Consider the following 57671-nt stretch of genomic DNA (forward strand, 5'->3'; position numbering starts at 1 on the left):
TTTTGACTATGTAAATTGGTATAACAAGCATCGAATTCATGGAACACTGGGGTACATGACTCCAATTCACTATCGAAAATTAGCCCTTAAAAAAGTTGTTTGATTTAATGTTGACAATCCAAACTGCCGGTTGGGTGATCAGCCTGGCTAAAGAACTCCATTTAGCTCATTCATATTTAAACCGAATCAGAATAAGAGTTGATGATAGTGGTGTAGGTGGAGGCGTGACAGATCGACTTAATGAAATCGTAGCTGAAGAAGGGCTCCCATATGAAATAATACCAATTAACAATGGCTCCTCTTCTTTAGATGAGCACTATGAAACCTAGTTACTGAAATGTGGGCCTCTATTAAGGAACAATTAGAACAGAATATGAGCAATTTCATAAATGGAGATCCAAGTGTTCTGCAGTTACCAGATGAATAAAATAACTCGTGTTAATATTTCTTTAGTATGGTCTAATGGACAAAAGGATACCTTTAATTATCCAACAAATGGAGTTCCTACACATGTATCAAATCAAGGGGAAACAGTATACAGCAACCCAGGGCTTCATTCAGCAAAACTTTATGGCGGTGTTTCTGTAACAGGAGCTACTGGCTTTAACTTACCAGCCAATGGAGCTAAAGTGACTTTTACAACTAAATAACCTAAAAAGAGAACACAATTACTCTTCAATCCTTGTGTTCTCTTTTTTGTCTTAGTACTAAGTATTTGTTATGGTGATATATATAGGAGGAATGAAGATGAAACTATTTGAAGAGATTTTAAATAATCAGGAAGAAGTAACTATCGAAATTAGAAACAAAACTACTGTTCCTGATAGACCTAGCATAAAAAAAATAAAAACAAATGAGAGTATAGAAGAGAAACTATCAGTATTGGCTCAATTTTTTCTTTTACCATTCGAAACAGGCGATTCAAATGCTGTTTTACATATTCCAGTTTTTGATAACGACACTAAAGAGCAAATATTACAAGAGATTGGGTCGCATTTTGAAGAGTGTAAAATTGTTGAGTATAAGGATCATGCTCAAATTATGTTTAGTAAATTAAGGGCAATTTCGAAAAGTCTTATTGAAAAGTTGATCGACTCTGGTGAAATAAATCAAATTGCATATAGTTTGTACAGAAATAAATCTGTGTGTATTGATTATTCAGAAGAGAAAGAATACAAAGTCAATATTGAGTTGATACAGAGGTCATCTGAAAGATCAATCATTGAGTTGTGGACATTCTTAAACAATACCTTTATAAGAGAGGCTGGAGAATTAATTTTACTGCCGCACCAATGGTATTTAGGTGAAGCATTTAAGGATTATTTAGCAATAAGGTGTTTTGCTAGCGTATGTAAATCAATGAGAGTAACTGTAAATCCTATTGATAAAGCAATTATGTATATATCTATTAGTTAGAGTCCCCATAAACAATGACCGTTTTTTGATTGGAATTTGACGATTTATGACCCGCCACTGGACATTTGATGTGGTGGCGGAATAGAGACGCTACAACGTAGGATGACACCTGCATACTATAGGCTGATAGCTCAGTGACTCCAGCAAGGGGATAGAGGACATACTGCTCATTGGCATTGACCAGTGCGCGCAAGGGAATGCCCGATTATATTGCCGTGAACAAGGGTGAGCCCTTGCAATCACTTGCGGGCACCTGTAACGTACAGCGGTAGATTGGCAACATTATGCAGGTTGGGGTTAAACGGTAAGTCATTCATGCGGGGGAGAGTGGCCTCCGTTCACATTTTACATGGCACGCGCAGGCAGCAAGGCACCAGTTAACCAGCGGAAACATTAACTTGTCAGAACCCTTGGGTGGTTCAATTCCGCGGCGTGCTAATTCAATGCTGTAGCAAGAAATAATGTAGAAGGGTAAAAAATTCCCTGTGTCGAAGTAGGTTGTCATGGGGAGGTGTTGATTCGATGAGTTTCTGGCAACTAATAATCGTTTGGATATGTACTGTTTGTTTGGTGATCGTTTTTAAAGATAGGCTTAATAAGTGGTTACTCTATCCTTTATCGCTTGTGTATATATTTGGTGCATTGATTTTTTGGATTTATAATCAATAAAGTGAGAAAATAGAGGAAATCGGGAACATTTGAAAAGCTAGGGAGGTCTAATAAGTATTGGGGTTTTTGACTCCATTCATGCAATCTCATTAAAATGGTCTTGTCATTCCTCTTTAGTTACAAAGTCCGTTAAGATTTTAAGTAACAGCGCAGCGTTTTGCATCCCGTTTAACGGGAATAGATCCTATCGCTGTTTATTTTTCGGGTTTTAAATAAGTGCCTGTGTTCATTTGGTGCTGTAAATACATAGGCAGATACAAGTCACTCATAGGGCCGTCCTCTGTAAAACAGTATCTAACAAAGTGTGGCGTAGCGTAAAAGCTACGCCATTCTTTCATCTATTGGGGTGTTCAGTTCTGGCAGGATACCCACCAAATCATAGCTGATATGAATATTCTGACTGCGCTTTCCATCCGATTTATTCGGCGCTTCTACAAACACCTTTCTAACCAAATCATTCAGGATGGTGGGCGTGAGTTCCGTCAAATCCGTGTACTGCTTGCACTTGCAGATAAACCGCTCTACATCTTCGGTATGCTGTTCCTGTTCGTCCAGTTCTGTTTGCCACTGCTCCAGCTTGTTTTCCAAGTCGGCCTGTTCCGCTTCGTAATCATTGGACAATTCTTCAAAACGAATATCACTCAATTTCCCGTTTACATTATCCTCATACATCCGCTTGAACAGCTTGGATAATTCAGCGATACGCCGCTCCGCCTGTGCAATCTGCTTGCGCCGAAGGGCGGTTTGCTTTTTGCGGTCAGAGGTATGTTTGGCATTCATACAGTTTTTTCTTCATGTTCCTATCCTTTTTAATCCGTCTTACATATCAAATCCTCATTTACTTCTTTTGCAGTACGAAAGCGATAAAGTTCAGGTATTTCCCACCGCCAGCTTCCATTGTTTTGCGGTCATTGACCGCAATCTCATTTTCTTGGTTCAGCCACTCCTCCCAAAGTTCCTCATTGCCCTCCATCTCGTATATGGAAATGATTTCGGCGTCTTGACATTTATTTACAATTTCTGTCCAATAGTGAATATCACGCAGATAGATAAGCTGTTCCGGTGTCCACGAGAGAAGCAATTCTTCCGGCAGATTATCATGGCAATCCTTTTTCATGCCGGGGACACAGGCATAAATATAACCGCCGCTTTTGACGAAAGGCAGTAGCTTTGCATCCAAGTATTCCGGGTCGCGTCCCCAATAATTATAAGAATCTGTGCTGACTACCGCATCGAAGAATTCTTTTTCAAATGGCAAATTGGTGGCGTCAGCCTTGACTGGTATAATCTGTTCGTGGGTTAGCCCCATCTCGTCAAAGAATTTGCGGTTTTCCTCCGGGTCACTCCACAAATCGGCGGCGTAAACAGTGAAACCATAATCTTTGACAAGCATAACGCTTGTAAGCCCCTGCCCGCTGCCCAAGTCGCAAACGAGGCTTCCGGCGGGAATTTTATGCTTGATAAGCATTTCCTCCTGCAATTTTAAGGGGTTAGGTCCCATCATTTTTGCTTGTAATTTGGGTAAGTCGTATTTTTGGCTTTTAATATATTCCATTGTGATTACTCCTTATCTTTACTCATTTTCGCTATGTTTTTTTGCATAAAGCGCTCGATGTGCGCCGCAAAAAGATTCGCGGCTTCCTCTTTATCCGGGGATACATCATAAATACTTAACAACAGGTAATATGGTGCATAAAACTCAAGTGCTAATTGCTTCGGATTACTTTTGCTCAAAATACCTTGCTCTATCATTTCATGGAACAAATCCTCCATATAATCTACCGGCCCACCTGCAAGGCACTTTTGATACAGATCTGCCATATCAGGATTTCTGTATTGCTCCAATGTAATCATTTTGCGAAAATTGCAGCCAAATTCATCCTCTGTCCAAAAGCGGAATTGCGCCTTGATGAAAGCGTTTATTTTATCCACAGAAGTATTGTGGTATGGTAATGGTGCTTTCTCGAATACTTCTTCTGGAACCTCAAATTCCCGCGCTCGCTCATAATCCATTTGATAGATACGCTCCACAATGCTGTCAAATATATCCCGCTTATTCTTGTAGTGCTTATACAAAGCTCCTTTTGTCATTCCAAGCTCCCCGGCAATAGCGCTAACCGAAACAGCTTCATAGCCATCTCGCGCAAACAAGCGGAGCGCAGTATGCAAAATATTTTCTTTTGTATCCGACATCTAAAAACCCCTTCTCAGCAGCAGTGAACCATCGTTCACCACTTATTATAGTAAACGACAGTTTACTTATCAATAGGTAGCGTCTTTTTATTTGCGAAAAGCCATATTGGTAGGCGATAAATTGGCCTTGCCGCTAAACGGCAAGCAGGGCAAGTGTACACACACTTGCACATTTTGAGATTTTCTCTTGCGGGAAAATCCTCAAAATTGCTTGTTGGGGTAGCCACCCCAAACCCGGCTGATGTTGCGTCATATCGCTGTCGCTCATTCCTTATTTAACTTCGGGCCAAGTTGGCCCGAAGTCCTAAAGTGCAACCAGTCTTGCAAGGTGTTCCAAGAGAGTTGAATACTGTTCCCATAGCTTGTCATAACCTTTTTGAAGTTCCATGATTTCAGCTTGATAGGTGTTATTAGCCTGTGCGTATTTAGCTATTTGAGCAAGATTATTAACGCATCGGCGTTGCAGGGATACGAGTTCTTTTACGGGTGCAAGGTCAACATTTACGGCATATCCATCAATCGCCATCTTGCGAATAAATGCACTCTGATTTTGACTGTCCAGTTCTTTCATGCGCTTTTGTCAAATAGCTAATTCCTCTTACCATGATATGTAGCCGCAAATTACGCTTCCGTTTTGGCATACTGCTTTATCCCTTCCATCGACAAACCTGTTTATTTCGTTCTACTTATTAGGACGGAGAATAAAAAACAGGCGTATCGCTCATTTGAACGATACGCCGTTTTCAGACATTCTACTTGGCAGTGCCCATAAACAGTTAAGTTTTTATACTGTCTTATGCAGGAACTACCATACGGGTGGCTTTTTTTATTGCCTTTTGAAAGGATTTTAGTCTTGGAGAAGAAGCAGAAGAAAGGAATTTTGCTCCCGTTTAAAGGACCGCCCAAACAGCCGAAAAGATGTAAAGGTTGTGTTTGGGGTAGATGGGATGGGCGAGTGGAACAGGACTATCTATTTTTTTGGATAATTTTAAGGAAAAAATTAACTGTATCTAATATTGGTGATACAAGTGAAATAATAAAAATTTATGATAATACGATTTACGAAGTAAAACGAGAATATCCTTTTTTGTCTGGATTAATTGATCAAAGTGTAGTTATGGCTTGGGGCCACGTTAGACTACAAAGGTTTATTTTTTAGAATAGGAGTGCTATCGAATCATCATTATGGTAAGGATATGCTATTGATTAAGAATGAGCGTATATTTATTACTTATCCTGATGATTATTTAAAAAATTTGGAGGAAATCAAAAAACTAGAAAGTCTACACGAACTGAATGTTAAATTCGAAGGCGATTTAATTAAAGTACTTAGACGCGTGTTTGAAATATTTAAGATCATTTCTGATAAGTCAATCTACGTTAGTTCATCTTGTGATCTAGGTCTTCAAGTACTAACCTCAGAAGGGATTTTTAAAATTAAATTATCTGGAGAGATTGACGATCTTCTATGTGAATTAGGAAAGGGAAGTATAGAAAACAAGTTTGAGATAATTAATGTTATTACTTAAAGAGTGCCTTCGGGTGCTTTTTTCTTTTGCCCTCATATGACAGAGTGTAAGCTATTTTGAGCATTGGATAGTCTACACTTAGTTGGACAATAAAAATGAGGGCTTGTAGAAGTTGTATATTTTTTGACACCGACATATCTAATTATAAACAGAGCATACCATAATGCTCAAGAAAAGGTCACACCTTCAATCGGTGATGTAAGACGTGATATTCTAAAAGAGAACCTTTTGTCTTTCTCTATTGACGTAAGTTTCAATAAAGAGGAAGCATCTCGTAATTTTCATGCTGTTTTGAGGCAAGGTAAGACTACACTACAACCAGTAGGTGGCATATTATATGGATTGAACAGTCCCGCTACAAAGCTATCTCCAGATGAGGAACAAGCGAAATATATGAAAGAAGTTATTGGTACTTTTGAAGTTGACGATAGAATCGATCTTAAAGATCCATTATATCTAACATTCATTTATTCAGATAAGAATGATACTGCAACTTACGAAATAATCCCTTCACAACAAAGATGAAGAGGATTGAAGACTTAACTAGAAGAAATAAATAAGGCTATAGCTTCCCTTAAATAAAATCCGTAGTATCACAGTAAACATGATGTGTAGAAAGTCCTTTTTTTTCGTAGCAACAAAGTATTGAAAATGAAATACGCTTTAGACATCGGGAAGCCTCTCTGAATACTAAGGGAGGCTTCCCGATGTGTTATTTTAACACCTCAATTCATGTTTTCTTTACCCATTGAACCAAAAAGTCTGTAGATCTGCTCCTAACGGAGCTTTGTCTACACCTGATTCATGGTATATTCAATGCAAATAAAGAAACCGTCTCTTTTGTAAATGGTTGGTTGCACTTCCATTTTACCGAGAAACGTTTTCTTTTTGTTTTACATTTTGAGAAGAGGGGCGTCCCCTAGTCATTTTTGACTTGGGACAGCTCCTTTTTTATCGGAATTCAATTTATCTCTTTCCCATTTTTATGGCATCAATGGATATCATCATATTAGGTTATATTAAAAGCCGTTCACCGTTAGTTCTTTGATATAAATTGATGATAAAAGCCCGTTACATATGATAGAAAAAAACTGAAGAATATATATGATAAATTCCTTTTTTTTGAAATAAAAGTAATAATACGTAATGTTCTAAATATAATGAATTAAAATAGGAGGGATAGTATGAGAAAACTGAAGATGACCTATTACAAAAAGCCCGTTTTGCTGTTTTTGATTTTTAGCTTAGCATTAACAGTATTTTTAGGAATGCCTATGAAACTAAATGCTGAAGTATCACCAACTTATTATGTAACGGGTATTGACGGTAAGAAGTATGTTGTTGGAAGGAGTAGTGATGTTTCACAATTAATTGTTTATAGGAATGATGTTCAAATAACAACTATCAGTACTGGAGGGAAAGCTGGTAGTGATTACGTTGAAATCCAAACTTATAGTTTTAGTGGAGATACATTAAACATTTCCGTAAAATGGAAGTATTCCGGGAATTATCAAACGTATACCGTTAATAACGTATCAAAAATTAAGGATCAAATCGTTGTTGAATCGGTGGGTTATGTTAGTTTTGATTTTCCAAGGGATTCGACTCAAAGACAAGTTAAAGTTGGGAGAAAGGGAATATGGAAAAATGTACCAGCATATAACCAACCTTTATCAACAAATGTTATAAATCAAATGGCATATGCACGAGCAACTAGTAGTTCAGGAGAATTGATGGAGGCAACTTATACAACCCCGTTCTCTTACTCTGGAGAAACTAGGATGTTTACAGAAGGTCCGGATGGAGTTCAATATACAGTATCCTCTTTACAACTGTCTGCTGGAACCGCAACCATCTACGCTACGAGGCCAGATGGCACAAATGCGACAACATCGATTTACAAAAACCAGGATCTCCTCTTTCCAGAAATTAGGAATATGTATTGGAGCGGGAATAACTTAAATGTAGGGTACCAATGGAAGTACAGTGGAACGAGGGAAACAGCTACTTTTTACAATTTGGCATCACCTATACAAAACCCGTAATTTATCTTTCTAATTTATATATACGTGTTATAAGGAGCTGGGCCGAAGCCGCGATGAAGCGGTGGCCCGGCTTCTTGATATTCGTAATGATGTTGAGACCACAGGAACGTATGATCATACATATGATGAGCTGACGTATGGGGCACAGATGGCGTGGCGCAATAGCAATTGCTGTATCGGCCGATTGTTTTGGGACAAGCTCTTGTTTTTATAAGTTGAGATAAGTATTAGACTGCACTCAAATAGAATAAACGGCAGCTATGGACGAGAAAATAAAATCCTAGACTGCCGATATTCTATTGAACTATCGTGTCTCTTTAGTTCAATCTCTTCCCTTTTCATAAAAGTTGTTGTGCAAAGCTTTCTGCCGTTGAAATCATGTCTTACTCCAAGTCACTTTGTAAAATTCTAATCCCCACCGAGTTCAATCGTTTTCGTTGCGACACGGTCATGAAATTCCCGATCATGCTCCACGAATACAATGGTCGGCGTGTACTCAAGCAGCAGCTCCTCAATTTGCATCCGGGAAATCACGTCGACAAAGTTGAGCGGTTCGTCCCAAATATGCAGATGAGCCTCCTCACATAGGCTTCTCGCGATCAGAACCTTCTTCTTCTGCCCGCCGCTAAACGCCGATATATCCTTCTCAAACTGGATGCGGGCGAAATCTAGCTTACGCAATACAGCCTTAAATAAGCTTTCGTCAATTCTGTGCTCTGCTGCATAATCGGAAAGCGTTCCTCGCAGATGAGAAGTATTCTGGGATACATAGGAAACGCGAAGCTGCGGCTCCCGCTGAAACGTACCTGTATAGTGTAGCGCCTCATCGTTGAGCAGGCGGAGCAAGCTAGACTTACCTGAACCATTTGGACCTGAAATTGCAATCCGATCTCCTGGTTCGATCGTCAGACAAACGTTCTTGCAAACCGCTCTTTCCCCATAGTAAACCGTGACGTGATCCAGCATCGCCAGTTCCGATTTGGAATACACGAGCTGAGAGATCGCAAGGCTTTCTGACTGTTCGATATTTCGGAGCAGTTTCGATTTTTCTTCTAAAGCGGCGTGTTGCCGCTGTTCGATGGATTTCGAGCGTTTCATCATTTTTGCTGCCTTATGCCCGACGTAACCCTTGTCAAGCTTGGAGCCGGAATTTCGTGTGCCGTTTTTCGATTTTTCGGTCTCGAAAGACCAGCCGCTAGTACGTTTAGCAGAAGCTGATAAACGCTGTATGTCTTTGTACAGCTTTTCGTTTTGTGCCATTTCGAACGTATCCTGGCGAGTTTTGTTCGTCCACCAGCTGGAGAAGTTGCCTTTTTGGATTTCGATATTCGTTTTGTTGATCGATAGAATATGATCCACGCAGCGGTCGAGAAAAGCCCGGTCGTGTGAAACGAGAATATAACCGCGCTTCGTATTCAGATAATCGGCGACAAGCTTGCGTGCGTGCAAGTCGAGATGATTGGTCGGCTCGTCGATGAGCAGAAATCGATTGTCTTGGATGAATAGCACGGCCAGCAATACCTTCGTCTGTTCTCCTTGGGACAGCGATTCGAATGGCCGGTACAACACGTCTTCTGAAACCTTAAGCAGGTTCAGTTCGCGCATCAACTTCCAGCTCTCATAGCTTGGCACGATCTCTTCGACGACGTCTAAGGTCAAATACTCCGGGTGTTCGACGGGAAACGGAAAATAATCAAAGGCGACTGGTGTGGAGATCGTACCGCTGTATTCGTACTTCCCCTGCAGTAGGTTTAAGAATGTCGTTTTACCCCGACCGTTTCGCCCTGTAAAGCCCAGCTTCCAGTCTGTATCAATTTGAAAATGAACATTTTCGAATATGGGGTCATAGCTGCCTGGATAGGCAAAAGTAAGATTGGTTACCTGAATGGTGGGCATGACAATCATCCTTTCGTTTGGAAATAAAAAAGAGCCGCAAGAAAGGTGCTATCTTGCGGCTCTAATCCATACGAGGAAATACGGCCCCATTCCAAGGGGCCGTATGACTGTCCGGAGAGGGAGCGCAAACGAAACGCAGACCTTTCTTGCAGAGATGAAATAAAACGACCACAGCCGATCGCTGAGTCCGTTCTTTTCGTGATCTCGAAGCAAGAAAAGTTCTACATGTATCCGTTCAACTCCCATCATCAAATTACATTCAGTTTATCATAATAGTAAATTAACTACAACCTGCGTAGTCCCGTTTAGGCTGAAGCCTCGCGTAGGTCGACATGCTCCTTAGATTGATTACTGTTATTCAACTATCCTGCTCGTTCATATTAGGTTAATAACAGAGCCATGTTCAAACAGACTTTAGCGGTAGTGCGGCAACAAAACGAAGCAATCAAATCTTAACGTGAAGAAATTGAATATAAAGAGACTGTCATTGTCGGTTTGGTTGATGATATCGACTTTGCCGCTAAACGACAAATCTTGAATAGAGTTGTTCGTAGAGGCGGCAAAAAGTATCAAGAACGTTGGCGTGAGTTGTACAAACAATTCGAGATGAAATATCACATCAATTTATCTGTTCGGTTGGATCGCTATAACGAAAATAACAAGCCGAAGTTGAAGAACAAAATTGACTATATCGACGAAGTGATGGGAAAGATTCCAGAATTTTATGAAATTGCGGCAAAGCTCTATGAGAATGATGTGAAGGAACTTGCTGAGGAATTATATGAACTGAACGCAAAAAAAGACACTTTTTGGCAAAGATAAAATCTACATTGGATATTCAATTGGATCTGACCAGACCGGTTGAAGAATTGACTGAGGTTATTTCTGCTGTAATTGCTTCGCAGCCACATAAGCGTAAGGAGATTCTTTACGCGCTGGATACGGCGGTGGGAAATGTATTAGCAGAGATACAGTCCCAAGAAGAAAATCAGAAAACAAACGATGATAGCTCAGGAAAAGTTTCCTGAACAGAGAGATGGGGGAAAGAATGTTGGATAAGTGGGAGATTTTTAAGTTCAGCGCAGCTTTAGGTAGTAGCGCAGTGACGTATCTTTACGGTGGGTGGTCAGGAGTATTGGGGGTGTTGCTGGCACTGGTCATATTTGATTAAATGACTGGACTATTGGCAGCGGGAGCAGAAGGGAAGAAAGGAACGGGACCAGGCCGCGAAAGAACTCATTCAGAAGGTGTATGAGCGGTATAACGGAGTCTTTGGTTATCGCCAAATTCAACTGTTCCTGCTACACGACCACGGGGTTTGGATGAATCATAAGAAGGTACTCAGAATCATGCAGGATCTAGGAATTCGTTTGAGAATCCGCCGAAAGCATCGTTGTAATTATGTTTCTTCTGAAGGAGGTCGGGTGGCAAAAAATATATTGAAACGGGATTTCAAGGCAGATGCTCCCAACCAAAAATGGGTGACAGATATTACGCAATATCGTGTAGGCGAGAAGTGGCTCTATCTCTCAGCTGTGAAGGATTTGTTCAATAACGAAATTATCGCTTATCAAATGAGCACTAGGAACGACAATGAACTGGTTCTCCGAACCTTTCAGCAGGCATGGACTCAGCAAAAAGACGTGACCGGACTGATCGTTCACAGCGATCAGGGATTCCAGTACACGTCCCATGCATACCACGACATGCTGCCAAAGGTTGGCGCCCGAATCAGCATGTCTCGCCGAGGCAATTGTTATGACAATGCCTCCATGGAGAGCTTCTTCTCGCATCTCAAAACGGAAGGACTCTATCCTTATGATATCCGAAATATGGATGAGGCACAAAGGAAAATTGAAGATTACATTCGATTTTATAACCAACATCGGCCACAACGAAGGCTAAACAGACTGCCCCCGGTAGAGTACCGGAAGCAGCTTATAGCCTAGGGTCTTTTTTCAGTGTCTATAGAATGGGGTCTTGACCACAAGCCGGTGGGGTGCTTTTTTGTTTACCTAGAAGTCCATTCCCTAAACAATACCTCGCATAGCCTGTGGAGTAAACAAAGGAGGGCGTTGCGTGTGAGGGGAATAGAAAGAAGTTGCGGAGAAACTACTGGAAAAATTTGCATACCAATAACTGCTGTTTTGGCACTATTCATTTTGTTGGTGATCATCTTGAAATTAATTCTTTTATAAAGTTCTTAGGCTCTACCGGGTTATCCGGTGTGAGCCTTTGTTTAGTCTACCAATATGCCCTGTCATAGAACGTATTTATACATATATTAAGGTGTACAACAAATAAAGGAGGTTAAAGACATGGGTGCATATGAAGGTGCAGGCACAGGTGCATATGGCGGAGGTATGTGGACTTCTACAGGGGCAATATTGGTGCTCTTTATTCTGTTGGTTATAATCACTAAATCACTTTGGGTTTAATTTTGTGAAAAGAACTGCTGGATAATACTACTTCACTCAATTGCACAATCCGAAATCATCGGTACACCCTATTGGCTTATGTCCATGGGGTGTTTTTTTGATTACCTGCATGCCCTGTCACAGAACGTATTCATACATATATTAAAATGTACCACAAATAAAGGAGGTTAAAGACATGGGTGCATATGAAGGTGCAGGCACAGGCGGATATGGTGGCGGTATGTGGACATCTACAGCGGCAATTTTGGTGCTCTTTATCCTGTTGGTTATAATCACTAAAGCATTTTGGGTTTAATTTGTGAAAAGAATTGTTGAATAATACCGCTTCACTTGACTCAATTTTAAGGATGGTAAAAAATTGACCTAATGAGCGCTAGGCTATTTCGCAACGGTCACAGTATTTGCTGCTCTTTTGTTAACAAAGTTCTTACCGATTACATGCTAGATTCTGCCATAATAGTAGTTGCAGTTATTGGGATATTTTATTCAACAAACGAAACACTCGAATAACAAAAAGCCCAGCCAACCTTAATGGTCGGCTGGGGAATATTTTAGGCTCTTTTCGTAAAGATTGTTGCTAAAAGATGTGAAAGGGAGCAATGCCTTTGCCCCGCTGAAAACATTATTAATGTTTTTTCTTTTTGACATTTACGTTGAACAGATTGGCAGCCAGCGCATTGCCTTGTGCACGTGCGAACGCTTTTTGTTTTGACCAGATAGATATGCTTTTTCTTTTCACATGGTGTTTGGAATGTCTTCTACTCATGGAAATCACCTCCCTTCACAGGAAATGAAGGTACGGATGGTCTTAGTGGTGCTTTTTGCGTTTGGATATTTTGATGTTCAGTGCATTGGTTGCCAAGGCATTACCGCTCTTTGCTTTAGCAGCTGCAGATTGAAAAATTTTAACGACCAGGAATTTGTTTTTACCGACACGGTGTTTGAACGTTTTTACTCTTGTTCTGATCACCTACATCCCCCCTCTGCTAAGGTATACTTTATTTATATGTCAGTGGCGATAGCGATGTATCGGCATGAATCTATTAACAGGAAAAAGAAACTATTACCTAATAGATAGTTTTCCATGCCCCATATTAACTATATGAAACTCAACACATCGTCATATTAGAAGACTGGAATCGGGATCAGCATGAACCATACATATAAAGTGTTGAAATCGGATATAGAATTATTTGCAGCTGCATTAAGCCAGGTGAGAGTATATGTAGTAAAGCCGTTGAGTGATGGTATGGTGGAAGTTGTAGACTACGGGGTTCTGTGGAAAAATTTTCGCCTGATTCGGTCAAGATTAACGAATCGTATTTCTTCCGTAAGCAGTTTGAATTTAGAGTAGATGTAAATAAGGACTCCACTGGCATATAGCCGGATAGAGTCCTTATTGTGGTTTATTTAGTTGAATACTCGCTTACTTCAAACGTAAGGATCTTGTTGAAGATTACGTAGTCTTTACGGTTGCTGAATGGTCCTTTGTTGTTATTGTGCTTATCAATTGCAAAGAATGAAGCGCCTCTACCAGCATCTTTAGCGTCATACCAAGCAATGAATGCATTTAGTTCCTTTTTACTCAGATCGAATTCTTTATCAAAACCATTGTCCATCGTTACAGTCAGAATAGCGCGGTCACCAGTTGGTTGTGCTGGTTCAGTTGGCTCCGTAGGCTCAGAAGGATCAGGCGTAGATTTTTTTAAAGTTGTAGCACTTGCTTCATTTGATACAACTTGATCAGTAGATGAGATATTTGTAGAAACTACGTAGTAATAGGTAGTGTTTTCTTCAACCTTATTATCAGTGTAAGATGTACCAGAAATATCAGATGCTATTTCTTCATACGGACCTCCAGGGGTTAGGGCTCTTTCAATTTTATAAGTTGTAACTCCTTGTATCCCATCCCACTGCAATTGAATATTTTCTTCATTACCTGTTGCAGAAAGAGTTAATGAATTTTCAGGTTGTTGGTAGGGAAGAAACCCTTCTGGAATATTATACGTGAATGGAGTCGCGCCGAAATTTGCATCAAATGAAAAACTACCAGTTGTACCACCTGTAATTGACGGGGTCACAATCTCTCCTGGAAGATTACTTGGCTTAAAAGTGCTTGTATACGCTAATACACCATTCTTATACCAGCTAATCTTATCATCATTCATATTTAAAGCAACGCCAATAACGTCCTTTACTGTGTAGGGTTTTCCAGAATTAATTATCCCCGGATAAGTGTTTCCGTTTGCAGCATAATACATCCAATTCTCTAGAGCAGAGGCACCCACTCCATTATATATTTTACCTTCGCCAACGATACCAATACCGGTCGAGGCATTTGATTGAGCATTTACTGTTACTTCCCAATACCATTTCCCTTTGGTTTTTCCCACATTAGCTTTGGTCCCCTTCTCATCTACGGTGGCCGAAACAGAGTTGCTCTTTTCCCATACTACGTTTTTTGTAGCAGCGTACGTTGAAGAACTCAAGCCTATAAGAGTAAATATCCCCAATAATAATAATGATGTAATAACTCGCTTCAAAATAATCTCTCCTTTATGCATTTACTATTATGCGAGTTTACCAACTTTTACATGGGTTGTCTAAACATTAATGTCTATATATTCAAATATAAGTTTAATTGTGGATTTAAATTTTTAGAGCAGTAATTACTCTTCTTTGTCACTCCATAACTGATAGGACCTTTTTTGTTTTGTGACAAGCTATGTGATACTTTGACACACCTCACGATATAGTATAAAGAAGATTTAATATACTATGGAGGTGTCAATGATAAAAGGAATTACAAGAGGATTAATTGTATCTTTACTGGCGGTTATTTTTTCTGTGCAAGGTGTCTATGCCGAACCGGCAGCATTCAGTCAACAATCAGCAACTGGGTATACGCTGGAGTTCCCAAGTTCATGCTACCCTGAAACCGGAGCGCACATTAGGGATGCCATTGCAGCCGGACATTCTGCGGTATGTACGATTGATCGGGATGGAGCAGAGGAAAACAGGAAGGAATCTCTAAAAGGCTATCCGACTAAAAAAGGATATGACCGTGACGAATGGCTGATGGCAATGTGTGCTGAAGGTGGCGCAGGTGCTGATAATAGATACATAAGCCCAAGTGATAACCGGGGAGCTGGATCATGGGTAGGTCATAAGCTGGACGAATATCCTGATGATGGGACACGAGTGAAATTTATCGTTAAATAAAGGATTAAGATTCTATCTGCCAAAGTCTGATAGAATCTTTTTTAGCAGGACAAGTTTCCCCTTACTTCGACACGCTTAGAATAGTAGATTGATAATGTAATTATTACAATATTCTAGGAGGTAACACTGTATGAAGAAGTTTAAACCGATGTTGCTAGTAATGATAGCTGCTCTTCTGATGTTTTCGTTTACAACAGAAGCTTCCGCCGCAAGCAGAATCCGTGTATCTAAACCTGAAAATGAAAGACTTGTAAATAGTGAGAGGCTGTATATAGATAATGAAGAAGTTGAATTAGATATAGGAATAATAGCACGAGGAGAAGCTAGTGTATATTTATTGTTTGAAGATGCAGAGACTGAGGATACAATATTAATGAGCCAACTAATGTTAACGCCAGCAATGACGACGGACATGAGCTTTACGAGCCATCATAAAAATCCTCGCCCGGGATATTACTACATTACAATTATAGGAGATTATAACTCTTATGTCACAGCAAGACTCAAGAAAGCATATTAAAATAAGCCCGCTGACCTTAAATAGTTGGCAGAAATTGTTTTTTTATGAAATTTGTCTATTAATGGTTTATGGTATTTTTCCTCTAATTGATTTCTTTTCTCTACTGCATCCTCTAAGGTTGTCGCTATAGCATACATCCTTTTGCCCTTTACGTTATATTCACCTCATAAACCCCTTTATGTCCTGTCCTATCGGACCTTACATGCTTGGTTAACAGTGGAAGTGGTACTCCGTCGATAGTCTTCTCCGATTGTAAGATCTCCCGGGCCTTCCGAGCTTGTTCGGCCCGCTGACACTCACAGGAAAGCGCCTGGCCCCGGCGTAGGGTAGTACCGTTTACAGGTATCTCTTTGCCGCACACGCAGCGTCTTTAGGTAAAGAAAAGTCAAGCACTAACTTTAGTGAAGAGCCGAAATTAATTTATAAAATTGGAGGAAATGGGATATGAAACAACTTTCAAGGATCTACTTACTGTTACTGCTCTTGTTTTTAAGTGTTACGTCGTCAGTTCATGCTGCTGAGGCTACCGAAATGCAAGGAAGTTCTGTGCCAACAGGAACCATTACTATTACGTCTGACGGCTCCTACAATAACAAAACACCTGAGAAGACTATAGATCAAGATTTGACTACGGATTGGAATGCTGGCAAGTATAACGCAAGCCTGGAATTGAGGTTTCCCCAGTCCACCTATTTAAATTTTGTACAATTGGCCGTTTTCGCCCACCCCCAGGCTACGAATACATACACGATATTTGGCTTAAAAAACGGGAATTGGACAGCAATCAGTTCGCCAACCTCTCTTTCATTATCTAACAAAGTAACGGTAATGGATCCGATTTTAGTAACAGAAGGAGTATATGATGGTATCCGAATTGATGCAAAGTCATCGGCATCATGGATATCCATCTTTGAAATTACTATAGGTACACAGGAAAAGCCTGGCCAACCTGATATAGAAGAGCCTACTCCTGAAGAACCGGGCCATGGAAATCCAGAACCTTCCGGCAACCGAGCAATCTTAGTAGTCACTATGACAACTGGGCTGGAAAAGGAATTCGACCTGAGCATGAAAGAAGTCAATGGCTTCATCGACTGGTACGAAGCTAAACAGGCAGGATCAGGAAAAGCTTCATATGCAATCAATAAACACGATAACAATAAAGGTCCATTTAGTAGTCGAAAGGATTATATGCTGTTTGATCGTATCCTAACATTTGAAGTAAGTGAATACTCTAAATAAGATCCAATCTCTGCTAACCTTAACTGGTCGATAGCGAAAGAAGGACTCTTTTTGGATTTAACTCCAGAAAGAGTCCTTTTGCTATATTGATAATTTGTCACTAATGTGAAACGCTGCGTTAGTTTCCTCATGCTCTTCATGACTACATTCTTTAAGTGCATGACCTGTTTCATCATCAGTACACCAAGATTGGGATTGGAATGCTGAGTTCCCCTGATTCATATGAATATCGTGAATTCCATTGCCGGGTTTGAAGTGAAAATATTTATCTTCTTTTCTTTCAGGTCTCCATCGTTCTCCATAGGCGAATATATAATAATCTTCATTCTCAATCGCTTTTTGGACATGGAACGTTAACTTTTCATATAAATCATTGTCAGGACCAGGTTCGACATTGGGGAGTGGTTTCATGTCTTTAGGATCGAATAGACCACCTCTTACATAGTCTAGAGCAATTTCTCGATTGTCCCTGTTGATTTCTGTATATCCTCCTTCCATATCTTGTAGATGAGTTATTTGAGATGAATTGAAATTATCTCCGATATAATACAATACTTCAGACGGCGGATTACTCTGAAAGTTGCCTTTAAGTTCATTGGATAAGATTATCTCTTATTCAGAACGTGTGTTCGCTATGTAATCTGTACCTAACAACAGGAGGCTACATACATGTCAAAAAATTAGAAGGTAACGGAATATTCGAGAGTTCAAGGATCATTATCCCTGAACACAAAGAGGCATACTTGAAGTTGATGAAGGATCGCCAGCATCGTGGGGAAACCGGAACTCGACGACCAAGAGATACAACTAATTAAGCAAGCTCTTATAGATTCTTACAACTCACGTCAGCCTGTCACATTGGTTGTTTTCAGTCCGTTCGATGATGAGGAGCTACGTGGTGTGGTAACAGTAATCAACACTGCTAGATGTGAAGTAAAGCTGTCTCGTGGGGAAGATGATTTTAGCTGGATTAAACTAGAGGATATTATATCTGTGGGCTAAAAATAATTACCTCACATAATACATAAAATATTCCATTTAGATTGGTAATTGGATTGCCTTGTATTGGTAGCAAATGTAGTATTAAGGTGTGTTTGTTACCAATTACGTGAAGGGGATATGTGTTATGTGGGAGCCTATTAGGTTCTTGCTTTTTTCAACTGTAGAAACAATGGCTGCGTTAACGCTTATGCTTTCTATTTTTAGGTTAAAAGCTGTAGAGTATGTGTGGCCGGCTTTGTTCATAAGTCTTGTTATGAATCTTCAAAGTTACATTTTAAGAGAGGAAATGTCTTTATCCTATTTGGCTCCTGCTATAAGCACATTGTTGTACATATTACTTATAACGACAGTTGTCAGGGTGCCTATACTGTGGGCTGCGATTATCTCTATCACAGGGACGTTTTTGTACACGCTTGTTCAAGCAATAATGATAGGGTTGTTTTTTGGGGGCGTAGCCACTGCTGATCTACAAAATAGCGCTCAAGGGTCTTTGCTGCAAGCCATTACGAGCGCTTGGGTTTTTGCAATATCATTTGTATTGTTAAAATTTAAAATTGGTTTCACCGCGGATTTTGAGCGTTTGCGTTTAAAGTGGGAACATGTATTAGTTATTGTTTTTATAGTAGGATCGCTCATGGCATCAACATTCATGTTTTATTATAATGATCTGTTTCTGATGATACTATATGTCTCTATGGCCGCTGGTTTATTTTTATATTATGCGCTCAAAAAAGAAAGGGAAGAACTTGAGGATGATTGAGACTTTGGCTTTGAGAATGGCAACTCATATAAAATCTACAATCCCTGATCATCCGGCGTCGGTAGCTGTGTTAAAGCATTCATTATCCATAGTTCTGAATGTTGTTTTTATTGTCTGTTTGACCATGGGTGCGGCGTTGCTTACAGGCAAGGTTAAAGAAGCCTCTTTAATGTTAGTCATGTTCGCAATACTCAGACAAATTACAGGCGGGATACATCTAAAAACAGGTATTGGATGTGTACTTGTTACATCTATCGTATGTACCGCACTATCATTTTTTACTCTTAGCTACAAATTGAGCATTGGTGCGACGATATTAAGTATAATCCTGATTTTAATCTATGCTCCGTCAGGGATTGAAAAGCAGTCGCGTATTCCCAAACGTTATTACCCGCTCTTAAAAACCATCGCTGTATTACTGGTCGGAACAAACTTGGTATTCGCCTCGTCTATACTAGCGATAAGTTTCTTGGTTCAAAGTATTACTCTTATTAGGAGGTGAGAATGTGAAGAAATACATTTATTCAACGTTTGCAACAAGTTTGGCCGCTCTTGCCATGTTTTCTGTAAGTGTAGCCAGCTTAGCATTCGTTTATAATCCGGAACCGCCGGAAGAACTGATGAAATAAGGTGTGATTTTATGCTTACCGTTTCAACAACGCCAAATGCGGAACATGGTTTAGAAAAGTTACCTATTAGTGAGATTTTGTATATGGCTAGCGTTCGTAAATTGAATCGAATTGTAGTTCATACATTTGATAATGTTTACTATCTTAACGGGACGATTAAGTATTGGTATGCTGGTCTAAAAACACTGGGTATAAGTTTCTCGAGGCAGACAGAAGCACCATTTTAAACGTAGACAATGTCTCTGTGTTGAATCTCCTATTTAAAGAGGTTTACTTTGATAAAGGGGACGTTAGGATAAAATGTGAGATTGCTCATAATCGCTTTGAAAAAGTGTTGAAAGAGCTTCGCATTATGAGTCCAAGCCTACTCAATGAATAAGAGCCGCATAAGCGGTTCTTTTTTTGTCGAAATATAATGAATTAAAATGTCGGATTTTGTTGCATTTTTAGAAGAACTCGGCATGCCGAATTTTTGTTGCCAAAGAACCTAAAATTGGCATTTAATCTAGGTATAAGGTTTGATTTTGAAAATAAAGAGAGGTGGTTAAACCTAGATAATTACATAGATCGGGGTGTAACAAAAAAACGCCTCTCTTATGGGAGGCGCATAAATTGTGGGTTGGCATCTCTGCCAAGATAGCCAAGTTAGTCCCACAGGAAAAAGAATCAACGTGAGTATACAGGAGGTCAGACCATTAGTAAACCATGACATTTTACACAAAATGATTAGACAAAGGAAATGCCCAATCATTGTTTTGGTATAAAAGGTTCTATCGGTGTGTGATCGATAGAACCTTTGTAATTATTACCTGTATGCCCTGTACTCTGATGTATTTGTGCATATATTATGTTGTACTACAAAATAAAGGAGGTTCAAGCCATGAGTGGATATGAAGGTGGAGCAGGTTATGGCGGATACGGTGGATTTCATTCTATAGGTGCAATCTTGGTGTTGTTTATCCTGTTGGTAATTATAACAAAAGCATTTTGGGTATGATTGGACTGGGGCTCTGCTGGCATAATGCTGGCAGGGCATTTTTTTATTTGTTCTTCTGTTACTCCATGCGATCACCAGGGTAATTTATAGCCAAGCGGCAATGAAATACGTTTCGATCCTCCATCTGAAGCGCTTTGAACTAACGTCAAACCTATAATTTTGTTTTTATCATATTTATCGTAACTTACTATACAAGTGGTCTTGATGATAAGAGGGTAATTATGCATAGTTTCACTGTAAAGTTTATTATGTGGGGATTTAAGCATCTCATCTCGTTTTTTTCATAAGTCCAGTTTGATATTATCCCCCTCTAGTAGACAAGAGATAAAAGACATCTGTTAAGATGGATTTAATCTTGTTGAACGAAGGGGATTTTTCATGGACAAAAAAAGACAAATCTTTTGGCGGTACTCTTTGGAGTTGAAGATGGAGGCAGTCTTGTTGGTAAACGAAAAACATATGAGCACTCGTGAAGTAGCGAAACGATTGGGTATCGTAATAAATCTCATCTCTTACTTCCATTTTAATGGGTTTGAGAGTTTACACAATATATTTTACAGACTCACAGTGGATAACGAATCCTGGACCCCAGCATGAAATCTTCGTTGGTGTAAAGGTCGGCAGGCTGGAAGAAATCCCCCCGGAAGTGGAAATCCTGAACATCACAGCAAGAACTTATGCAACGGTACTTTCCAAGGGTGATAAGGAGCATTGTGCATAGGGGTAAATACATCTACTAAATATAAACTCTTCCTACACGGAGGAGGGTCCAGCCAGAATCATTAAAGCCAGCCGGCACGTTCACGTGCCGGAATCGCTTTTAACTCAATGGGTCTATTCCTGTGAAAGATGGATTCGAATTTTTTCTTTCGATATAAGGATGCTGCGTGCTAGGTGTGTGTACTTTCTTAAATGTAACAAAAGGAAAGGCTGCTCGAATGAGCAGCCTTTCACCTTAACCTATTTCTTCTATCTACCCCACACCATATTCCACATCCGTCTGCGGTGGTAAGGGTTCTGGGGATCTACGCCGCAGCCCATCAGCCATTGTGCCGCATTTTCTCTTTCAGCTGGTGACACCGGTACACCCATACATTCGGAGAGTCGATCAATCATACTGCAGCAGCCATGGTGGCATTTTAAATCCTCATATTTCTGGGCACATAAAATGCCGCACACCTTGTGGAAACATCGTGGGTCCATCATTCTACGGCGGAATGTTCCCATTAAACGGGGATCAAGTTGGGACATGCTTGTTGTCTCCTTTCACATATGCTCTATTATCGTCTGTAGCCGGAGTTATAGGTTAAAAACTACTTTTTATCGGTTTGAAGACGAGTTAGTATAGCATATGCGGATCGAATAGAAAGTACAGGGTGTATACCTGTAATCCAGGAAAATGGGGCATTTTAGCAGCCTTTATACTTCTGTTCATAGTGACTGAGCGTGAGCAGGGGCCAGATCCGCGGATAACTGTGATACTGGATATAGAAATGCCCCGGAAGACCCGCTCCGGTCGGATATGTTACCCGCTTGCTACCTTCCTCTCGATTCCAGTCGATCAGCAGGGAGGTGGCTTCTTTGATTTCCTTCACAGGTGTATCATGAACCGCAATCAGCAGATCCAGCGCCCATGCGGTATGAACGACCGTGGAGTAAGGAGCTGCAATGTAGGTTTTCGCTACATCACTCTTGCAGGACTCCCCCCAGCCACCATCCGGCTGTCTCATGCGGAGCAGCCAGTCTGCTGCTTGTTGAATCGCGGGATGCTCCGCTGGTAAACCTACCGCTCTTAGTCCTGTTACGGCAGCCCATGTCCCATACAGATACGATACTCCCCAGCGGCCATACCAGGCTCCATCCCGCTGCTGCCGCTTCAGAAGCCAGCGCACTCCCGCCTGTACCCGCGGATGATTCGTTGTCAGCTTCACATGACTCCCCAGAAACTCCAAAGTCCTCCCCGTCACATCCGCCGCTGAAGGATCAAACGCCGTATCTTCGAAGTTCTCTACTGCAAACAGACGAGTCATGAAGGAAGTGCTGTTCCGCTCAAAAGCGGCCCAGCCACCGTCATCATTTTGCCTGCGGAATAAGTACTGTACTCCTTTTCTCCATGACTCAAGACTGTCTGCGTGATAAGATGTGTACCGCGTCAGCGCCCGCAGCACCGCCTGCGTATCATCCACATCGGGGTTCGCCTTGTTGCTTTCGGAAAATCCCCAGCCGCCTGTCATGTGCAGCAGAGAGCCTTCTGCCTGCTCCTTCTTTTCTGTATGCTGAAGCGACAGCAAATACGTTGCTGCCCGCTGCACGGTATCATCCCCTGCTGAAAGCCCGGCCTCCTGCAGCGTGTAGGAAGCAAGCGCCGTATCCCATACGGTGGAAGGAGAGTTCTGAATATGCATCCCCCCGTCATCCGTCTTCGTTACAAAAGAGAGCAGCCCCTTCATCGCATGGGAGATCACAGGCGAGTCCGGCTGATAGCCGATCGCCAGCAGCGCATAGATCATAAAAAAAGTGGCACTTGCATAGCTGTACAGCGTCCCGTCCCCTTCAATATGCTCCAGTATAAAACTCTCGGCCTTTTGGATGGAATGGTTTGACCTTTTTCCTTGCAAACCGGAAGGGTTCCGGTTTCGTTTTTTCGCGGACCGTCTGCGGCCGTGGCTCTGATGATGCAGCTTATTGTACTTCGGCGTCTTGTAGAGATGGGAGATGTCTGCACCAGAAGGATGCGGTAGAGTGAATTTGAGGTGCCCCAGAATGAGAATCGGGGCGAAATGAGTCCTGACGTACGAGCTCCAGCGGTAAAAGCTACATGGAATCCATTTCGGGAGATGGATCAAAAATAGAGGCATCGGATAATACGCAGGCCACGGATACAGGTCGTTCAAGGCCAGCATAAACTTAGTGGAGACATGTGCCTTCTCGACTCCGCCGCTGCGGAGAATATAATCCTTGGCCCGTTTCATCGGCGGTGCATCCCGCTCCAGATAACCAGATAACAACAGCGCGGTATACGCCTCTATTGTGGAGGATAGGTGGCCATCATCGTCGTCGTACTGCTTCCATTCGCCTCGATCCGCCTGTTTATGCACCAAGCGCTGGGCCAGCTGCGAAAGGAGTTCTTGTTCTTCGGGATACAGGGAGCTGATGAGAATCATCATACTGGCATCCGTCATCGGCCCTGTTTCAAAATCATATCTCCATGACCCATCTTCCTGCTGTTCCGACTGAATCCGGGTCATATAACGGTTGATCTCGGCTTGTACTTTCTCCAGCAATTCCATAAGCCTTTCACCCCCTACCTTGGTTTGCTGTATAAGGAATAACAGCATTGTTGCCCGTGATGCTCTTATCGTATGTAGGGGATTCGTTATTGGTGGAGGTGTATACCTAAAGAACTGTTTAAATTAAAAGGGAAAGGTTGTTAAAAACGAAAATATTGATGCAGTTATCGTAACCTCTTGGGGTCCTACCCATGAAGAATTTGTTTTGGCTTCCATTGCTGCGGGTAAACCGGTCTTCTGCGAAAAACCACTTGCTACAACGCTGAGGGGTGTAAGAGAATCGTTGATGCAGAGATTGCACACGTTAAACAGTTGGTTCAATTTCTATACCAGAACGCCTATCATTTTATATCAAACAACTTGTTTTACAATAAAAAATAGTGATCCTATTTAACATGATAGATGCAGTTATAAGGACAAATGGGTAGATTGCGGCAGATAATAAGGAAGACATTTTTAAAGTTATCGGCAACCTTTTCCGAAATTGAATCGGTAGGAGGTCGCCGAGTTTTATTTTATTGTGAAACTTTTAAGCGAACCAAGGGTACATATGACGTCTGATCTTTTGTATGATTGAGCAATATCCGCAATATTATAGACTATCTAAGTGTATCACCAACCTATAAAATAAAGGTAAGAAGAATCTTCACCGTTGAATAGGAGATGACAATCCATGAAAACCTGTGAACCTCTGATCATTACATCTGAAAGCGTATACAGTCTTCGAGCTGGCGGAAGTGTACCGGTCGCGCACGCCTGGAGAATGATTGCGAGAGATCATAAGCAAGTGTTCGGCAGAGATCCATTGCAAACAAAAGAAGAGGCCTCGATCATGATCCGTTATGCGCAGGAAGAGGACAGATGTCCACAGTGGCCAGAAGGCTATTGTCTGCGTTTTGTTCCTGGCAGCAAGGGAACGGTACTTCATATTATTGGCCGTGATGAGTTGGGAATCATTTACGGGCTGCTTCATTACAGTCGCTTCGTGCTGGGTGTGGAGCCGTTCTGGTTCTGGGCGGAACTCCCTCCGAGCAAGCGGGATACCATAGTCCTGCCGAGCCAGGATTATGACAGTTTACCGCCCAAGGTTCGCTATCGAGGTTGGTTTGTCAATGATGAGGTATGTCTGATTGGCTGGAAGGATGATTATCCGCCGACGGAGCAGGTATGGGAGCCTGTTTTTGAAGCGTTATTACGCTGTGGTGGCAACATGGTGATTCCGGGAACGGATTTACCGCGCACAGGTATCCATCATAAGCTTGCGGCAGACATGGGATTATGGATTACACACCATCATGCCGAGCCGCTGGGTGCGGAGATGTTTTTGCGCGCTTTTCCGGGGAAGCAGGCCAGCTACAAGGAGCATCCCGAGCTGTTTGAACAGCTATGGCAGGAAGCGATCGAACGGCAGAAGGAGGAGAAAATTGTATGGGTATTGTCTTTTCGCGGACAGGGTGACAAGCCTTTTTGGGAAAATGATCCTTCCTTTAATACGCCAGAGAAACGTGGACAATTAATATCGTATGTGGTTCGCAAACAGTACAGTATGATCTGCGAATTTGTGGAGCAGCCCGTATGCAGTATGGCGATGTATGGCGAGATTGCCGAGTTATACAAGCAGGGTCACATTGAAGTTCCCGAAGGGGTGATTAAAATATGGGCGGACAATGGTTACGGCAAAATGGTATCCCGGCGCCATGGCAATCTCAACCATCGTGTACCGGCATCGCCCGAGGTGGAGGATGAAGGCAAGAACGGAGTATATTATCATGTCACCTTCCACGACCTGCAGGCGTCAAACCATCTTACTCAATTTCCTTCCTCAGCCGAGCTGATTATTGACGAATTAACGACAGCATTTGCCGCAGGAGCAGACGAGTATCTGTTGGTCAATTCGGGTAATATTTTGCCGCATTTATATACTCTGGATTTGGCAGCGAATTTATGGACGTATGGTAATATGGATGCTAAACAGCAGCTTACTGAATTTATCGTGCGGATGTACAGTTGTCAGCATCAAGCGATTTCCCGATTGTACCGGGATTATTCCCGTTGTACTATCGTTTATGGCCCACATAAGGATGATCGGGCAGGGGAGGAATTCTATCACCATCCAGCGCGTCAGATAATGGGCTTTTGGCTGCAGGGTAAAGAAGGCAGTGACGAACGGCTGTGCTGGGCTGCTGGAGAAAAACCTTTTGTTGAACAGGTACGCTGGTTCAAGGAAAAAACCGAGTCGGCTATCTCGTGCTGGACTGAGCTGCGAGAGCGGTGTCTTCAAACGATGAAGCAATTGCCGGAGGATGAATGTCGCAGGCTGTATAATCAGCTTCTTGTGCAGATGGAAGTGCATCTGAGCGGTTGCCGCGGGCTGGCCAACATCTGCATCGCATACGGGTTATTTCTTGAAGGTGACTATCCACGAGCATTTATACAAGCTTCGCATGCCGTTTGGAGCTACCAGAAGGGTAAAGAAGCGCTTTCGCTCGCAGGGACTGGAAGATGGGAGCATTTCTACCGGGCAGATTGGTTGACCAATCTCGATAACACCATTTCTCATGCGGACACGGTGCGAAGATTTCTGCGGATTCAGGGTGATAGCCCCGATATGTTTCTGTGGTACAAACAATATATCATGCCGGAGACTGAAAAACATATCTACTTGGAGAATACGCATCGCAAGCCGCTATCTGATGATGAATTGGCACGCTGCTTGGAGAAGGTACTATGTTAAAGGATCTTAAATTTGACCTGCAACCTTTCCAGCTTGTACTACGTTATAGAGGTTGTTAGTGGCCAAGCGGCCTAATTCAACTACAAGGTGGAACTTAACATGAGTATGAAAAAAAGTGTATTCGCAGCCGTTACAGCCGTATCTATTTTGTCCTTTTCCGTTGGAGGTCCATTGTTTGCGGCAGACAGTCAATTCAAAGATTTGGACAACGTAAGTGGTAAAGAAAAAGTCATATCCCTTAAAGATCGGGGGTTACTCAAAGGGGTCTCTGACACTCAGTTCCTCCCGTCTTCAAAAGTGACCGCTGCCCAAGGCGTTCAATTGATCTCTGGCGGACTCCAGTTCAGCTTGGCCGCTATCGATTTTATAAAGGCACCGCAGGCCAGCGACCTGTTCACCCATGTTAGGGATACCGCATGGTACGCCGATGCTTTTATCAACGCGCATTATAATGGTGTAGACATTCCCAAAGATATCGACCCTGCCAAAGCTCTGACCAAGGAGGAGTTTACCCACATGCTGATTCAGGGCATCGAAAAAGCGGGCGTTCTTCCCATGATTAAAATTGCACCTGTGAATATGGCTGACGACAGCGAATTGGAGCCTGCTTATCAAGGCAGCATTCAGCGCTCGCTCGTGTACAAGGTCAATACTTTGGATGCGACTGGAAAGTTTCATCCAAAAAGCGAGATCACACGTGCTGAAGCTGCAGTTATGTTATATAATGCATTGGAATACTTGAATGCTCATACAAATTCGTCACAAATACAGCAATAAAGAGCTTTTATCTGGGCGGATTTAAGCTTTCAATCACTTGACATCAATACCGTGAATGCTATAATAAGGAAATCGAATTTAGACCCTGCGGTAGCTGACTATCGTAAGAATACTCTTCTGGTCCTTCGACATAGAAGACAAGTAACGAATAAATAAGCTGGCTCCGGATAAGGGGTCAGCTTTATTTGTTTGGACAAAAAATTTATATTTTTCGAGATCTACATATCGAGAGGAGACGAGAGTTATGTTTGGGAATGACTGGGATAATGTGCTGCGGGAAGAGGTTGAAAAGCCATACTTTAATGATTTGAGGTACACATTAGCCCGTGAATACAAGATACACAAAGTATATCCTCCAAAAGAAGATTTATTTTCAGCACTCAAATTAACGCCGTATCATCTGACGAAAGCAGTTATATTAGGACAGGACCCCTACCATGGAGAGGGACAAGCTCACGGCTTGAGCTTTTCCGTTAGACCCGGTGTGCGTACGCCGCCGTCTCTACAAAATATATACAAAGAGATTCGTGATGATATCGGCACTCCTATTCCGAATCAGGGTTACCTTGTTCCTTGGGCTGAACAGGGCGTGCTGCTGCTGAACAATGTACTGACCGTACGTGAAGGACAACCTCAATCTCATCAGGGAATAGGCTGGGAACGTTTCACGGATGCTGTGATTGAAGCAATTAATGAGCGTGAGCAGCCGGCAGTGTTTATTTTGTGGGGCAGCCATGCTCAGAAAAAAGCAAGCTTCGTGAATACCAGCAAGCATTTGGTGCTGAAATCCGTTCATCCGAGTCCGCTCGCGGCTCACCGAGGCTTTTTTGGCAGCAAACCTTTTTCGCGTACCAATGCATTTTTGCAGGAGCATGGAATGGAGCCGATACGGTGGGAGATTCCTAGCCGCTAGCACTGGAGGTGGGGACATGCGTCAATGGAAGGGACGTCAGGTCATCTTATATCACGGCAACAACGGTCATACCCAAAAGGTGCGCGGGACGCTCGAAAAATGGGATGATACACGCAAGTACGTTATTATAGGCCCGAAAATGCTGGCTATTCCTTTTGAAAATATTGCGTATATTACCATGCTTCCTCCCGGACGTGAGCGCCGGAGCCGCCATCCGGCCAAGCTGAACTCCATTGGCTATGTGATGAGCGTTCCATTACAGTTTGATAATGCTATTTATTTTCAATCAGCAGTCACGGTTTGGAAAGATGACCAGTTGATTGCTCACAATATCAAATTGGCTAGTCATACGGATCATGATGTCGTGCTTGAAGATGGACAAACCTTGTCAAAGGAAGGGCATTTGTTCGTGGTGAGGTCGTTGCGTGGAGAACTTTAACTGTTATAATTCACCTTTTTTTTGCTAAAGGGTTCAATTTAGTTAACTGCTTGCCGATAAAAGGTAATGGGCTTGTTAATAATCCCCTATTTATAAAGATGAAACCAAGGGAGAGAAACGAATGGAACGTATGAAACGTATGAGCAAACGGAGTACCTTCTTACTTGCTTTGCTGATGTTTGTATTTGCAGCATGGCCAGCAGGTTTGATCCGGGCTGAGGAGAGCACGTCTTACACGGTGGAGTGGGATAGTCAAAATCCGACTACAGTCAATCTGGGCGGAAACCCTGCTCAATTAAAAGTGTGGTCTGTTACAGAAAAAGGAAAAACAGATGTAACCGAAAAAGCTGAATGGATCTCCGGGGACTCTGGTATTTTAAAGGTAGAAAAGGGACTTATCACACCAGTATCCAAAGGGCAGATCAAAGTTACCGCTACATATGAAAATCGGACGGTAGCGACGACTATTACCGTAAAATCGTCTTACAGTAAGCTGCAATTCAATCCGTCTGGTCCTTTGAATTTGACGATTGGCGGAGAATCGAAGCAACTGACTGCTCAAGGTGTGCTTAGCGGAGGCGGGACGGAAAATGTGTCCGGTGTGGAATGGACATCTTCGAATTCGACCGTTGCTACCGTAGAAAATGGACTTGTGCGTCCTCTTGCCAAAGGCGTGACTTACATTAAAGCCGACAAGGATGGACTTAAAGCACAAACTATTGTTTATGTGCGTTCTTCCTCCCAGGCATTGACATTGAGCGAGTCTGGCTCCAAATCGGTCTTTCTGGGCAGCTCCCCTATTCAGGTCACAGCAACTGATGTGAGCCTGACGGGCACCAAAACCGATGTAACCAACACGGCAGAATGGACCTCGTCCAATCCGCTGGTTGCTACAGTGGAGCAGGGTAAAGTCACTCCGATGGATGCAGGAAATTCGACGATTACAGCGTCCTATCACGGTTTGAGCAAGACGCTGAAGATTAATGTGCTGCCGACTGTGGAAAAGCTGGTATCGAGCAAAGCGAGTCTGACTCTCGAAACAGGCAGCAAAACTTCTCTTCCGACGATCTCTGCGTATTTGACCACTGGAGCCAAAAAAGCAGTTCAGTCCGATGTGAAATGGAGCTTAAGCAATGAAAGTGCAGTCAAGATAGCCAATGGCAAGCTGGTTGCAGTGAATCCGGGCAGTGCAACATTGACCGCTACAGTAGGTGCAATCAAGCTGGATATTCCGGTGACCGTACAATACAAAGTGCTCAAGCTGACGGCTTCTGAAAACAAATATGTGCTGGTTGCAGGACAAGAAGCAAGTCTTCCGACAATCAAGGCCCAAATGGCTGGTGGCGGAACAATTGATGTTACAAATCAGGTAAGCTGGGTAGCTACAACAGCCGCAGTTACAGTAGGCAACGGTAAAGTAAAAGCGGTAAGTGGCGGCAACTCGGGCATCAAGGCCATGTATATGAATAAATTCGTGAAGGTGCCTGTCATTGTAGAAGGAGCCATTTCTACATTGACACCAAACTTTACGAGTGCTGATATGAATTTGAAGGGGAGCAAATCCGTCAAAGTCATCGGCATATTTACAGATGGTAAAAAGGCTACGCTGAGCAACAAAGTAAAATGGACAACATCCAATGCTTCCGTAGCGGTTGTAAAAGGCACATCCATTAAGGCCGTTGGCATTGGAACCGCAACGATTACGGGCACATACCAGGATAAGTCGTTTAATATGCAAATCAAGGTGACGCCGAAGCTGCTCAAGCTGGTATTGAGTAACAAGAACCTTAAGCTTCCTAAAGGCTCCTCTCAAGTGCTTAGCGTGAATGCAGTTTATGATTCAGGCGCAATGACCAATGTGACAAGCTCAGCGGTGTGGACATCTTCCAAGCCGTCGATTGTACAGGTAACAGGCGGACAGGTGAAGGCAGTGGCGACCGGAAATTCAAGTATCAAAGTGGTCTATGGTGATAAAACCGTATCGACATCTGCTAGAGTGTTAAAATAGTCTGCGTGCGTTGCCACATTCACGTATACAAAATAACCCCCGGTCCAAAGACCGGGGGTTATTTTCAACTTACTCTACGCCGTCCTGATAATGGTTTTTCCAGTGCTTATCGCCCCTGTGGGCGAAGTCTTCAACTGTTTTTTCCAGAGTGGCTACCAGTTGGGCTTTAATCTCGGAAATCGTATCACGGAACAGTCTTTCTTCCGTACCATTAATTTTCTCACCATATAAAGCCTGAGCGGCTACAAATTGACGATGCTGTTCCACAAAATTATCAATCGAGTGCAGTGCATGTTCCACGTATTGCGAGATGCTATGATGCTCGTTAGGCAGTTGCAATTTTAATTCCTGAACTCTATTTAATAATGCCATGATGATCACCTCGTACGTTTTATTATGTCAATAATTATACATTATTTTCGGAAAACTTTCCTTAAATTTTGATTAAAATGTGACTTTTATTATATCGCGATTGCATTTTCATTGGTGATCGGGCATAATTTTCGGAATTATTGTACACTGCCTTTGTACTGTGATTTTAAAATTTAAAAAATATAATATAAAGATGATGTGAAGCGTGCTGCGACAGCTCTCTTTCTGACATGTTATAATATCGAAAAGCCAGTTGGAAAGGTTGTCAGTATGGTATGAAGCTTTTTAAAGGTTTGTTTTGGGGATTATTGATCAGTCTTCTCCTGTGGTGTGCCTTGTTTGGGCTTGTCCACTGGATATCGCATTGAGTCGCTTCATGCATCTTATACAATGACTCGTGCGACAGTATCCACGTCCTGAATTGAAATCGTATATACGTTTTCGTCATCGTAGAGCTTGAAATGCTGGTCCTCTTGTTCAGACAGGAGCTTAGGCCAGCCAATAACGGTACTTCCATTGTGTAACCGGATTACAACGGCTTGCATGTGGCTCACGGCCAGTTTGATCTCATCGTTCATCTGTGCAACCTCCTCTCTGTATTATTTGTCGTCGAATATTCAACCATTTTTTATAGTCCGTAAGGGGTTACAAAAAATAAAATCCAGGGATTCCTTGGTTGAAGGTATTCACTGGAATAGCTTGAAGGGAAGAGGAAAATTGAAGAAAAAACTGTTAAGTTTTATAACCGTAGTGCTATTGGCCGCGGGCATGTATTGGTTTAAAGGAGTCGACCTCCTTACGAAAACACCACAAGAGAACCCGTCCTCATCGGCACAGGTTACACTGCATTTTCCGTCAGATCGGTATCCAGAAACGGCGCAGCATATCAAGGAAGCGATTCAGACGGGAAAATCATCGGTATGCACAATTGACCGTGAAGGAGCCGAGCAAAATCGCAAGCATTCGCTTGCAAGTGTTCCTACTCGCAAAGGATACGATCGTGACGAATGGCCGATGGCGATGTGCTCAGAAGGCGGTAAAGGTGCAAATGTCAAATACATAGCTCCTAAGGATAATCGTGGGGCAGGATCATGGGTAAGTCACCAATTGGATGAGTATGAGGATGGAACTCGTGTAAAATTTGTCGTGAAATAATAATGCTATGAATTCGTGCTATGAATTCGTATAGTTACTTTTTATTTTTCTTAGGATGTTCCTGTTTGGCCCTAATCAGTGCCACAACATTATCTCCCTGTCCCTTAGGTTCCTGTTTGGTTTTAACCAATGCCAAAAAAGCAAAAAAGTCGCCTAATGTAGTGAAGCCGGCACCTAATATCGCCAGATCTTCAGCGGATAGTTGATTGAACCAGTCCATTTGCTTAGCGTCAAACATTTTATCACCGCCAACCGTTGATAATGTATAGTATGTACTGACAGCGGGGAAGGTCAGGGCTCAAGCAAACCTTTTTAGTATGCCTGTTTTTTGTGCAGAGGATGTGTAGACCACATGTTAAAATTTAATTTTTATACGAAAATCGTCTCTATTGTTATTCTATTGCTGATTCCTGTACTAGTTTTGTACGTCTATTCCAATCAGATGACGACAAGAGTGTTACGTAACGAGCTGAACCAGTCTAATTATAATCAACTGACTTTTTTTCAAAATCAGGTAAACACAAATATTGAAATGATATCCTCCTGGCCGCATTTGCTGATTCATGATCCTGATGTTGCCAGCTTTCAGGCCATTTTTTTAAAGGATAAGACTCTCAATTTAGATGGAATTAATCTTGTCAAACGTATCCAGACCAAGCTGGGACTTCAGGAAAGCTCATCGAATTGGAGAACCGGTCTGGATATCTATTCCCCTTCACTTGGACGTGTTGTATCAGAAAATGGAGCCGGTTTTTATGATCAGAAAAAACTAAATCAGTTGATTAAAGATGGCTGGCAGGTATCCAAAAAAAGAATGTACGGGAAGGATCAATTTATATTTTCATTGTATACATTATCCCCGTTTTCCTCACTTGGTAATCCTGAAACCGCCAACACGATTATTAAGGTCGAATTTGACAGCAGTAACATTCAGGACATGCTTGACCGCTTTAAAGGTGATGGACGGAAGGAGCCTTTTTATTATAAAAAAGGTGTAGGAGCGATCTATAATCGTACTGCAAATGAAGAACTGTCCGGCAAGCTGATTACGAAATTGGAAAAAATGGGGCTGCATGAGGTTGATAATCTATCCGTGAAAATTGGAGAAGAGAGCTACCTGGTTCATGCCGTTCTTTCGCAAACGACGGGCTGGTATTTAATTGACTACATGCCTTTGTCCGATATAATGTCTCCAATTTATTCTTCGAATCGATTATTTTATATCACCGTTGTTGGCTTGCTGCTGGTAGGCTTGATTGGTGCTTACCTGCTTCATTCACAGGTACAAGTGCCGATTCTCCAGCTTGTGCGGGCATTTCGGAGATTAAAGGATGGAGACTATGCTGTTCGATTAAGCCCAAGGGGGAGTCACGAGTTTGCTTTCCTGTCCCGTCAATTCAATCTGATGGTCGAACAGATCCAGGAGCTGTTTGAAAAGGTGTATGTTGAGCAGCTGCATGTCAAGGAAGCGCGTCTAAAGCAGCTCCAGTCACAAATCAATCCACACTTTTTTTATAATTGTTTTTCGTTCATTACAAGTATGGCGAAGCTCCAAAATCATGAGGCGGTCGTGGCCATGGCACATAATTTGTCCAGGTATTATCGATATACGACAAGGCAGGAACGGGATTTGGTGCCATTATCAGAGGAAGTCGAGTTTGTTCAATATTATTTGAAAATTCAGCAGATGCGTATGCCGCGGCTAACGTTTACAATTGATGTTTCTCCACAGGCCAATAGTTTGCTGATCCCGCTGCTTGTAGTGCAACCATTAGTGGAAAATGCGGTGCTGCACGGGATAGAGCCTCAAGTGGAGGACGGTCTCATCCATATTAAAACCGAGTGTGTCGGCTCGTATATGCACCTGATTGTGGATGATAATGGACTAGGCTTGAGCCAAGAAGCTATAACAGCCCTGACATCAACGCTTGACAAGCCTGTAGAAGAGAAACATGGCTACGGCTTATGGAATGTACATCAACGCATGCGATTGCATTTTGGAGAAGACGCCGGACTGGACTTCTCGTTGTCACCTTTGGGAGGACTGCGTGCGGTTTTAAAATGGCCGCTGCCAGCAGAAGCAGAGCCGACAAACGGCTTGATTGAACCTTCGTCAAATTCGAATATGGTTAAACTGGAGGGACCTTATGGTTCAGATATTATTGGTAGATGATGAAAGCTATGTAACAGAAAGTCTGGCGGCTACCATTTCATGGGAAACGCTGGGCATTGAGAGGGTTCATCAGGCGTCCTCCTCCTTAGCAGCAATAGATGTGCTGGAAGCCTATGACATTGACATTCTGGTTACGGATATTCGTATGCCCGGTATGACAGGGCTGGAACTGATTGTTGAGGTGAACGAGCGATGGCCGCACATTCGATGCTTGCTGCTCACAGGCTATGCCGATTTTGAATATGCTAAAAAAGCGATCCAGCTTAAGGCTTTTGATTATATTTTAAAACCGGTGGATGATGGGGAGTTTATGAAATGTGTATCAGCTGCCATCGATTCGCTAAAGGAAGAATGGGAAGCCTTTGACAAGGTTCATCAATTACAGTACAGCCGCAGGACCGATTTTGGTGTGCTGCGTACTCACCTAATGCATGATTTGGTGCTTGGGCGCCATCTGTCTATACAAATAATAGAGGACAAGTTGTCACAGTACGAAATTATGCTGCGCACAGGACAACGTGCCAGTATGCTGCTTATTCAGCTGGGCAAGCATTTTTCTGATATGGATTATCATTCGGTATCTTTAATTGAGTATGCGATTGGAAATATTGCTGAAGAAGTGTTTGCGCCCGATTTTTACGTTTGGCACTGTAAAGCGCCGCATGACTGTCTAATTGTATTAATAGAAGAAAATTGGAATCTGATTTCCGATCGGAGCATGGACGAGCAGAATCATATTTTGCGTACGACGATTGACAATTTTCGGAAAAATGTGAGCAACTACTTAAAAGGCGAAATTTACGTTACGGTAACCGGCTGGTTTATGTTCCCACAGGAGCTGCCTAAGGTGTACCAGTCAGCTATCAGATCCTTATACTGGAACCAGCAGGAGGAAACGGATACGCTGCTCTTTATAGAAGAACAGCCAGAACAGTCGCACAATTCAGCCAAGCTGCTGGAGGGGTTATACGTACACCCAACGCTGACCCATCTTTTGGAGTCCAGACAATGGGAGGAAGCTGAAACGAAGATAAACCGTGTATTTGGCAAGATAGAGGAAGCAGGGTATACCCGTGAGCATTTATATGAGCTTTTTATTACGGTAACGAGCGCATTTATGTACACAGCCCATAAGCAAGGACGCTTCATTACGCAGATGGATCAAACAGGCTTTGACCCGCTGCATGCGCAGAAAATGGTTCAATCGTTCTCCAATCTTAAGGAATGGATATTTTTGATGATGAACAAGCTAAAGTCGGAATGGTCCGCAAGTGAGCAAAACGCCAAAAGCTATGTGGTCAAGCAGGTTCAGGAGCTTATCTCTCAGGATAAAGGTCAGGAGCTGTCTGTTAAGACGATTGCCGATCAGGTTTATCTTCATCCGGTCTATCTGTCCAAAATCTATAAGGCTGAAACCGGAGAAGGTCTGGGAGATTATATCATCCGAATGAGAATGGAGCGGGCTCTGTATTTGCTCAAGTATTCCAACAAAAAAATATATGAAATTACAACCGAACTGGGCTATCAGAATCCCCAATATTTCAGTAAGATGTTCAAAAAGCATTACGGAATGACGCCGCATGAATTTCGGGACCAGTAAAGATGGGACCAATAAAGACGAGACCAGTAAAGACGAAATTAGTAAAGATCAGTTGGGAAAGGTGCAGAAATATTTATTTTGTGACATAGGCTGCGTAGAAAAGCCCTCTTATAATAAAAGAGTAGAAAATGATTTTTTTGAGGGGGAACAATATGCGAGTTCATTCGAAAAAAAAGCTGTTGTCGCTGCTCGCCGCAACTATGCTATTAGGAGTTGGCCTTGTGGGCTGCTCGGGCACGGGGAATGGTGGAGATACCAATAGCGCAGCCAAAACTGAAAACGTATACAAAGAAAAATACAATCCGGAAGTCACAATTTCCACAGTATGGGGTGTAGATCCTACCTTAAAATTTAAAAATGGCGAATCTATCGAAAATAATGTTGCGACCAAATGGGCTAAAGAGAAATTCGGTATTAATATAAAATCTCTCTGGTCTGTCACGGATACAAATGGTGCATTTGCTACGAAGCTGCGTTTGGCGATGTCCTCCGGTCAGGAGATGCCGGATGTCGTTGTACTGGGAACGGAAAATGAGCAGTTGGCGCAGGATATGATCGATTCCGGTATGTTCGCGGAAGCGGGTCCGTTGTTCGATAAATACGCTTCGGATTCCTGGAAGCAGGCGATGAATCAGGATACGAACGTATGGAACCAATATAGCCGGGATGGCAAAAAAATGGGTATTCCTGTACTCGATTTTGCTTATAACCACGATTATGTTTTGTGGGTACGACAAGACTGGCTGGACAAGCTGGGCATGAAGGCTCCTCAGACGATGGACGAGCTGGAAAAGGTGATGGATGCCTTTAAAAATAAAAATCCGGACGGACTGTCTCCGGACAAAGTGATTCCGCTCAGCATCGGTTTCAAAACGTCCATGAACACCTGGATGGGTGACCCGTCCTGGATTTTCGGGGCCTATGGCACACTTCCGCAACAATGGAACAAAGGTGCGGACGGCAATCTGGAATATGGCTCTGTGCAGCCAGGTATGAAGCCGGGTCTGCAAAAGCTGAATGAGTGGCTCAAAAAGGGATATATTCCGCAGGAAGCAGCATTGTGGGATGAGAATAAAACGTCAGAGCCTGCAGTCGCAGGAACAGCAGGCATCATACCGGGTCCATACTGGATGAGCGGCTGGCCGCTTCAGGATACGGTAAAAAATGCGAAGAGCGCCGTATGGAAGCCGATCAAGATTCCAGTGGGGCCTGACAACAAAGCCATGCGCCATGGAACTCAATACACCAATGGTGTCGTACTGATCAACAAACAAATGCAGCATCCTGAAGCTTTCTTCACCTATCAAAATTACTTGTTTGATCACTTTGCAAATGCCAAATCGGAAGGAGATTTGGCGAACGGGATGTTTAAGGGCTACGACTATGATCTGGACGCGAATGGAAAGCTGTTGTCTATCGACAAGATACCGGGCGGTTATGTTAACTCTGTTCGTTATCTGCTGGTTCGTGATGGTGCGCGTATACCTGATGCCCAAATGAAGGCTTTGTTAAGCTTGGCTGACGGCGCGGAAGCGAAGACCCGTCTGGAGAAGGATGTAATGGTTAATTACGGCAAAGATACGCCTGCGGCTGCCAAGGTATTGATGGAACAGAAGGACATCTCCATGAAAGATCAGTTCACGGGGCCTACTACGCCAACCATGAAGGCCAAAAAGGACTATCTGGATAAGATTGAAAACCAGACCTTCAATGAAATTATTTATGGCAAACAGCCGATTTCGGCATTTGATACCTTCGTGCAGACGTGGAAGAGTGCCGGAGGCGAACAAATTACAAAAGAAGTGAACGAATGGTATAAGAGCGTTGAGAAGTAAAGCAGTTGAAACTGACAGACAGGCTGTCCCAAAACGGGCAGCCTTTTTCATACTAATCACTAGATTATATTGGAAATAAATGCGCTACCATTATGCTTGCGAGATAGGCTACCATTCACATGGCGAGGCTGAAAAATGATTGCTTTTGTGCCATGTATGTTGGTTTTTTGAACTGTTTCGTTAGTAGGAACGCTTCTATAATTGAAGTATACCATGAGAGTTACAGGAGGAACTGCAATGAGAAGTCTGCAACGTACGTGGCCATTTCATATCATGCTGCTGCCAGCCATCATTTTTTTAATTGTATTCAGCTACATTCCAATGGGCGGGATCGTGATGGCCTTTCAAAATTACAAGCCTTGGCTGGGTATAACCGGCTCCGAGTGGGTTGGACTGGATAATTTCCGCTTTCTGTTCCAACGGGAGGACAGTCTGCAAGTCGTCTGGAATACGCTGATTATCGCGGTTCTAAAGATGTTTTTTAATCTGCTCGTTCCGTTTGTTTTTGCCATTCTGCTGAATGAAATTCGCAAGGTTGGACTTCAGCGATCCATTCAGACACTGGTTTACCTGCCACACTTTCTGTCATGGGTAATCTTGGGCGGGATTCTGGTTGATCTGCTCGCTACAGATGGTTTTATGAACCGTATTCTTGGCAGTTTTGGAATCCAGCCCATCTTTTTTTTGGGAGACAATAACTGGTTTCGCTTTACGGTGATCGTATCAGATATATGGAAGGAGTTTGGCTATAATACCATCGTATTTCTCGCCGCACTGGCGGGAATCAATCCTTCGTTGTATGAAGCAGCAGAGATGGACGGGGCAAGCCGCTGGAGACAGACGCTGCATATTACGGTGCCTTCGCTGATTCCGATGGTTGTGGTTGTGGGTACACTTGCACTCGGTAATGTCCTGAATGCCGGCTTCGACCAGATTTTCAACCTTTACAACCCGCTTGTATACCAAAAAGGCGATATTATTGACACGTTCGTCTATCGGACAGCGTTAATTAACGGGGAAATGGGCTTTGCTACCGCTATCGGATTGTTTAAATCTGTTATCAGTATGATTCTCATTCTGATTTCCTATCGACTTGCATACAAATGGGCAGGCTACCGTATATTTTGATTCCACAAGGCTGAAAGAGGGAGAGTCATGTATCATAAAACAACGGCATATCGCATCTTCAATGTGTTTAATATTTGTTTGCTCGTATTGTTATCCATCATGTGTATCGTTCCGCTGATTCATGTATTGGCGGTATCATTTAGTGCCAAATCAGCAGCAGACGCCAATCTGGTTGGACTGTGGCCGGTGCAATTTTCATTAGAAGCCTACAAGAAGACAATGAATAATCCTATTTTTCTGCACTCTATCTGGATTTCTGTTCTCCGGACCGTGCTCGGTACTGGCTTGACGCTGTTGATTACCTTTCTGGCTGCTTATCCACTTTCAAAAGAAACATCTGTATTCCGTAGCCGCAACGTATATTCATGGCTGTTCGTATTCAGTATGATTTTTAACGGTGGCCTGGTTCCATTTTATATGGTTATTCAAAAGATTCATCTCATGGACAGCTTTTGGGTACTTGTTTTGCCGGGAGCGGTCAATACATTTCTGGTCATCCTCATGTTGAACTTTTTTAGAGGAATACCCAAGGAGATGGAGGAGGCCGCACTGATCGACGGGGCAGGGCATTTTCGGACTTTGTTTAGTGTATTTTTGCCGATATCCCTGCCATCTATTGCGACGATTGCGTTGTTCAGTATGGTATTTCACTGGAACTCATGGTTCGATGGCCTGCTCTATTTGAGTAATGCCAAGGATTATCCATTGGCGACTTTCCTGCAAACGGTAATCATTCAGAAGGACATGAGCTCCATGAGTATGAGTCCCAAAGAAATGGAATTGCTTTCGCAAAAGACAGTGAATGCAGCGCAAATTTTCATTGGTGCAGCGCCTATTCTTATTGTATATCCATTTTTACAAAAGTATTTTGTTAAAGGCATGACGCTCGGTTCTGTCAAGGAGTAAACCCTATTGATCTAAAGGAGATGATTTACAGTGTCGCATCCAAACATATTCAAATACCCGCCAATCAGTGAGCGAGTTCCGCGCATGCTGCATGGAGCGGATTATAACCCTGAGCAATGGCAGCAATATCCCGAGGTGCTCAAAGAAGATATCCGGCTCATGAAGCTGGCTAAATGTAATGTGATGTCCGTCGGCATATTCTCATGGGTTTCATTGGAGCCCGAGGAAGGTGTATTTACGTTTGAATGGCTGGACCGTATCCTGGATTCGTTTGCCGAGAACGGAATATATGCGTTTTTGGCTACTCCTAGTGGAGCCAGACCAGCCTGGATGTCACAAAAATATCCCGAGGTGCTGCGTGTAGAGGCTAACCGTGTCCGCAACCTGCACGGGTTTCGCCATAACCACTGTTCTACGTCGCCTGTATACCGGGAAAAAGTAGGTATCATGAATACAAAGCTGGCCGAGCGCTATGCGAATCATCCGGCTGTCATTGGCTGGCATATTTCCAATGAATTTGGTGGGGATTGCCATTGTGATTACTGTCAGGAGGCATTTCGTGCCTGGGTGAAGGATAAATACGGCACGCTGGATAAGCTTAATCACGCATGGTGGACGACCTTTTGGAGTCATACGGTTACGGATTGGAGCCAAATCGAGTCTCCGGCCCCTCACGGTGAAACACAGGTCCATGCTATGAATTTGGACTGGAGACGGTTTGTGACCGATCAGACCGCAGATTTTATCAAACACGAGATTGTGCCACTCAAGGCAGCGAACCCGGCACTTCCGGTCACGACCAATCTAATGGAATTTTTTGAAGGACTGAATTACTGGAAATTTGCCGATCTGCTGGATGTTATATCCTGGGACAGTTATCCAACGTGGCATGACCGGGGAGGTGATGAGAGCCGTCAGGCTGCGAAGGTAGCCATGATGCACGATATTATTCGTTCAATCAAGGGAGGAAAACCTTGGATGCTCATGGAAAGTACACCGAGTTTGACGAACTGGCAAGAGGTCAGCAAGCTGAAGCGGCCAGGAATGCATCTGCTATCGTCTTTACAGGCTGTGGCACATGGGTCAGACACAGTTCAATATTTTCAATGGCGGAAAAGTCGCGGTTCGAGTGAAAAGCTGCATGGTGCAGTCGTCGATCATGTCGGACATGAGCATACTCGGGTATTCGGGGATGTGACGGAGGTTGGCAGTGTGCTGGAAAAATTGGAGGAGGTTATCGGTACATCTGTACCTGCGGAGGCTGCAGTTATTTTTGACTGGGAGAACCGCTGGGGAGTCAACGACTCGCAAGGGCCGCGAAATAAAGGTGTGAAATATGAAGAGACAGCCGAAGCGCATTATTTGGCATTGTGGGAGCAGGGTGTGCCTGTAGATGTCATTCATATGGATGCCGATTTCTCCAAATACAAGCTTATAGTAGCTCCGATGCTTTATATGGTGCGCAGCGGTGTAGGCGAGCGAATACAAAAGTTTGTTGAAAGCGGTGGCATTTTTGTAGCAACCTATTGGTCCGGCATTGTGGATGAACATGATTTGTGCTTCCTTGGAGGCTTTCCGGGGCCGCTTCGCAAGACGCTGGGAATTTGGTCGGAAGAGATCGATGGGCTGCATGATCACGACCGAAATCGAATTATGCCGGTTGAGGGCAATGAGTTGGACCTGCGCGGTGAGTATGAGGCTGTAGAACTGTGCGATCTCATCCATACGGAAGGTGCAGAGGTACTGGCTGTATACGGTTCAGACTTTTATGCAGGACGTCCAGCCTTGACGGTGAACCGTTTGGGACAGGGAAAAGCTTATTACATCGCTTCACGCAACACGGGATCGTTCAACAGTCATTTTTACAGAAGTTTGATTGAGGGTGAAGGAATCAGTAAGGCACTCAATGTCAAGCTGCCGCATGGAGTAAATACGGCGATTCGTACCGATGGAGTTCACGATTATATTTTTATATTGAATTTTACTCATGAGTCGCAAGAAATTACACTCGATGGACGAATCTATGTAGATATGCTGGAAGACCGTGTGATTGAAGACGATAAACTTCGATTGAATGACTATGCTGTTAAGGTTCTCAAGACAGAGCGCAATAAATCGGGAATTGTATAAACTTAAATTCAGAGGAGAACGGCGAGTCCAAAATTCAGATAGGAGATGACTTATGAAAACAAGTAACCGAATTATACTATTTGCGGTGTTGATTTTGTTATCCAGTATTTTGTACCCGTTCGGCTCTGCAGGGTTGGGGACGGCTTCAGCCGCCCCTGCTTTTGCCAAAGGAGCCGATATAAGCTGGGTAGCAGGAATGGAAGCACAAGGTATGACCTGGAAGGATAAAAAAGGGGTTCGTCGGGATGTACTGCAAATTTTGCGAGACGATTACCAGATCAACTCGGTACGTATCCGTGTATGGGTAAATCCTAATATGAATGATTATGCAAGCGGTTACATGAATGCTGAGAAGGCGGCAGAGCTGGCGCAGCGAGCCAAAAAATTGGGCATGAGCGTTATGCTGACCCTGCATTATAGCGATTCCTGGGCTGATCCAGGCCAGCAGAACAAGCCTTACGCATGGCGGAATTTAACATTTACACAACTTATGGATGCAGTCTGGTCCCACACGGTTTATGTTATGAATACAATGAAAAGCAAGGGCGTGACACCAGACTGGGTACAAATCGGTAATGAGACGAACAATGGAATGCTCTGGGATGACGGTAAAGCCTCGGTGAATATGAAAAACTATGCATGGCTCGTCAATACAGGCAATAACGCTGTAAAATCGGTAAGCAGCAGCACCAAGACGATCGTACATTTGGCTAACGGGGATAACGGTTCCACGTTAAACTGGAATATTGGTGGGCTGATTGACAATGGAGCCCAGTTTGACCTCGTCGGGCTGTCTCTGTATCCGTCTCCCTCTGACTGGCAGGGCAAGGTGGATCAGACGATTGCCAATGCCAATAGTCTCATTGCAAAATACGGCAAGGGCATTGTCATCAGTGAAATCGGGATGGACTATAATGAACCTGCAGTTTCCAAGGCATTTATTGCCGCTATCAAAACAAAGGTTCGGAACATCGGGGGTGGCAAAGGCGCAGGGGTATTTTATTGGGAGCCGGCTGCAACCCCAGGCTACAATAAGGGCTACAACAAAGGTGCTTGGCAGGCTGACGGAAAGCCAACCTCCGCGTTGGAAGGATTTTTAAATTAAACTAATTACGGGAATGTCAAAGAACCTCTAATTTGCATGTTATGCAGAATAGAGGTTCTTTATTGTTATCTATGACATATGGATGAGGCTGCAGCTTTAGGCTTTTCGATCGACTTTGAAGAATGAAATAAGTTCCTCCAGCTCACGAGACATCGACGACAGCTTGTCGGAGGCAAGCACGATTGAAGCCATGGATTCGGCCTGTTCTCCGATCGTATGTTCAATTTCCTTGCTGCTGTCTGATGTTTTGCTGATTGTGGAGGATAACTCGTCAGAGGTTGCCGTCATTTCCTGTGTGCTGGCTGAAATCTGTTCTGTTGCACTGGAAACCTCCTGAATTTGTGACGATACTTTATTGGCGGCATTTAAAATCTCCGAGAACATTTCACCTGTCTGTTTGGTAACCTCCAGTCCGATCTGGACCTCCTTCGAGCCGAGGCTGACACCTTCTACGGTTTGCTCAATTTCTTTTTGAATTTCCTCAATCAGCTCGGCGATTTGTCTGGCAGACTCTTGAGACTGTTCAGCCAAATTGCGTACTTCTCCTGCGACTACAGCAAAGCCTTTACCCTCCTCACCAACTCTGGCAGCCTCAATGGAGGCATTCAGTGCAAGCAGATTGGTTTGGCTGGCAATTCCAGTGATGATGTTTACAATGTTACTGATTTCGTTAGAACGGCTTTGCAGTGCATTAATGGAGACAAAGGTTTTTTCCATCGAGTTGGAGATTGAATCCATTTGAGCGGAAACTCTTTGCACGACCTGATTACCTTCAACGGAGCGTTTTTCCATAGAATAAGCTTCATCTGCCACGGAAGAGGAGCTTCCAGCAATCGTCTGAACGACCGTAGACATTTCATTCATGGCTCGGGAGCTTTCAATTGCAGCATGGGTTTGCGCTTCAATTCCCTGGGAAATCTCTTTCATATTGTTGTTAATGACGTTCGTATTTGTATTGTTTTGCTCACTAATACTTAGCAATTCCTGAGCTGATACCGTAACTTCCTGGGTCGTATCCTGTACTTTTACCATTGTATCGTTAATGCGTTTGATCATGGTATTAAACTTTTGATTAATGATGCCAAGGTCGTCCACACCTGTCTTGATTTTTACATTCAGATTTCCCTCGCTGACTTCCTCAATGCCCCTCATCAGGGAGCGAATCGGAGAGAGGGTGCGTTTGACCAGAAAATATTGAATCGTTAAGAAGATAGCAAGGAACAGAATGAGTAGGGAAATGCCATATACAAGCAGCTTATGAAGTCCGGCCGGTACAGAGCTCGCGTCTACGTCAAAGTAAATGGCGCTTGTAATTTTTCCGGTATCATCTGTAATCGGGTAAATAATGGTAGTCCATACCCCAAAATCATCGGTGTAAAAGCTGCTCAACTCCGATTGTTTGGATTCAAACATTTTATTTACAGCTTTTACATTCGCGTCGGGAAGGTCGTACATATCTCCTATATTCAGCTTTGAGTCTTGGAAGGATTGAACTAAGTTTGTCGGAATGCTAATAACGGAGGTTTGATTTCCTTCTTTTAATTCTGTGCCAAATATGTAAGCTTGGGCAACATTAGGATAAAAAGTATGAATAGAATCGAGAAATTTGCGTAAATCCTGTTGAGCAGAACCGTTATAATCTTTTTCGCTTAACGCTTGTTGTATTTTTGTTTTGTCGACATCATTTGCCCATTTTTTGGTCAGTACTTTAACCTGATCTTGCAACTGGGTGGTCAAAATATTCTCTTCAAGAATATAGCTGGATGTGATGAGAATAGCACCTATTAATACTATGTTGATAAAAGAAATTAATAGATTTTTACCAAAAAAGGACATAGTGCTCCACTTCAAGTTTTTCACGTGTCTCTTCTCCTTTGAATTAGAATTTTTAGTGTAATATACGACTTACGACCTATCCCTTATATATTTCGTCAATTTCCTTTCTAAATGTTAGCTATTTATTAAAATTGGAGTGTATTGGCTGTTTATTGGTGAAATAATGACAAAAAACGACAAGGGACTTTGCTCAATTTAAGTGGAAAAAATGGGGGACGAAGGGGGGACAGGCTTTATGAAAATTCGTAAAAATAACAAGCGACGGCCCACCATTGAATGAAGCTGTGGAGCCGCCGCTTGTCGGCAAAACGAGTATGCAAGTACAACTTGATGCTGTTCGGTATTTTTTTAAACCAGGACTGCTTCCTGACTATATTGTCTGATGGGTTTATAATTGCAAACCCACATTGCATCCCGAACCGCTTGTGTGATATCATCCGGCTGATGACGTGCTACTCCATCCTGAACTGCAGCTTTAGCTACGGCTATGGCTACAGCTTCAGATACTTCTCGCAGTTCGTTGATTTTTGGAAGCAGGGAAGCTCCAGGCTGTGATAAATCAACCATTTGAGCTACTGCATGGGCAGCAGCCGCAAACATGCTGTCTGTAATAATTCTCGATTTTACCACGATTGCGCCTAGACCAAGACCCGGGAATACGAAAGCATTGTTGGATTGTCCGATTTCAAACTTGATATTGTTGTAGATGACTGGCTCAAAAGGACTTCCCGTGGCAATAAGTGCTTTTCCTTCCGTCCAGCGGATCAAGTCTTGCGGAGTTGCTTCAGCCAGCGGAGTCGGATTGGACATAGGCATAATAATTGGACGTTCGGTATGCTTGGCCATCTCTTTCACGACTTCCTCACTAAACGCTCCGGCAACACCAGAAGTTCCGATCATAATTGTTGGTTTCACACGGCGAATGACTTTCAGCAGAGGGATTTTGCCATCTTCATCATGCTCCCAGTCGCGGCATTCTGCGGCATCTCGTACATAAGGAACCTGGAATGGGAAAAGTCCTTCCGTTTCATTGGTGAGCAGGCCGCGGTAATCATAAGCCCAGAACTTGCGTTTTGCTTCGGTTTCCGACATTCCTTCCAGCATCATGGCTGCACTAATCTGGTCTGCATTACCGATACCGGCAGCTCCCGGCCCAAAGACTAGAACTCGATGCTTGCTCAGCGGGATTCCGGACAATTGAACACCGGACATAACACCTGCGAGCGTAACCGCGCCAGTACCTTGAATATCATCATTGAATGTCAAAATGCTGCTACCATATTTGTTGATAATATTGCGCGCATTAACATTGCCCAAATCTTCCCAATGCAACAAAGCATTCGGGAAATAAGAAAGTGCAGTTTGAACATAGGTGTCAATAAATTGGTCATATTGCTCTCCGCGAACACGCTTATGACGGTTCCCCATATATAGAGGATCTTCCAACAGCTTCTCGTTGTTTGTACCCGCATCAAGGACGACTGCCAATACCCGGCTAGGGTCGATTCCCGCAGCGGCTGTATAAACAGCAAGCTTACCGATGGAGATGTTAATTCCCCCGACTCCCCAGTCACCAATACCTAAAATACTTTCGGAATCTGTGGCTACGATGAGATCGATATCATCAGGTTCCAAGTTCAAATTTTTAAAAGCATCCTTAATTCCTGCGAGATTATCAATAGATAAATACATACCACCGGGCTTATGATATTCATGGCTATATTCCTGTATAGCCTGACCAACCGTTGGCGTATACACAATTGGAAGCATTTCGCTTAGATGCTCAGAGAGCAAACGATAGTACAGAACGGTATTTCGATTAAACAGATCATTTAAAGCAACGTTTTTGCGTAAATTGTCCGGTTGGCTCTGGAATTGCTCATATACCCGTTGAACCTGCTCCTCAATGGTTAATATGGTAGGAGGGAGCAGACCGTCAAGTCCGAGCTGCTGCCGTTCTTCAAGAGTAAAAGCCACTCCCTTATTCAGCAGTGGGTTGGCAAGCAGATCTTTTCCAGTTAATCTGGTTTCGATAGATCCATCTTCAGTAAGATGAAAAGCACGCATTCTGATTCCTTCTTTCCAAAAAAATACATTTCGTAAAACCTTGAACATTGCGTGAACAAGTATACGCTTTATTTTAGCTCAAGTGAACAAGTATGTTGTGTGAAAAATGGTTATATAAGTGTTTTCATATGAAAAATTATGAAAATTATGAAAATTCAATAAAGTAAAATAAAAAAATAGCCTTAACCTCAATTTTATATCATTGAAGTTAAAGCTTATGGGTTGAACTAAAAAAGGTAACTTTATTGGACATCAACCTTTAATTCCCTGATACGGCGGGTAGCTTCATCAGTAACTGAAGCAGGAGGGCGCATCCAGCTGTTGCGCCATTTTAGCTGCATTACGATGACGAGAGCAAAAGCGCAGAAGGTGATCAGGCTCAGACAGATGAAGCCAGGCATATAGGAACCCGTTAATTTGTACAGATTGCCGAGAATAAGTGGTAGAAAATATCCGCCTATGCCACCCGCGGCGCCAATAATGCCGGTCATGAGCCCAATTTCGTTTCCGAACCGTTGCGGCACGAGCTGGAATACAGAGCCGTTGCCAGCGCCAAGGCACATCATGCCTACAAAAAGCAGCACTACAACCAGGGCAAGCGGCGGTAAAAATGCAATGCCCGCGAGCATGATCGCGGCTCCAGCATACAAATACATTAACATGCGTGAACCACCGATCCGATCAGACATAAAGCCGCCCACAGGCCGAAAGAAGCTCCCGGCAATCACACAAACGGTTGCAAAATCGGCGGCGTGTACAGCAGAAAGGCCGTATTGAGTATTAAAGAAAATGGTCAAATAATTAGAAAGCCCGACGAATCCTCCGAACGTTACACAGTAAAAAGCGCAGAATACCCATGCATCTCCCTGTTTAAGCACTGAAGCGTATTGAGACAGACGTTTGGGTGCCGGTCGGTGAGGGCTGTTGCGGGCAAAAATACTGAATAATATGAAGACGACGAAGATCGGAATAATGGCCAAACCGAAAACGGCCTCCCAACTGCCAAAATGCTGTGCGAGGCGGTTGGCAAACAGGGTCGCTAGGACGGTACCGCTATTGCCAGCACCGGCAATTCCCATAGCCAAGCCTTGATGCTCCTTGGGGTACCATTGACTGGCTAATGGTAGCGCAGCTGCAAATGAGGCTCCGGCTACACCCAGCAGCAGGGCGACCATGTACAACTGATCCAGCGAATCAACCCACAACCAACCGAGCAGGAGAGGAATGAATGTCACAAGCATACCGATCTGTCCGGTGAGCTTTGGACCGATATAATCTGACATGAAGCCAAGCACGAGCCGCAGCAGGGAACCGCCTAGCACCGGAAGAGCGACAAGGTTGGCTTTTTGTAAAGGGTCCATGGGGTAGTCATTAGCAATGACAACAGACAGGGGGCCGATCATCCCCCATATCATAAAGCTGATATCAAAATACAGGAAGGCGCCAAATAGCGTGGGCTTGTGTCCGCTTTGCCAGAAACTTTTTTTGTTCATTCTCCATCTCTCCTGTTCCTATTTTGTTCTTGGTCCATCCAATGTAATGTTGAACATGAAAAGCCGCAAATCTCCCCTGTATGGTGCCTGGGGATGATTTGCGGCTTCATTGCCATAGTTGACACACCTCATTGTGCGTCAATCAGGTATGATCACGTTCGAGTGATTTTAATCCAGATTATAAAAAATGGTTCGTTGAATGTCAATATACATAACATAAAAAACAGAAATAAAATAAGGTGAAGACAAAAACGCAGGCTTTGTGTATTGAATATTGACATAATGCTCACAATTCATTAATCTTAGGTACATATCGGCACAACGGTGTGTCGGCATTTGCGGCAACGGTGCCCTTTTCCTTTGAATGGAGAAGGGCTTTTTCTGTCTTATTTTATGTGGAGAATGGGGCTGGTTCGTTATGATGAAAAAACTGGTCATCGTCGGCAACGGTATGGCAGGTATCAAATGTGTAGAGGAAATACTCGATCTCGAGCCGGATCAGTTTCAAATCACAATATTTGGTGCAGAACCCCGTCCCGGGTACAACCGAGTACTCCTGTCCAAAATGCTGCAGGATGAAAGTTCATTCGAACATATCGTTACTCATAACTGGGCGTGGTATGAAGAGAACGGAGTAAGGCTGTACGCCGGCGAACGTGTCTGTGACATTGATATTGCAGCCCGTACGGTGGAAACGGAATCGGGTATTAAAGAACCATACGACATGCTCATACTGGCAACTGGCTCGTTGCCCTTCATACCTTCCATTCCCGGAGCCCGGAAACAGGGAGTCATCGCTTTTCGAAATGTGGGTGATTGTGAAACCATGGCTGAGTATGCCAAAACGTACGAGAAGGCCACGGTCATTGGAGGGGGATTGTTAGGGCTTGAGGCCGCACAAGGTCTGCTGAATCTTGGAATGAAAGTCGGAGTTGTTCATAATGCACAGTATCTTATGAATCGTCAGCTTGACCGGGCAGCGGCTGTTCTTTTGCAAAGAGAACTGGAGCAACAGGGGATGTGGTTTCATCTGGCCAAGAAAACGGTCGACATTATGGGGCGTAACAGGGCGCAGGGACTGATGTTTTCGGACGGGAACAGGCTGGATACGGATTTGGTTGTGCTGGCGGTTGGTATCCGGCCGAATACCGAATTAGTGCAGGGCAGCGGTCTGAAAGTCAACCATGCTATTGTCGTGGATGATTTTATGCGTACAAGTATTCCCGGTATTTATGCAGTCGGTGAATGCGCTGAGCACCGTGGGATTTCATATGGGCTGGTGGCGCCATTGTATGAGCAGTGTAAAGTATTGGCAAAAGTCATTTGTGGCCGTGAAACGGCTCCCTATGAAGGATCCGTCCCGTATGCGCAGCTCAAGGTTGCGGGGATTCAGGTGTTTTCCGCAGGAGACATACGTGAAGAGGGAAACGAAACGGCAGTAATGGAATATGACGGTATACGGGGGATTTACAAAAAAGTGATGATGCGTAATAGCGCGGTCACTGGCGCTATTTTGTTTGGAGATACGGCGGAAAGTACCTCGCTGCTCGGAATGGTACGACGAGGTGCACCTGTTGCAGAGCTTGCTACACAAGATAAAGATAAAGGTAAAGGTAAAGGTGTAAGCAGAGCGGAGGAAGAGGCCGCCAAGCTGTCGGATGAGGAGACGGTATGCGCGTGCAACGGCGTGAGCAAGGGGACTATTTTACGAGCGATTACTATAGATAAGCTAAAAACCGTGGAAGAGGTTAAGAGTCGGACCAAGGCATCCGCTTCCTGCGGGGGGTGTCGGCCGCTGGTGGCTGCATTGCTCAAAAATGGTTCGTCCCTTTCGGCAATTTCAGGAGCTGTAGCTGCTCCGGCTGTCCAAGAGGCTGTTCCTGTGTGCGGATGTACGCACTACGATCATGATTCGCTTAAGACAGCCATGGTGACCGCGCAATGTCGGACTCCAGTGGAAGTCGTGTCCCGTCTCGGCTGGACCAGACAGCAGGGGTGCGAATTATGTCGTCCGGCTGTACTTTATTACCTGGAATCCCTTGGGTTGCGGGACAGGTCTGCGTCAGGTCAGTTGGTTGGAGGTGTTGCGATCCAGGCCGCCGCACAGCACAGCGGAGAATCAGCCTCTATGAGTCCGCGTTTTGTGAATTTTATGGATCTGAATGGCGAGAGCCTGCTGTTTTCCGAGTCCATTCAGATAGGCGGTGAGGCTTTTGCAGAAGTAGCCTGGCTGAAAGAACGACTGTCGGCTGTCTGGGGGAGACGCGCATTGCCAGCGCCGATTGCAGTTGCAGTTTGCCCGGGCCCGGAGTATCCGGGAGGTGTGCTCGTCCATGACATCGGACTATCCCGATCGCCGGCAGGGTGGGAAGTTTATGCTGGTGGTCATGCGGAGCATCCGGTTCGCCAGGGGCGGCTGATTGGCGTGGAGGAGAACGCGGAAGAAGCGGTCTTGATGGCTGCGGCTTGCTTGCAAATGTATCGGTATAACGCACGGTATGGGGAGAAAATGTGGGAATGGATTGAAAGGACTGACATTTTGGTATTGCGGGAGAGTGTGCTCGACGCAACTCTTCGAAGTGAATTGGCGGGCAGGATGTGCGTCGACAAAGCTGAGAGGGTAACTGGTTAAGCAGGAATGGTGGCGATCCATTTGTACGTGTGCAGACAATAAAGTTGTGAAGAATGGAGAGGGGGAGACTCAATGATGGATACACAGTGCCCGTTTTGTAGTGTGCAATGCAAGATGACCGTTAGCACAGATATAGAGTCACTTGCTGGTGTCACCCGTACAGTGTACAGAGCGGAAGGGAAACCTAACGCAGCCTCGCAGGGCAGGATGTGCGTCAAGGGGATGAATGCATATCAGCATACAATCCATGCAGAAAGGCTGCTGCGGCCCCTTATGCGTAAAGCAGGCAAGCTTATGCCGGTTACATGGGAGGAGGCACTGGATGCTGTCGCCAGCAGTCTCACTTCAACGCTGTCCGCACAGAGTTCAGATGCAATCGGCATATACGGCGGTGGCTCGCTATCCAATGAAACGGCTTATTTACTTGGTAAATTTGCCAGAGTGGCTGTAGGGACGCGCTATATCGATTACAACGGCCGCTTCTGTATGTCGGCCGCTGCATCTGCTGGCAGCAAGGTGTTTGGTATTGACCGTGGACTGACCTGCAGGCTGGCAGATATTCCGTTAGCACAGTGTATTGTGCTCGCAGGTACGAATATTGCTGAATGCCAGCCGACACTCATGCCTTATTTTCACCAGGCCAAGGAGAACGGAGCGTATATCATCGTCATTGATCCTCGTGCCACTCCAACGGCGGCCGCTGCCGACCTGCATGTACAAATCAGACCGGGTACAGATGCGACACTGGCCAACGCCATGCTAAAGGTCATCGTGGATGAGGGATTAGTGAATGAAGAGTTTATCCGCAAGCGGACCAACGGCTACGAGCAACTGCTGAAGCATTTGAACGGTGTAGATTTGAATGAATCAGCTGCGCTGTGCGGAATTGAACCGGAGGTGATCCGACAGGCCGCGCGCGCTTTTGGTGGTGTAAAGACGGGGATTATTTTTACTGCCAGAGGGGTCGAGCAGCATACAGATGGACATATGGCAGTGCGTACCTTTCTTAATCTGGTGCTGGCCACCGGCAAGATTGGCAGAGAAGGCTGTGGGTACGGGGCCATCACGGGTCAGGGTAACGGACAAGGGGGACGGGAACACGGTCAGAAGGCGGATCAGCTCCCCGGCTACAGATCAATTGAGAATGAAGCAGATCGGGCCTATGTGGCGTCTGTGTGGGGGGTTGAGCCGGACAGTTTACCGGGAAAAGGAGTATCGGCCTATGAAATGATGGAGCTCGTTCATCAGAGAGAAATCGAGACGCTGTTCGTGATGGGCTCTAATCCTGTCGTATCCAATCCGAATGCCCGACTGGTGGAGGAAGGGCTGAAAAAACTCAAGCTGTTGGTTGTGGCGGATATGTTCCTTACTGAAACGGCGCGGATGGCCGACATTGTTTTGCCTGTAACCTCTTATCTGGAGAATACCGGGACGATGACCAATCTGGAGGGGCGTGTTCTGTTGCGTGAAGCGGCGCGATTTGCTCCGGGCGAGGCTAGAGATGACTGGCGTATTTTATGTCAAATAGCTGCGGGGCTGGACAGGGGAAGCTACTTCTTGTATAAGGATGCTGAGCATATTTTTGAAGAATTGCGACTCGCCAGTCGAGGGGGTGCTGCCGATTATTACGGGATCACTTATGACAGGCTGCGTCGTGAGGAAGGCGTATATTGGCCATGCCCGTCACCTGACGATGCGGGTATGGATATGATGTTTCGGGAATGCTTTGCCCTCTCTGATCAAAAGGCCGTTTTTACGGTGGTTGAAAGTCGTGGAGCTGGAGAGCAGACGTCCGAGGAATACCCGCTTATTCTGACAAACGGCCGCGTGCTGGCTCACTATTTAACAGGTGTACAAACGCGCAGGAGTCCGACGCTAACTGCGCGCGAGATTGAAAACTTTGTGGAAATTCATCCACGTACAGCGCGCCGCTGGCATATCAGGGACGGGGAATGGGTAGAAATCACGTCACAGCGAGGAAGCTTCACCGTGCGCAGCCGAATCAAACCGAATATCCGCGAAGATACGCTCTTCGTACCTATGCATTGGGGCGGTGTGCAAAATGTAAACCAGGCGACCCGAGCAGACCTCGATCCATTCTGCCGAATGCCGGGCTTTAAAACGGCTGCTGTACGCATCCGCCCCCTCCACCTGCCTGTAGTCGCGATCAGTGCAGATCGTGGTGAATGGCTTTAGTTCTACAGCATTCTTTTATGCATAAAAGGCCAGCCCCTGAGTCAGGAGCTGGCCTTTTGACCTGTTCAATTCATGCTCTACAATTGCTAGATGCTCGTACGATCAATGCAGTCGGGGTTCGGATAGGCTGGCTCCCATTTTTATTTCCTTTGTAAGCATAGCTTCACGCCAGCGGCAATACAGATCCCAGGCAACCCCGTTTTCCAGCAGTGGTTTGCAGGTGTACAAGCCTTCCTCTATAGAATTGACTCGGCCTGCAACGAATAGTCGGACTGCGCCGTTGAGCAGTACTTGGTTCGAAAAAGCTAGAGGAGCTGTGCTTTGCAATACCTCCTCCGTTATACGCAGCTGTTCGGCAGGGGTCCAGTTAAGCTCGGGTACCACCGAATCTAACCCGTACATTTCCGGATCGATAACCTGCAGTGATACCTCTCCGTTAGCAAGCAGGTAAGTTCGGGTGGGTCGGTCAATGAACAGATCCTCCGATCCTTCGCTACCCTGGACGATTAGAGCCCTGCGGTAATTCAACTGCTGCATCAGCTTCGCCATCTTGTCGAACACTGTATTATGGAAAACGCCGAATACGATATACGGAGAAGAACCGTAATCAACCAGTTTCTCGGCTGTGTTCAGCACGGTACGGAGCCCTAGCTCTTCGCGGATGGTACGCAGCTTTCCCAGAGGTGAGCACCATTGTTCAGAGGCTGCGAACAATACACCTGTCAGCTTTGCCGCGTGAGTGGCGGCTTCGTGTGTCATGGTTTCAGATGCTACCCCCATTTCCTGCAGCAAAAGGGGGAGTGTAATGCCCCATTTGGGAGGCAGGGGCGCACTTCCGTGCATCGTCACCGGGACCCCGTGCGCGGCGACTAGAAAAGCGGTGGCGAAGGTGGCGATAAATGATGATTTTCTGCCATCGTAGGGACCAGCGAAATCTATACCTTCCTGCATCGGGAAGCGATGGGCGTATTTACGACAAACGTTGACGAATGCTTCCAGTTCGGCGCTGCTCTCCATTTTAATGCGTTCTGAGGCAAAGAAGGCTCCGATTTGTGCAGGCGTTGCCGAGCGGGTCATAATAAGCTCGGCAGCGGCTTCGGCTTCGACGTAATTCAAATCCCGGGCGCCTCTTTTGCCGCGTCCAACTTCTTTTAATATTTCAATCATGTTCATAATAAGGCCCCTTTCAAATCTATGCCTTTAGCATTTGCTGTGCTTTGACGATGGAGATGGCCACATCAACGATCCGTTTGCGCTCATTCATTGCTTTTTTACGCAGCAGATCGTATGCTTCCGCTTCTGGAATGCCGTTGACTTCACCAAGTATTCCTTTGGCCATGTCAATCCATTTGCGCTCTTCCAGCCTGGCGGTCAGTTGTTTGCGTTCACTGAGCCAGTGCTGGCGTTCAAAAAAGCGTTTGGCGCTAAAGTGAAGAGCCCAATTCAGCTCATGTGCTGCCATGGAAGGGATTAAAATGCCGTCGACGGGAACATTGGCTTCACAGAATTCCGTCGATGACAGAGCAGATTCCGCGCTGCACCACCAGAGCAGTGGGATTGCTTTAGCTTGCTCCAGCCTGGCGGACCATGTGCTGATGGTGCCGACAGGTATATTCAGCACCGCGGCATCTGCACCATGAATCAGTTGCTTGATTTCAGATTCATCACGGCAGGGTAGTGTCAAATATCCGTTGGACTCCAAAAGATGCTCAGGTCCTGCCTGCCGTAAGGAAACGGCGTGAGCCTCTCTGGATACATGCTCTGAATGTGGGTGAATTACCAACAAGGAACGCAAGCGGGCTCCTCCTTTCTGTAACATGAAGGATAGTTAGCGATGGGAATGCTGAGAAGCATTCCTTGATAACAAACCTGACATGTGTTTTTGGTTTAGCTACGTATTTTTTTGAACATTTTGAAAGAAAAACGGACTTTTAATCCATTTTGGCGTGTTTTCATCTGAAAATCAATCGAAATTTTATGAAAAAGTGATATTTTATACGTCATAAATATGTTACATGATGGTAAAATGCATTTTTTTAAGATAATGCGTAAGGAATATTGACATCGACCTTGAATCATTATATATTGGCTACAGTACTTTTAATTCCATACTCAGATGGATACAACGGCGTATTCAATGAAACGGCAATGGAGCCTGTTTTCGCATATGGAGGGATGTTTTGAATCTCCCTATGTGAAGCAGGCTTTTTATGTTTTGAGGATATGAATAGAAGGGGAGAGGTCTGATGAACCATAAAAAAAAGCTAGTGCTGGTCGGCAACGGAATGGCTGGAATACGCACCCTCGAGCATGTACTCAAGATCGCTCCGGGCATCTATGACATTACGGTATTCGGGGCCGAGCCCCATCCGAATTATAATCGGATCATGCTGTCTTCCGTTTTGGCTGGAGGGGCTGGTTTGCAGGATATTGTCATCAACGACTGGAGCTGGTATGAAGAAAATCATATCCGGTTGTTTACAGGTGATCCTGTCACAGAGATCGACACAGACAAGCGGCAGGTGACGTCCCGCTCCGGTGTATGCGTCCCTTATGATTTGCTGTTGCTGGCCACAGGCTCCAACGCCTTCATTCTGCCGCTTCCAGGAGCAAATAAGGAGGGTGTTATCGGCTTCCGGGATATCCGTGACTGCGAAACGATGATGGAGACGGCGAAGACGCACAAAAAAGCAGCCGTAATCGGCGGCGGATTGCTTGGGCTAGAGGCTGCCAGGGGGCTCCTCAATTTGGGGATGGATGTTACGGTTATTCATATTCACGAACATATTATGGATCGGCAACTGGATGAGGCCGCTTCCCTTATGCTAAGGCGTGAGCTGGAGGAGCAGGGGATGAATTTTCTGGTCAATAAGAGAACGGCGGCTATCACAGGCCGTCGCCGCGTGGAGGGATTGAAATTTGCTGATGGCAGTGAGCTGGAAGCGGATCTGATCGTTATGGCAGTAGGCATTACACCAGACATTGAGCTTGCGGTGTCGGCAGGAATTCCTGTCAATCGCGGTATTATCGTAAATGATTACATGGAAACAGGTATCCCCGGCATATACGCCGTAGGCGAATGTGCAGAGCACCGTGGAATCACCTACGGGCTGGTGGCTCCATTGTATGAGCAGGGTGGTGTGCTGGCACAGCGGCTCGCGGGAATGGAGACTCCGGGCTATCGTGGTTCCGTCATTTCGACGAGACTGAAGGTATCGGGCGTAGACGTGTTTTCAGCAGGGTGCTATAAGGACGAACCGGGAACGCGATCCCTTCGATATCAGGATGAAATTGGCGGCGTCTATAAAAAAATCGTAATCAAGGAAGAAAAACTGATCGGAGCCGTCCTGTTCGGCGATACGTCTGATGGAGCCAAGTTGTTTTCGCTGATTAAAAGTCGCGAGTCGGTAGTTGGCCGCGAGAAAGAACTGCTGCTTGGCTTCAATCCTGGTCAATCAGAAGCAAATGGCTCCATGATGCTGGAGCAAATGCCTGATGATGAAATTGTATGCGGATGTAATGGTGTGTCCAAGGGTGACATTGGAGAGGCGGTTACAGCTGGCTGCCGGAGCCTCGGGGAGATTAAGGCCTGTACGAAGGCATCCGCATCATGCGGGGGCTGTAAGCCATTAGTGGAGGGTCTATTACAGCTGTATGCAGGCGCCGAAACAGGAGAACCGGTTAAAGAAGGCATTTGCGGTTGTACAACGCTTGACCGGGAAGCGATTATTGGTGGCATCCGGGAAATGGGATTGAAGAGCGTCAAAGAAGTGATGAACGTGCTGGGTTGGAGCGAACCTGAAGGGTGTACCAAATGCCGGCCGGCCCTCAATTATTATCTGGGTATGGTGTGGCCTCTGGATTACGAGGATGAGAAGGAATCCAGATTCACGAATGAAAGATACCATGCCAACATCCAGAAAGACGGCACCTATTCTGTCGTGCCCCGCATTTATGGAGGAGTTACTTCACCTGCCGATCTGAAGAAAATTGCTGCTGTCGCGGAGAAATATAATGTGCCTTTGGTGAAATTTACGGGCGGACAGCGTCTTGACCTGCTAGGTGTGAAAAAAGAGGATTTGCCAGGTATCTGGTCCGAGTTAGACATGCCGTCCGGGCATGCCTACGGGAAAACGCTGCGAACGGTTAAGACATGCGTCGGCAACACCTTTTGCCGTTTCGGTACTCAGGATGCGATGGGAATGGGTATCCGGCTGGAAAAGGCATTTGAGCGCATGAATGCCCCGGCCAAGGTTAAACTTGCTGTATCCGGTTGTCCGCGCAATTGCGCCGAAGCGACGATTAAGGATTTGGGCGTCGTCGC

Annotated in this window: 56 protein-coding genes and 3 pseudogenes (1 of these 59 running past the window's edge); 40 read left to right on the forward strand and 19 right to left on the reverse strand. The window is 44.4% G+C overall.

All coding sequences use genetic code 11. The features are described from left to right. The 4 genes from BAZ21_RS27745 to BAZ21_RS08610 all read left to right on the forward strand — a co-directional run. Nucleotides 1-103: IS3 family transposase (locus BAZ21_RS27745; protein ID WP_141694956.1), on the forward strand; the 103-nt coding region annotated here is incomplete at its 5' end. A gap of 4 nt (nucleotides 104-107) precedes the next feature. Continuing rightward, nucleotides 108-329, forward strand: coding sequence for a hypothetical protein (locus BAZ21_RS27750; protein ID WP_256020170.1), 222 nt, complete (start codon nucleotides 108-110; stop codon nucleotides 327-329). 90 nt (nucleotides 330-419) lie between these two features. Next, the gene (locus tag BAZ21_RS28445) at nucleotides 420-650 is read left to right on the forward strand and encodes a hypothetical protein (protein WP_141694957.1); all 231 of its coding nucleotides are present in this window, start codon (nucleotides 420-422) and stop codon (nucleotides 648-650) included. A 97-nt stretch (nucleotides 651-747) separates the two neighbouring features. Then, nucleotides 748-1416: a hypothetical protein gene (locus BAZ21_RS08610; protein WP_068499051.1), complete on the forward strand. Its 669-nt coding sequence runs from the start codon at nucleotides 748-750 to the stop codon at nucleotides 1414-1416. A 990-nt stretch (nucleotides 1417-2406) separates the two neighbouring features. On the opposite strand, the gene BAZ21_RS08615 is transcribed toward BAZ21_RS08610, so the two are convergent. The 4 genes from BAZ21_RS08615 to BAZ21_RS08630 all read right to left on the reverse strand — a co-directional run bounded on the left by BAZ21_RS08615 (nucleotide 2407) and on the right by BAZ21_RS08630 (nucleotide 4849). Continuing rightward, the gene (locus tag BAZ21_RS08615) at nucleotides 2407-2865 is read right to left on the reverse strand and encodes a DUF4368 domain-containing protein (RefSeq protein ID WP_068499053.1); all 459 of its coding nucleotides are present in this window, start codon (nucleotides 2863-2865) and stop codon (nucleotides 2407-2409) included. Between the two features lie 58 nt (nucleotides 2866-2923). Further along, nucleotides 2924-3640, reverse strand: coding sequence for an SAM-dependent methyltransferase (locus tag BAZ21_RS08620; protein WP_068499055.1), 717 nt, complete (start codon nucleotides 3638-3640; stop codon nucleotides 2924-2926). 5 nt (nucleotides 3641-3645) lie between these two features. Next, nucleotides 3646-4278, reverse strand: coding sequence for a TetR/AcrR family transcriptional regulator (locus tag BAZ21_RS08625; RefSeq protein ID WP_068499057.1), 633 nt, complete (start codon nucleotides 4276-4278; stop codon nucleotides 3646-3648). 304 nt (nucleotides 4279-4582) lie between these two features. Beyond that, the gene (locus tag BAZ21_RS08630) at nucleotides 4583-4849 is read right to left on the reverse strand and encodes a plasmid mobilization relaxosome protein MobC (protein ID WP_256020173.1); all 267 of its coding nucleotides are present in this window, start codon (nucleotides 4847-4849) and stop codon (nucleotides 4583-4585) included. A gap of 282 nt (nucleotides 4850-5131) precedes the next feature. Between BAZ21_RS08630 and BAZ21_RS28450 the strand changes: the two genes are divergently transcribed. The 5 genes and pseudogenes from BAZ21_RS28450 to BAZ21_RS27760 all read left to right on the forward strand — a co-directional run. Next, complete coding sequence (locus tag BAZ21_RS28450) at nucleotides 5132-5437, forward strand: hypothetical protein (protein WP_176718125.1); 306 nt, start codon at nucleotides 5132-5134, stop codon at nucleotides 5435-5437. A gap of 37 nt (nucleotides 5438-5474) precedes the next feature. Beyond that, complete coding sequence (locus BAZ21_RS08640; protein WP_068499061.1) at nucleotides 5475-5807, forward strand: hypothetical protein; 333 nt, start codon at nucleotides 5475-5477, stop codon at nucleotides 5805-5807. A 123-nt stretch (nucleotides 5808-5930) separates the two neighbouring features. Next, nucleotides 5931-6332: a hypothetical protein gene (locus BAZ21_RS08645; RefSeq protein WP_068499062.1), complete on the forward strand. Its 402-nt coding sequence runs from the start codon at nucleotides 5931-5933 to the stop codon at nucleotides 6330-6332. 659 nt (nucleotides 6333-6991) lie between these two features. Then, complete coding sequence (locus tag BAZ21_RS08650; RefSeq protein ID WP_068499064.1) at nucleotides 6992-7852, forward strand: hypothetical protein; 861 nt, start codon at nucleotides 6992-6994, stop codon at nucleotides 7850-7852. A gap of 16 nt (nucleotides 7853-7868) precedes the next feature. Next, a pseudogene (locus BAZ21_RS27760) lies at nucleotides 7869-8057 on the forward strand (nitric oxide synthase oxygenase); the annotation flags it as partial. 203 nt (nucleotides 8058-8260) lie between these two features. Here BAZ21_RS27760 and abc-f read toward each other — a convergent pair. Beyond that, nucleotides 8261-9748, reverse strand: a complete 1488-nt coding sequence (gene abc-f / locus BAZ21_RS08655) for a ribosomal protection-like ABC-F family protein (RefSeq protein ID WP_068499066.1) — start codon at nucleotides 9746-9748, stop codon at nucleotides 8261-8263. Nucleotides 9749-10243: 495 nt separating this feature from the next. Between abc-f and BAZ21_RS08660 the strand changes: the two genes are divergently transcribed. From BAZ21_RS08660 to BAZ21_RS27770, 5 genes are all read left to right on the forward strand, one after another. Continuing rightward, complete coding sequence (locus tag BAZ21_RS08660; protein ID WP_068499067.1) at nucleotides 10244-10570, forward strand: hypothetical protein; 327 nt, start codon at nucleotides 10244-10246, stop codon at nucleotides 10568-10570. Between the two features lie 8 nt (nucleotides 10571-10578). Further along, nucleotides 10579-10776, forward strand: coding sequence for a hypothetical protein (locus BAZ21_RS08665; RefSeq protein ID WP_256020176.1), 198 nt, complete (start codon nucleotides 10579-10581; stop codon nucleotides 10774-10776). Between the two features lie 147 nt (nucleotides 10777-10923). Beyond that, nucleotides 10924-11697 (forward strand): IS3 family transposase, encoded by a 774-nt coding sequence (locus tag BAZ21_RS08675; RefSeq protein WP_068499069.1) that lies wholly within the window; start codon nucleotides 10924-10926, stop codon nucleotides 11695-11697. Nucleotides 11698-12066: 369 nt separating this feature from the next. Then, the gene (locus BAZ21_RS27765) at nucleotides 12067-12186 is read left to right on the forward strand and encodes a sporulation protein YjcZ (RefSeq protein WP_084011549.1); all 120 of its coding nucleotides are present in this window, start codon (nucleotides 12067-12069) and stop codon (nucleotides 12184-12186) included. Between the two features lie 175 nt (nucleotides 12187-12361). Next, entirely contained in the window at nucleotides 12362-12481 is a 120-nt protein-coding gene (locus tag BAZ21_RS27770) for a sporulation protein YjcZ (protein ID WP_084011550.1), read from the forward strand. A 330-nt stretch (nucleotides 12482-12811) separates the two neighbouring features. Here the strand turns inward: BAZ21_RS27770 and BAZ21_RS28915 are convergent, their stop codons facing one another. Together BAZ21_RS28915 and BAZ21_RS28920 are read right to left on the reverse strand one after the other, a co-directional pair. Then, the gene (locus tag BAZ21_RS28915; protein ID WP_176718127.1) at nucleotides 12812-12952 is read right to left on the reverse strand and encodes a hypothetical protein; all 141 of its coding nucleotides are present in this window, start codon (nucleotides 12950-12952) and stop codon (nucleotides 12812-12814) included. A gap of 42 nt (nucleotides 12953-12994) precedes the next feature. After that, complete coding sequence (locus BAZ21_RS28920) at nucleotides 12995-13156, reverse strand: hypothetical protein (protein WP_176718128.1); 162 nt, start codon at nucleotides 13154-13156, stop codon at nucleotides 12995-12997. A gap of 180 nt (nucleotides 13157-13336) precedes the next feature. On the opposite strand from BAZ21_RS28920, the pseudogene BAZ21_RS08680 reads away from it, so the two are divergent. Continuing rightward, nucleotides 13337-13569, forward strand: a pseudogene (locus tag BAZ21_RS08680) (hypothetical protein). A 23-nt stretch (nucleotides 13570-13592) separates the two neighbouring features. Here BAZ21_RS08680 and BAZ21_RS08685 read toward each other — a convergent pair. Continuing rightward, nucleotides 13593-14729: an SPRY domain-containing protein gene (locus BAZ21_RS08685; RefSeq protein ID WP_068499071.1), complete on the reverse strand. Its 1137-nt coding sequence runs from the start codon at nucleotides 14727-14729 to the stop codon at nucleotides 13593-13595. A 247-nt stretch (nucleotides 14730-14976) separates the two neighbouring features. On the opposite strand from BAZ21_RS08685, the gene BAZ21_RS08690 reads away from it, so the two are divergent. The 3 genes from BAZ21_RS08690 to BAZ21_RS08700 all read left to right on the forward strand — a co-directional run bounded on the left by BAZ21_RS08690 (nucleotide 14977) and on the right by BAZ21_RS08700 (nucleotide 17170). After that, nucleotides 14977-15408: a NucA/NucB deoxyribonuclease domain-containing protein gene (locus BAZ21_RS08690; protein WP_141694959.1), complete on the forward strand. Its 432-nt coding sequence runs from the start codon at nucleotides 14977-14979 to the stop codon at nucleotides 15406-15408. 130 nt (nucleotides 15409-15538) lie between these two features. Continuing rightward, nucleotides 15539-15928 carry a hypothetical protein gene (locus BAZ21_RS08695; RefSeq protein ID WP_068499073.1) on the forward strand — a complete coding sequence of 130 codons (390 nt, stop codon included), beginning with the start codon at nucleotides 15539-15541 and terminating at the stop codon, nucleotides 15926-15928. A gap of 444 nt (nucleotides 15929-16372) precedes the next feature. Further along, complete coding sequence (locus tag BAZ21_RS08700; RefSeq protein ID WP_068499075.1) at nucleotides 16373-17170, forward strand: hypothetical protein; 798 nt, start codon at nucleotides 16373-16375, stop codon at nucleotides 17168-17170. 81 nt (nucleotides 17171-17251) lie between these two features. Here the strand turns inward: BAZ21_RS08700 and BAZ21_RS08705 are convergent, their stop codons facing one another. Next, nucleotides 17252-17779 (reverse strand): DUF2278 family protein, encoded by a 528-nt coding sequence (locus BAZ21_RS08705; RefSeq protein ID WP_084011551.1) that lies wholly within the window; start codon nucleotides 17777-17779, stop codon nucleotides 17252-17254. 56 nt (nucleotides 17780-17835) lie between these two features. Here BAZ21_RS08705 and BAZ21_RS08710 point away from each other — a divergent pair. The 5 genes and pseudogenes from BAZ21_RS08710 (at nucleotide 17836) to BAZ21_RS27780 (ending at nucleotide 20558) form a co-directional block, all read left to right on the forward strand. Next, nucleotides 17836-18172 (forward strand): annotated as a pseudogene (locus BAZ21_RS08710) (YolD-like family protein). 124 nt (nucleotides 18173-18296) lie between these two features. Further along, nucleotides 18297-18932, forward strand: a complete 636-nt coding sequence (locus BAZ21_RS08715; RefSeq protein ID WP_068499079.1) for a hypothetical protein — start codon at nucleotides 18297-18299, stop codon at nucleotides 18930-18932. Further along, nucleotides 18925-19434, forward strand: a complete 510-nt coding sequence (locus BAZ21_RS08720) for an accessory gene regulator ArgB-like protein (RefSeq protein ID WP_068499081.1) — start codon at nucleotides 18925-18927, stop codon at nucleotides 19432-19434. Before BAZ21_RS08715 ends, BAZ21_RS08720 begins: the two co-directional genes overlap by 8 nt. Before the next feature lie 4 nt (nucleotides 19435-19438). Beyond that, nucleotides 19439-19561 (forward strand): AgrD family cyclic lactone autoinducer peptide, encoded by a 123-nt coding sequence (locus BAZ21_RS27775; RefSeq protein ID WP_007430670.1) that lies wholly within the window; start codon nucleotides 19439-19441, stop codon nucleotides 19559-19561. An 880-nt stretch (nucleotides 19562-20441) separates the two neighbouring features. Beyond that, entirely contained in the window at nucleotides 20442-20558 is a 117-nt protein-coding gene (locus BAZ21_RS27780; RefSeq protein ID WP_084011553.1) for a sporulation protein YjcZ, read from the forward strand. A 969-nt stretch (nucleotides 20559-21527) separates the two neighbouring features. Here the strand turns inward: BAZ21_RS27780 and BAZ21_RS28455 are convergent. Both BAZ21_RS28455 and BAZ21_RS08735 read right to left on the reverse strand, forming a co-directional pair. Next, on the reverse strand, nucleotides 21528-21809 hold the full coding sequence (locus tag BAZ21_RS28455) for a hypothetical protein (RefSeq protein ID WP_141694960.1): 282 nt from the start codon (nucleotides 21807-21809) through the stop codon (nucleotides 21528-21530). Nucleotides 21810-21967: 158 nt separating this feature from the next. Next, a complete protein-coding gene (locus BAZ21_RS08735) occupies nucleotides 21968-23848 on the reverse strand; it encodes a terpene cyclase/mutase family protein (protein WP_084011555.1) in 1881 nt (626 codons plus the stop codon). Nucleotides 23849-24014: 166 nt separating this feature from the next. Between BAZ21_RS08735 and BAZ21_RS27790 the strand changes: the two genes are divergently transcribed. From BAZ21_RS27790 to BAZ21_RS08760, 6 genes are all read left to right on the forward strand, one after another. Next, the gene (locus tag BAZ21_RS27790) at nucleotides 24015-24242 is read left to right on the forward strand and encodes a Gfo/Idh/MocA family oxidoreductase (protein WP_373441548.1); all 228 of its coding nucleotides are present in this window, start codon (nucleotides 24015-24017) and stop codon (nucleotides 24240-24242) included. 279 nt (nucleotides 24243-24521) lie between these two features. Further along, nucleotides 24522-26582, forward strand: coding sequence for a glycosyl hydrolase 115 family protein (locus tag BAZ21_RS08740; RefSeq protein ID WP_068499085.1), 2061 nt, complete (start codon nucleotides 24522-24524; stop codon nucleotides 26580-26582). A gap of 99 nt (nucleotides 26583-26681) precedes the next feature. Next, nucleotides 26682-27359 (forward strand): S-layer homology domain-containing protein, encoded by a 678-nt coding sequence (locus BAZ21_RS08745; protein WP_068499087.1) that lies wholly within the window; start codon nucleotides 26682-26684, stop codon nucleotides 27357-27359. Between the two features lie 244 nt (nucleotides 27360-27603). Then, the gene (locus tag BAZ21_RS08750; RefSeq protein ID WP_068499088.1) at nucleotides 27604-28272 is read left to right on the forward strand and encodes a uracil-DNA glycosylase; all 669 of its coding nucleotides are present in this window, start codon (nucleotides 27604-27606) and stop codon (nucleotides 28270-28272) included. 16 nt (nucleotides 28273-28288) lie between these two features. Further along, nucleotides 28289-28711: a hypothetical protein gene (locus BAZ21_RS08755; RefSeq protein WP_068499090.1), complete on the forward strand. Its 423-nt coding sequence runs from the start codon at nucleotides 28289-28291 to the stop codon at nucleotides 28709-28711. Nucleotides 28712-28832: 121 nt separating this feature from the next. Further along, nucleotides 28833-30719, forward strand: a complete 1887-nt coding sequence (locus tag BAZ21_RS08760) for an Ig-like domain-containing protein (protein ID WP_068499092.1) — start codon at nucleotides 28833-28835, stop codon at nucleotides 30717-30719. 69 nt (nucleotides 30720-30788) lie between these two features. Here BAZ21_RS08760 and BAZ21_RS08765 read toward each other — a convergent pair whose 3' ends face one another. Both BAZ21_RS08765 and BAZ21_RS08770 read right to left on the reverse strand, forming a co-directional pair. Further along, nucleotides 30789-31091 (reverse strand): hypothetical protein, encoded by a 303-nt coding sequence (locus tag BAZ21_RS08765; RefSeq protein ID WP_007431081.1) that lies wholly within the window; start codon nucleotides 31089-31091, stop codon nucleotides 30789-30791. A gap of 383 nt (nucleotides 31092-31474) precedes the next feature. Next, the gene (locus tag BAZ21_RS08770; RefSeq protein ID WP_068499095.1) at nucleotides 31475-31669 is read right to left on the reverse strand and encodes a hypothetical protein; all 195 of its coding nucleotides are present in this window, start codon (nucleotides 31667-31669) and stop codon (nucleotides 31475-31477) included. Between the two features lie 139 nt (nucleotides 31670-31808). Here BAZ21_RS08770 and BAZ21_RS08775 point away from each other — a divergent pair, with 139 nt between their 5' ends. Beyond that, complete coding sequence (locus BAZ21_RS08775) at nucleotides 31809-32246, forward strand: NucA/NucB deoxyribonuclease domain-containing protein (RefSeq protein ID WP_068499097.1); 438 nt, start codon at nucleotides 31809-31811, stop codon at nucleotides 32244-32246. A 34-nt stretch (nucleotides 32247-32280) separates the two neighbouring features. Here BAZ21_RS08775 and BAZ21_RS08780 read toward each other — a convergent pair whose 3' ends face one another. Continuing rightward, a complete protein-coding gene (locus BAZ21_RS08780) occupies nucleotides 32281-32484 on the reverse strand; it encodes a hypothetical protein (protein ID WP_068499099.1) in 204 nt (67 codons plus the stop codon). Nucleotides 32485-32598: 114 nt separating this feature from the next. Here BAZ21_RS08780 and BAZ21_RS08785 point away from each other — a divergent pair, with 114 nt between their 5' ends. The 7 genes from BAZ21_RS08785 to BAZ21_RS08815 all read left to right on the forward strand — a co-directional run bounded on the left by BAZ21_RS08785 (nucleotide 32599) and on the right by BAZ21_RS08815 (nucleotide 43123). Then, entirely contained in the window at nucleotides 32599-34419 is a 1821-nt protein-coding gene (locus tag BAZ21_RS08785) for a sensor histidine kinase (RefSeq protein ID WP_068499101.1), read from the forward strand. After that, complete coding sequence (locus BAZ21_RS08790; protein WP_068499103.1) at nucleotides 34394-36019, forward strand: response regulator transcription factor; 1626 nt, start codon at nucleotides 34394-34396, stop codon at nucleotides 36017-36019. The genes BAZ21_RS08785 and BAZ21_RS08790 overlap by 26 nt, the downstream gene beginning before the upstream one ends. Before the next feature lie 152 nt (nucleotides 36020-36171). Beyond that, nucleotides 36172-37854, forward strand: coding sequence for an extracellular solute-binding protein (locus tag BAZ21_RS08795; protein WP_068499105.1), 1683 nt, complete (start codon nucleotides 36172-36174; stop codon nucleotides 37852-37854). Between the two features lie 237 nt (nucleotides 37855-38091). Further along, complete coding sequence (locus BAZ21_RS08800) at nucleotides 38092-38982, forward strand: ABC transporter permease (RefSeq protein WP_010345499.1); 891 nt, start codon at nucleotides 38092-38094, stop codon at nucleotides 38980-38982. A gap of 27 nt (nucleotides 38983-39009) precedes the next feature. After that, nucleotides 39010-39888, forward strand: coding sequence for a carbohydrate ABC transporter permease (locus BAZ21_RS08805; protein ID WP_068499107.1), 879 nt, complete (start codon nucleotides 39010-39012; stop codon nucleotides 39886-39888). Between the two features lie 30 nt (nucleotides 39889-39918). Next, entirely contained in the window at nucleotides 39919-42018 is a 2100-nt protein-coding gene (locus BAZ21_RS08810; RefSeq protein ID WP_068499109.1) for a beta-galactosidase, read from the forward strand. A gap of 52 nt (nucleotides 42019-42070) precedes the next feature. Beyond that, nucleotides 42071-43123, forward strand: a complete 1053-nt coding sequence (locus BAZ21_RS08815; protein WP_068499111.1) for a glycoside hydrolase family 53 protein — start codon at nucleotides 42071-42073, stop codon at nucleotides 43121-43123. Between the two features lie 96 nt (nucleotides 43124-43219). On the opposite strand, the gene BAZ21_RS08820 is transcribed toward BAZ21_RS08815, so the two are convergent. The 3 genes from BAZ21_RS08820 to BAZ21_RS08830 all read right to left on the reverse strand — a co-directional run bounded on the left by BAZ21_RS08820 (nucleotide 43220) and on the right by BAZ21_RS08830 (nucleotide 48519). After that, nucleotides 43220-44983, reverse strand: coding sequence for a methyl-accepting chemotaxis protein (locus BAZ21_RS08820; protein WP_068499112.1), 1764 nt, complete (start codon nucleotides 44981-44983; stop codon nucleotides 43220-43222). A gap of 324 nt (nucleotides 44984-45307) precedes the next feature. Next, nucleotides 45308-47026 carry an NAD-dependent malic enzyme gene (locus BAZ21_RS08825; protein ID WP_068499114.1) on the reverse strand — a complete coding sequence of 573 codons (1719 nt, stop codon included), beginning with the start codon at nucleotides 47024-47026 and terminating at the stop codon, nucleotides 45308-45310. 242 nt (nucleotides 47027-47268) lie between these two features. After that, a complete protein-coding gene (locus tag BAZ21_RS08830; RefSeq protein ID WP_068499116.1) occupies nucleotides 47269-48519 on the reverse strand; it encodes a nitrate/nitrite transporter in 1251 nt (416 codons plus the stop codon). A 418-nt stretch (nucleotides 48520-48937) separates the two neighbouring features. Here BAZ21_RS08830 and nirB (BAZ21_RS08835) point away from each other — a divergent pair, with 418 nt between their 5' ends. Continuing rightward, nucleotides 48938-51151: a nitrite reductase large subunit NirB gene (nirB, locus tag BAZ21_RS08835; protein WP_068499118.1), complete on the forward strand. Its 2214-nt coding sequence runs from the start codon at nucleotides 48938-48940 to the stop codon at nucleotides 51149-51151. 72 nt (nucleotides 51152-51223) lie between these two features. Then, nucleotides 51224-53347 (forward strand): assimilatory nitrate reductase catalytic subunit NasC, encoded by a 2124-nt coding sequence (nasC, locus tag BAZ21_RS08840; protein ID WP_068499120.1) that lies wholly within the window; start codon nucleotides 51224-51226, stop codon nucleotides 53345-53347. A gap of 102 nt (nucleotides 53348-53449) precedes the next feature. Here the strand turns inward: nasC and BAZ21_RS08845 are convergent, their stop codons facing one another. After that, nucleotides 53450-54520: an anthranilate phosphoribosyltransferase gene (locus tag BAZ21_RS08845; protein ID WP_068499122.1), complete on the reverse strand. Its 1071-nt coding sequence runs from the start codon at nucleotides 54518-54520 to the stop codon at nucleotides 53450-53452. Nucleotides 54521-54539: 19 nt separating this feature from the next. Next, nucleotides 54540-55142 carry an ANTAR domain-containing response regulator gene (locus tag BAZ21_RS08850; protein ID WP_068499125.1) on the reverse strand — a complete coding sequence of 201 codons (603 nt, stop codon included), beginning with the start codon at nucleotides 55140-55142 and terminating at the stop codon, nucleotides 54540-54542. A gap of 451 nt (nucleotides 55143-55593) precedes the next feature. Here BAZ21_RS08850 and nirB (BAZ21_RS08855) point away from each other — a divergent pair, with 451 nt between their 5' ends. Further along, on the forward strand, nucleotides 55594-57671 hold the 5' portion of the coding sequence (gene nirB, locus BAZ21_RS08855; RefSeq protein ID WP_068499127.1) for a nitrite reductase large subunit NirB. 355 nt of this gene lie beyond the right edge of the window; 2078 of the gene's 2433 nt are visible here — the first part of the coding sequence; it begins with the start codon at nucleotides 55594-55596; its stop codon lies beyond the right edge, outside the window.

The sequence above is a fragment of the Paenibacillus kribbensis genome (assembly GCF_001705305.1).
Taxonomy (GTDB): Bacteria; Bacillota; Bacilli; order Paenibacillales; family Paenibacillaceae; genus Paenibacillus; species Paenibacillus kribbensis_B.

What these genes read in the sequence shown, in the direction of transcription:
- BAZ21_RS08695 (WP_068499073.1), top strand. Translation starts at nt 15,539, where the DNA reads ATGAAGAAGTTTAAACCGATGTTGCTAGTAATGATAGCTGCTCTTCTG.
- BAZ21_RS08610 (WP_068499051.1), top strand. Translation starts at nt 748, where the DNA reads ATGAAACTATTTGAAGAGATTTTAAATAATCAGGAAGAAGTAACTATC.
- BAZ21_RS08735 (WP_084011555.1), bottom strand. Translation starts at nt 23,848, where the DNA reads ATGGAATTGCTGGAGAAAGTACAAGCCGAGATCAACCGTTATATGACC.
- abc-f (WP_068499066.1), bottom strand. Translation starts at nt 9,748, where the DNA reads ATGCCCACCATTCAGGTAACCAATCTTACTTTTGCCTATCCAGGCAGC.
- BAZ21_RS08770 (WP_068499095.1), bottom strand. Translation starts at nt 31,669, where the DNA reads ATGAACGATGAGATCAAACTGGCCGTGAGCCACATGCAAGCCGTTGTA.
- BAZ21_RS08650 (WP_068499064.1), top strand. Translation starts at nt 6,992, where the DNA reads ATGAGAAAACTGAAGATGACCTATTACAAAAAGCCCGTTTTGCTGTTT.
- BAZ21_RS08845 (WP_068499122.1), bottom strand. Translation starts at nt 54,520, where the DNA reads ATGAACATGATTGAAATATTAAAAGAAGTTGGACGCGGCAAAAGAGGC.
- BAZ21_RS08805 (WP_068499107.1), top strand. Translation starts at nt 39,010, where the DNA reads ATGTATCATAAAACAACGGCATATCGCATCTTCAATGTGTTTAATATT.
- BAZ21_RS28915 (WP_176718127.1), bottom strand. Translation starts at nt 12,952, where the DNA reads ATGAGTAGAAGACATTCCAAACACCATGTGAAAAGAAAAAGCATATCT.
- BAZ21_RS08630 (WP_256020173.1), bottom strand. Translation starts at nt 4,849, where the DNA reads ATGAAAGAACTGGACAGTCAAAATCAGAGTGCATTTATTCGCAAGATG.
- BAZ21_RS08690 (WP_141694959.1), top strand. Translation starts at nt 14,977, where the DNA reads ATGATAAAAGGAATTACAAGAGGATTAATTGTATCTTTACTGGCGGTT.
- BAZ21_RS08830 (WP_068499116.1), bottom strand. Translation starts at nt 48,519, where the DNA reads ATGAACAAAAAAAGTTTCTGGCAAAGCGGACACAAGCCCACGCTATTT.
- BAZ21_RS27750 (WP_256020170.1), top strand. Translation starts at nt 108, where the DNA reads ATGTTGACAATCCAAACTGCCGGTTGGGTGATCAGCCTGGCTAAAGAA.
- BAZ21_RS08715 (WP_068499079.1), top strand. Translation starts at nt 18,297, where the DNA reads ATGTGGGAGCCTATTAGGTTCTTGCTTTTTTCAACTGTAGAAACAATG.
- BAZ21_RS08765 (WP_007431081.1), bottom strand. Translation starts at nt 31,091, where the DNA reads ATGGCATTATTAAATAGAGTTCAGGAATTAAAATTGCAACTGCCTAAC.
- BAZ21_RS08745 (WP_068499087.1), top strand. Translation starts at nt 26,682, where the DNA reads ATGAGTATGAAAAAAAGTGTATTCGCAGCCGTTACAGCCGTATCTATT.
- BAZ21_RS08625 (WP_068499057.1), bottom strand. Translation starts at nt 4,278, where the DNA reads ATGTCGGATACAAAAGAAAATATTTTGCATACTGCGCTCCGCTTGTTT.
- BAZ21_RS08825 (WP_068499114.1), bottom strand. Translation starts at nt 47,026, where the DNA reads ATGCGTGCTTTTCATCTTACTGAAGATGGATCTATCGAAACCAGATTA.
- BAZ21_RS28445 (WP_141694957.1), top strand. Translation starts at nt 420, where the DNA reads ATGAATAAAATAACTCGTGTTAATATTTCTTTAGTATGGTCTAATGGA.
- BAZ21_RS08750 (WP_068499088.1), top strand. Translation starts at nt 27,604, where the DNA reads ATGTTTGGGAATGACTGGGATAATGTGCTGCGGGAAGAGGTTGAAAAG.
- BAZ21_RS08615 (WP_068499053.1), bottom strand. Translation starts at nt 2,865, where the DNA reads ATGAATGCCAAACATACCTCTGACCGCAAAAAGCAAACCGCCCTTCGG.
- BAZ21_RS08790 (WP_068499103.1), top strand. Translation starts at nt 34,394, where the DNA reads ATGGTTCAGATATTATTGGTAGATGATGAAAGCTATGTAACAGAAAGT.
- nasC (WP_068499120.1), top strand. Translation starts at nt 51,224, where the DNA reads ATGATGGATACACAGTGCCCGTTTTGTAGTGTGCAATGCAAGATGACC.
- BAZ21_RS27780 (WP_084011553.1), top strand. Translation starts at nt 20,442, where the DNA reads ATGAGTGGATATGAAGGTGGAGCAGGTTATGGCGGATACGGTGGATTT.
- BAZ21_RS08785 (WP_068499101.1), top strand. Translation starts at nt 32,599, where the DNA reads ATGTTAAAATTTAATTTTTATACGAAAATCGTCTCTATTGTTATTCTA.
- BAZ21_RS08755 (WP_068499090.1), top strand. Translation starts at nt 28,289, where the DNA reads ATGCGTCAATGGAAGGGACGTCAGGTCATCTTATATCACGGCAACAAC.
- BAZ21_RS08740 (WP_068499085.1), top strand. Translation starts at nt 24,522, where the DNA reads ATGAAAACCTGTGAACCTCTGATCATTACATCTGAAAGCGTATACAGT.
- BAZ21_RS08795 (WP_068499105.1), top strand. Translation starts at nt 36,172, where the DNA reads ATGCGAGTTCATTCGAAAAAAAAGCTGTTGTCGCTGCTCGCCGCAACT.
- BAZ21_RS08760 (WP_068499092.1), top strand. Translation starts at nt 28,833, where the DNA reads ATGGAACGTATGAAACGTATGAGCAAACGGAGTACCTTCTTACTTGCT.
- BAZ21_RS27765 (WP_084011549.1), top strand. Translation starts at nt 12,067, where the DNA reads ATGGGTGCATATGAAGGTGCAGGCACAGGTGCATATGGCGGAGGTATG.
- BAZ21_RS08620 (WP_068499055.1), bottom strand. Translation starts at nt 3,640, where the DNA reads ATGGAATATATTAAAAGCCAAAAATACGACTTACCCAAATTACAAGCA.
- BAZ21_RS08815 (WP_068499111.1), top strand. Translation starts at nt 42,071, where the DNA reads ATGAAAACAAGTAACCGAATTATACTATTTGCGGTGTTGATTTTGTTA.
- BAZ21_RS08780 (WP_068499099.1), bottom strand. Translation starts at nt 32,484, where the DNA reads ATGTTTGACGCTAAGCAAATGGACTGGTTCAATCAACTATCCGCTGAA.
- nirB (WP_068499118.1), top strand. Translation starts at nt 48,938, where the DNA reads ATGATGAAAAAACTGGTCATCGTCGGCAACGGTATGGCAGGTATCAAA.
- BAZ21_RS08720 (WP_068499081.1), top strand. Translation starts at nt 18,925, where the DNA reads ATGATTGAGACTTTGGCTTTGAGAATGGCAACTCATATAAAATCTACA.
- BAZ21_RS08800 (WP_010345499.1), top strand. Translation starts at nt 38,092, where the DNA reads ATGAGAAGTCTGCAACGTACGTGGCCATTTCATATCATGCTGCTGCCA.
- BAZ21_RS27770 (WP_084011550.1), top strand. Translation starts at nt 12,362, where the DNA reads ATGGGTGCATATGAAGGTGCAGGCACAGGCGGATATGGTGGCGGTATG.
- BAZ21_RS08640 (WP_068499061.1), top strand. Translation starts at nt 5,475, where the DNA reads ATGCTATTGATTAAGAATGAGCGTATATTTATTACTTATCCTGATGAT.
- BAZ21_RS08700 (WP_068499075.1), top strand. Translation starts at nt 16,373, where the DNA reads ATGAAACAACTTTCAAGGATCTACTTACTGTTACTGCTCTTGTTTTTA.
- BAZ21_RS28455 (WP_141694960.1), bottom strand. Translation starts at nt 21,809, where the DNA reads ATGTCCCAACTTGATCCCCGTTTAATGGGAACATTCCGCCGTAGAATG.